Genomic DNA, 53,363 nt, shown 5'->3' with positions numbered 1-53,363 from the left:
GACAACCCCGGCGCCCGTGGCACCTACGGGCTCCTCGCCTTCCACGGCAACGTCCACACCGACATCCGCTCCATGCCGACCGGCCCGCGGTTCGCCGCCCAGTTCACCGCCGCCTTCGCCAACGGCCAGAAGGACACGGCCTACGCCCTCTTCAACGCCTTGCTCGGCGAAGAGACGGACGACGACGCCCGGAACCTCGCCGAGGGCATCCACGCGCTCTACGACATGGCTGTCAGCTCGGGCCAGCAGATTCGCGGGGGTGCTCGATGACCACCTACCTCCACGACGGCGCGGTCTTCGACTTGGACGGCGGCTTCATCGACGTCGTCGGCGTCGAGTGGACGTGGACCGGCCTGTACTCCGATCAGGGTGAGCCGCTGCTCGTCGGCGCCGGGGACCCCACGCCCTTGCCGCTGCCGACGGTGTATCACGACCACGGACCGCTGATCCCGCTGCCGAAGCGCCTCACCAGCCGTCTCCTCCGGGCCGCGGTGTCCGCCGACTTCGCGGCGTCCGTCGGCGACGGCCACACCGAGTCCTATGGGGACTACGCACTCCGCACCGCGGGGGCCGGCCAGTGACCCGCCTCCTCACCCTCCGCGCCGTCGCCGCAACCACCGCCTGCTCGCTCGCCCTGATCGCGCTCGGGCGACTGCTCTCCAAGGAGACCTCGTGAACGAGCGCCACTTCCGCTGCACGGCACCCGGATGCGGCCACCGGATCCAGGTGAACAGCCTCATGTACTCCGTCGAGGACATGACCGACCACCTGAAGGACGAGCACGGCTGGGCAGAGGACACGGCCTTCAACCAGGCCTACTCCCTCCTCCCCATCCTCACCGAGCTCCTTCCCTGAGCCCGTCGGGCTGGCGGTGACCCGCCCTGCCGGCCCGGCGACAGACCACCCCAGCACAACGCCCCGTCGAGGCGAAGTCGACGGGGCGCAACCCAAGCATCCCAAGAAGGAGCACAGGTGACCACCATCCTGGCCAGCGACCTGCAGCGAATGCTCAAGCAGGCCGCCCCGCACGCCAGCACCGAGGACACCATCCCCGCCCTCACTGCAGTGCATCTGGAGTCCCGCGACGGCTACCTCTACGCCGTCACCACCGACCGCTTCACCATGGCCGTCGCCCGGCAGTCCGTCCTCAACACCGGCGAGTGGAAGACCTCCATCTCCGGCACTCACATCCCCACCCTTCTGTCCTGGCTCAAGACCAGCACCGACGTCTCGATCCAGGTCACCGGCGGCAGCGTCCCGACAGTCGTCTTGTCCGGCACGGTGAACTCGCTCACCGTCGCCGCTCTGCCTGACTCGACCGTACTGCCCGACTGGCGGCGCCTCTTCCGCAAGTACTTCGACATGGGCCTCAACCCGGTCCCGCTGAGCGGCGTCACCCCGAAGTATCTGGCCCGTTGGAAGGACGCAGCCCAGGTCCTGCACCTGTGGCAGGCGGCCCCGGGGGCGGCCCTGGTCTTCATGGACGACAGGTCGGAGTTCATCGGCATGCAGATGCCGATCCGCAATGACCACACGTCCCGCGAAGAGCTGTTCGACGGCTGGCGGAAGAGCCTGACGCGATACGTCGACGTCGGCGACATCCGCTTCAACCTCGACGAGGACATGGTCGACAAGGACGGCGACCCGTGGAAGTACTCGGGCGAGGAGCGGGGTGGTGAGCCCCTGGTGCACCTGCTCGGCATCGAGGACGACGTCTTCCCGCTGAGCACCGCCGTCAGCCAGTTCGGCCTCCAGCCGGCCGCGTAGCCCACCAGACGGCGTCGAGCCCAGTGGCTCCACGCCAGCCAGGCCACCTCACCCGCTCCCACGCCCGGGGTGGCCTGGCCCCGCACACCCTCAAGGAGCCCGACATGGAACCCACGATCCCCGCTGAAGTCGCGGCGCACGTCCTCTTCCACTACGGCCGCGACGGCGGCTACCAGGCCGGCAGCTTCACCGAACAGATCATCAAGGCCATCGACATGGCCGACCCCGGCAACCGTTTCAAGCTCACCAACAGCTACCCCGACTACGTCGCCGCCGTCGTCGCCATCAAGTACGACCCTGCCGGCGTCACCCGACTCCAGCAGATCGCCGCCGGGCAGGTGGCCGCGTGACGCTCACCTACCCTTCCGGCGCCCAGATCGTCCTCGGCCCCGACGCGCCGGCCGACGAGTGGCACGCGGTCCGCGCCACCGGCATCGGCGGCAGCGACATCGTCGCGATCTGCGGACTCAACGAGTACACGAGCCCGCTGGAGATCTGGCTGAAGAAGCGCGGCGAGACCGTGCCCCGCCGCCACGACCCGGTCCTGTCCGAGGCCGCCGAGATGGGCCACGAGCTCGAACCGTTCGTCGCCAGCCGCTTCACCAAGCGGACCGGCCTCCCCGCCATCGACAACCCCGGCACCCTGCGCCTGCCCAGCCGGCCGCACATGCTCGTCAATCTCGACCGCGCCACCGTCGAGAACGACGAGATGGGCGTCCTGGAAATCAAGACCCGCTCGTCCTACGCCCTCAAAGACTGGATCGACGAGACCCCCGGCGAAGTCCAGGTCCAGGTCCAGTGGCAGCTCGCCCTCACCGGCTGGAACTTCGGCTACTCCGCGGCATCCATCGGCGGCCAGCGCACCATCGTCCACCGCATCGAGCGCGACCAGCAAATGATCGACAACCTCATCGCCATCGGCGACGAGTTCTGGGGCTGGGTCCAGACCGGCACCCGCCCGCCCCTCGACGGCAGCCACGCCACCGGCCAGCTCCTCGACCACCTCCACGCCAACCCCGTCGAACAGATCGTCGTCGCTGACCCGGCCGAGGTCGAGAAGTGGCTGAAGATCCGCGCCACAGCCAAGGAACAGGCCGAAGCCGCCGACATCGCCATCACCGAGGCCGAGAACCACCTCAAGGCCATCGCAGGCGACGCCACCGACGTCCACATCCGCGGCGAACTCGCCTACTCGTGGCGGCCCCGCCGCGGCTCCATCCACTGGAAGGAAGCCGCCCTCGCCGCCGACCCCGACATCGACGCCGAGCAGTACCGCGGCGAACCCACCCGCGTCCTCAACGTGCACCTGGAGAACCTGTGACCTCCGACGCCCGCAACGCCGTCGCCCGCCGAGCCGCCAACGTCGGCCAGGTCGAGCAGGCCGGCGAGCAGCCCAAGCCGACCATGGCGCAGCAGATCGAGCGGATGAAGCCCGAGATCGCCCGAGCCCTGCCCAAGCACATGGACGCCGACCGGATCGCCCGCATCGCCCTCACCCTTATCCGCAAGAACCCCGACCTGGCGAACTGCACCACCGAGTCGTTCCTCGGCGCACTCATGACCTGCTCGCAGCTCGGCTTCGAGCCCGGCTCGCCGACGCAGGAGGCCTACATCATCCCCCGCAAGGGCCAGGCCGAGTTCCAGCTGGGCTACCAGGGCATGGTGACGCTCTTCTACCAGCACCCGATGGCGTCCTCGGTGAAGGTCGAGACCGTCCGCGAAAACGACTACTTCGAGCACGAGGAAGGCCTCGAAGAGCGGCTCATCCACCGGCCATTCGCCGACGGCCCGCGGGGCAAGGCCATCGCCTACTACTCCGTCGCCCGGCTCATCAACGGCGGCCGCACCTTCAAGGTCATGTACCCCGCCGAGATCGAAGAGCGGCGCCAGAAGCTGCCGTCCAAGAACAGCCCGGCCTGGCGCGACAACTACGACGAGATGGCCAAGAAGACCGTCCTGCGCAACCACTTCAAGGCCCTGCCGAAGAGCGCCGAACTGGCCCGCGCCCTCGCCCACGACGGCACCGTCCGCACCGACTGGCAGCCGGACGCCATCGACGTCCCGCCCGAGTACCTCAGCGAACCCCAGCGCCCCGAGCTCGAAGCCGGCGCCCAGTAGCCCCACTCGGGCTGGCCGCGGGCAAGGCGGCCAGCCCACCACCCAGCAGACCGGAAGGACACCGCCGTGGCAACCCAGCTGAACCTGTCCATCCCCACTCCCACCGTGATCGACCCCGATGCCGGCGAGACCGCAAAGCAGGCCGGCATGAAGCGCATCGGCCAGCTCGACCCCGTGTGGGCCGCCGACTGTGACAAGAAGATCGAGAAGTTCGCCGGCCTTGGTGTCCCCTTCCAAGCCGCCGACCTCGTCGAGGACGGACTCGCTGAACCGCCCCACCCGAACTGCTGGGGGCCCCGCTTCTCCGCCGCCGCCCGCACCGGCCTCATAGCCCACGCCGGCTACACCCAGTCGAAGCGGGCCACCGTCCACAAGTCCATCTGCCACCAGTGGGTCGGCGTCAAGACGGAGGCCGCAGCGTGAGCGTCTTCAACTGGGCCTGCGTGATCTTCCTCGCTGGCGCCGGACTCATCGCCTGGGCCATCGACCACAAGCCGCCCACCTACCGCACCCCCGACCAGGTCGAGGCCGACGTCGCCGCCCACCGGGCCCAGCGCCGCATGCAGGAAGCCATCGACAGCCTCCGCACCTGCCGCGAAATCTACGACCTCCCCACCATCCCCAGCCAGCGAAAGGAGACAGGACAGTGAGCCGAAACAACCCGCCGCAGCACGGAGAGCGCCGCTGCTACCTCCGCGGCTGCCGACGACCCGAGTGCGTTGAAGCCAACAAGCGCTACTGCAAGCTGTCCGACCTCAGGCGCCACCGCGAAGGGCCCAGCCGCGTCGACGCCACGCCCGCCGCAAACCACCTCCGACGCCTCATCGAGGAAGAGGGGTGGACGCAGGCCGACATCGCTACCTGCACTGGCATCAAGGCTGGCACCATCGGCGGACTTGCCGCTGGCCGCTACAGGACTTGCTCACCCAAGAATGCCGAGATCATCCTCGCGTTCGACCCAGAATTCGATGCCGAACGGCCTGGCTACTGGACGAGCAACCTCGGCTCGATGCGCAGGCTGCGGGCTCTGGCAGTTCTCGGCCACCCCCTCTACGTGGTCGCTGAGGATGCGCAGATCGGCTATGCCACAGCCCGCCACATATGCGCCCAGATCAGCCGCGTCACCAGCAAGGACTTCGCCGCGCGAATCACTGCCGTCTACGAACGGCGACGCCACCAGATGGGCTCATCGCCTGTAACGCTCGGAATAGCGCGGGCCGCTGGCTGGTGGGGCCCTGATGCCTGGCGCGACATAGACGATCCCCTGTGCACCCCTAACGAGGACCGCAACGAGCTCGGGGCCTACCGCCGTGCGGAGATCGCCCACCTTGCCTCGTTCAACGTCCCCGAACACGAGATCGCCGACCGCCTCGGCATGGCCCGCGCCTACGTCCACGACCTCATCCGCGACATGGGAAAGGCCGCCTGATGGACAGCCTCGACGAGGCCCGCCCCCCGTCGATCCAGCCACCGCCCTACCCGAAGACCACGCCCGGCTTCTGCGAGACGGGCAACCCGGTTTGCGGGGAGCCCGCCCGTCTCTTCGCCGCGGGGTGGCGATGCGACCACCACCGGCCGAGCGCGCCACAGCACGCCGCCGCCTAGACCACCCACCCAAAGCAGCCGGAAGAGACCCTCCCCATGGCCCGTATCCGTTCGATCAAGCCGGAGTTCTTCACCTCCCTCACGATCGCCGACCTGAAGCTGTCGACTCGCCTCACCTTCATCGGGCTGTGGACCTACGTCGACGACAACGGTGTGGGCCTCGCCGACCCGCGACTCATCCGGGCCGCGATCTGGCCCCTCGAAGAGGCTCCGGACATCCTCCAGAGGACTCGTGAGGATCTCCAGAGCCTTCACACGGCCCGTCTGGTGACCCTCTACGAGGCCTCCGGAAAGGCTCTGATCGCCGTTTCCAACTGGTCCGAGCACCAAAAAGTCAGCCACCCCCGGAAGCCGAGGTTCCCCAGGCCCGAGCAGGTACAGAACGACGACCCCACCCCCTCCGACCAGGACTCTTTCGAACCTCCCGAGGACTCCGGAGATTCTCCGGAGGACTTCCAGAAGACTCCGGAGATCCTCCGCCCTGAGCAGGGATCAGGGAGCAGGGATCAGGGAGCAGGGAAAGAAGAAGACGCGGAGCCTTCGGCATCCGCCGATACCCCTCCTCGAGCCGATGTCGAAGCCGTCTGCCGACACCTCGCCGACGTCCTTGAAAGGACCGGCAGCAAGAGGCCCAGCATCACCGACAAGTGGCGCACCGCTACCCGGCTGATGCTCGACCGCGACGGCGTCAGCGTCGAGGACGCCAAGCACGCCATCGACTGGGCCCACGCCAACGACTTCTGGCAGGCGCACATCCTCACGCCGATGAAGCTCCGCGAGAAGTACGACACCCTCCGCCGCCAAGCGTCCGCGACGCAGCGCCGCCAGAAGCCGGCTGGCCCCGCCACCGCCCCCCGCGACATGACCGACGAGGAGAAGAAGAGTGCACTCAAGTTCGGCTGACGAGCCCACCGCCCGCGAGGAGTGGCTCCAGCAGCGAGGCCAGCAGGCCCTCGACCGCTTCGACAGCAAGACGCCCGTGATCTACCAGAAGCCGATCGAGCTCAACCAGGACGTCCACGACTGGATCGCCGGATGGGGCGGCGACAGCCTCTTCCTGACCGGACCGATCGGCGTCGGCAAGACCCACACCGCCTGGCAGACCTGCCGCCGATGGCTCGAAGCCTGGTACGCCCCCAACCGCCCGTGGTCTGGCGGACCCGACCTCCGCACCTACCGCTCCACGACCCTCTTCGATGCGCTTCGTCCCGACGGACCCGACGAGATCCGCCGCACCCTCGTCAAGGAACTCCAGGAGTGCAACCTCCTGTTCATCGACGACTTGGCCGCGGCCAAGGCATCCGAGTGGACGCAGGAGCGCCTCTTCGAGATCTTCGACGAGCGGTACATCAACCGTCGTCCCGTCATCACCACCTGCGACGTGCTGCCCACCCAGCTGTCCGAGGTCACCGGACCGCGGGTCTCCTCCCGCCTCGCCGAGATGTGCGGCGCCAGCGTCGTCCTGCTCGACGGCCACGACCGCCGCACCGGAGCCGCCGCATGAGCGACACCGACCTGTGGGGCCCGGACGGAATCGCTGACGCGGGCGCCGGGCAGGACCGCCCCGACCTTGCTGCCGAACGCATCATTGCCGCGTCCGTCATGGCACGGCCCGCACTCATCGACGAGCTCGCCGGCGAGTTCGACCCCGCCGACATCCTCGCCGACCAGCTCCGCTGGGTATGGAACGCCGTCGACGAGATCCGAGAAACCCTCACCAAGGGCGAGATCCGCTGGGAAGCCGTTCACCGCCAGCTGCAGACCTGGCGCGCCACCGGCTACATGCCCGTCCCGCCCATGGACGTTAGCCACCTGTCCAGCCTGTACGACGAAGCGCAGACTAGCTACGCCGGCGCCGCGTACTACGCCCGGCAGATCACCGAAGCGGCGATCAACCGCCGGTTCCTCGCCCTCAGCCACGACATGAACATCCGCGGCCGATCCGCAGCCTTCGACTCGACTGCGGACATCCCCGCCATCCAGGACGCCCTGGACGACCTCGTCCGCAACCGGGAAGCCAGCGCCCCGAAGGCGCTCCGCGACATCATCGGCGGAGCCCTCGAGCGGTCTGTCACGAAGCCCAACAAGAATGACCGCGTCCCCACTGGCTTCGCTGACCTCGACATGCTCCTGCAGGGAGGCTTCAAGCCGGGCCAGCTCGTCGTCGTCGCGGCCCGCCCCGCAATGGGAAAGTCGACCTTCGGTCTCGGTCTCGCCAGGGCCGCCGCGATCCGCCACGCCACTCCGACGCTCTTCGAGTCCCTGGAGATGGGCGAGGAGGAGCTCGGCGACAACATCCTTGCCGCAGAGTCTCGCGTCGCGCTGCACCACATCAAGACCGGGTCGGTTGATGACGCCGGCGTCGCCCGCGAAGCACGGGCCGCCCAGCGCATCACGGACGCCCCGCTCTACCTCAACGACTCGGCCGAACTGTCCCTGCCGATTTTGCGTGGACGCGTCCGCCACATGATCCGAACCGTCGGTCTCCGCCTGGTCATCGTCGACTACCTCCAACTGATGGACGCCCCCAAGGCGGAGAACCGGCAGGCCGAGGTTTCCAAGCTCACCCGCGGCCTGAAGCTCATGGCCAAGGAGTTCGGCATCACGCTCGTGATCCTCGCCCAGCTCAACCGCGGCCCTGAGCAGCGCACCGACAAGAAGCCCCTCGTCTCCGACCTTCGTGAATCCGGCGCCATCGAGCAGGACGCCGACATCGTGATCCTGCTGCACCGCGAAGACGCCTACGACAAGGAATCCCCGCGTGCTGGCGAGGCCGACGTGATCGTCGGTAAGCACCGCGCCGGCCCCACCGCCACGATCACCACCGCCTTCCAGGGCCACTACGCCCAGTTCGTCGACATGGCGGTGAGCTGATGACCGAGCTGACGCCCGAGGACTTCGCCGAGGCCCGCAAGGACGGCAACGGAGACCTCACCCGCCTCCTGCTGCTCGCCGCTGGCATCACGCCTAAGGCTCCCCGACAGCGGACCGCATCGCCGGAGCCGGAGCAGCCCTGCTACCACATCGCCCGCCCCGGCGCCTGGCCCTGCGGCACCGCCGCCACCGGCCCCATGCCCGGACCGTCCTGCCCCGACTGCACCCCCGCCGCCTGAAGGAGACCCCCATGCCGATCCGCCCCGAGAACCGCGACCGATACCCGAAGGACTGGCCCCAGATCAGCCTCAACATCCGCACCGCACGCGCCGCCGGCCGCTGCGAATGCCTCGGCGAGTGCGGCCGCGGCACCCACACCGGCCGCTGCCCCAACGAGAACGGCGGCACCGCCTACGGCACCGGCTCCCGGGTCGTGCTCACCGTGGCGCACCTCGACCACACCCCCGAGAACTGCGACCCCACGAACCTCAGGGCCATGTGCCAGGGCTGCCACCTCCACTACGACCGCGACCACCACCGCCAGACCGCCGCCGCCACCCGCCGAGCAGCACGCGAAGCCGCCGGCCAACTCGCCCTCGACGACCAGCCCAGCCCCGCCGTCTGATCCGGTTCCACCCGACCTGCACGACAGGAGCAGCACATGACCGACATACCGGCCACTTACCTCGGCGTCGACGTTCCGCCCCACATCCGCGACAGCTGGCACACCTGGGAAGGCGCCCGCTGGCGCACCCAACGGCACTGGGCCAACAACAAACCCTTCCCGCCGGACCAGCGCTTCACTGTCCGGCCCCCAGCGGGCATGTGCCCTACACACCGTCAGGGCTGGCTCGACTACCGCAACATGCGCTTCAACGAGGAGACAGGCGACCCGTGGCCCGGGAACCCTCAGTCCCCATTCCTGTTCGTCGGCAGCGACATGAACCGGCTCCGTAATGAACGCCGCCTGCAGTGGGACCGCAAGGCCTCCGAGCAGATGCAGCTCATCGAACGGATCTGCCTCCGCGGCGATTCGCCCCAGTGCACCTCGCCGGTCGAGATTCCCGCGCCGCGCCCGATTGTCGACGTCCACCTCCCCGCCGCCTGACCCCGCACGCAAGCCGGCCGTCCCGCGGGCTAGGCGGGGCGGCCACCCACACAGCATCCACAGATCGGAGACTCCATGTCCAACCGCAATCCTGTGCCGCCGCCCGGCGCCAAGGACCGCTTTCTCTCCAGGGTTACTAAGACCGACACCTGCTGGCTCTGGAGCGGAAGGCTCACGAAGGATGGTTACGGCAGCTTCAGGTTCGGGCTGACCAACGCGGCGCACAGGGCCAGCTACCTACTCTTCGTCGGGCCCATCCCCGAGGGGCTGCAAGTCGACCACGTCTGCCACAACTGGGACGAGAGCTGCGCCGGGGGCGACACCTGTCAGCACCGCCGCTGTGTGAACCCGGCGCACCTCGAGGCCGTCACCAAGCGCGACAACGTCCTCCGGGGCAAGACCCTCGCGGCAAGAGCGGCAGCCAAGACCCACTGCCCCAAGGGCCACCCCTATGACGAGGCCAACACCATCCTCCGCAGCAACGACGGTGCGCGCGTGTGTCGTACCTGCCGGAGGGCTTACGACGCGAAGCGACAGAGGCGCCAGCCACGCCTGCACGTACCGAATCCGGTCCTTCGGATGCTCACGGATCACTTCCCCGATGAAGCGCCAGCCGCAGTTCTCGACCGAGCCGTCCGCGCGTACATCGCGCAGCAGTCTGCCTAACCTCGCCACACCACCAGGAGCATGACCATGACCGACTACCCGCCCGCCGACGACCGCCTCCGCCACCTCCTCGCCCAGGAGATCAACACCCGTGTCGAGACGTGGAAGCTCGCGTTCGCCATCGCCACCGACATCGTCCACAGCCCCGATGTCCGCGCCGAGCTGGACCGCATCGCCGCCGCGCACTCTGCTGGCCAGCCGTGCAGTGACCTGAACTGCCCGCGCTGCTTCGAGGCCCAGCTGACCCCGGGGATCCGGGACGCCGCCCGCCAGGCCGCCGGACAGCCGACCGCCTACGAGGCACTCCGGTGCGCACACTGCGGCCTGGAGGTCGAGGACAAGGGCGACCCCAGCATGGACGGCAACCACCACGTCCGCTGGGTCCACGTCCCTGGCGGGTACAGCATCTGCTTCCCGCAGCAGAGCGCCAGCAGCCCGCGAGCCACCCCCGCTGCCGGGCTGGCCGCGCCCACCAACCACGACACCGAGGTGCGCCCGCCGCGCTCCACGTGGCGCGTTGAGGGCTACGACGCCGACCGGTGGCTGCCGCTAGGCATGCCCGAGGAAGACCGCGAGACCGCCGTCGCAAGGCGCGCCAGCTGGGAGCAGCGGCTGCCCGAGACGCCCACCCGCCTCGTCCGGGAGACGACCACCTGGACCGTCGAGTCCGACACCACCACTGGAGCCCAGTCGTGACCGACGACATGCGACGCCAGATCGTCCTCCGCGAACTCAACCAAGGCGCACTCGCAGGCATGCAGTCCCAAGTCAGCGAGCAAGCCGCAGACCTCGTCCTCGCCGCACTCGACCGCTACGACGACTGGGCGGCCAAGGGCGCGGTCGGACCCAGGGCGCGACTCGCCCGCATCGCCGAGGCGCACAGCCAGGACGCCGAGGCCGGCGGCCTCACCTCCGGCGCCTGCAACGAGTGCGGCCACGCCTGGCCCTGCCCCACCTACACCTGGGCCACCACCGACCGCGACCCGCTCGCCACGTGGGACCCCGCCGACGACGGGGCCGAGTCGTGACCTGGTGGCAGTGGCTCGGCATCTACCTCGCCGCGCCGTTCGTCCTCGCCGGCCTGTGGATCGCCGCCCGCGAACTCGCCCGAGCCCGCTACCGCCGACAGAGCCGGAGCACCCGATGACCCTCCTCGCCCGCATCCGCATCGCCGCCTCCCATCTCCGCCGCGCCCTCCGAGCCGAATGCCCCGCCCAGTGCAGCGAAGGCCACACCTACCGCTGGCCGTGCGGGAGCACCCGATGACCGAGCCCCACGACGCGGACGAGCAGGCGTGGCTCGACCTGTACGGCGACCCGCCCGACACCCCCGACCCCCTCGCCGACCACGGCCGGCCCGCCGGACGCCCCCACCTCCCGCACAACCGGCCCATCACCGACGTCCTGGAGAACCTCTGATGACCCAGCCCAGCCCCGCCGACACCCTCCGCGCCGCAGCCGACAAGCTGCGCGAACTCACCCCGGCCGCCAGCCCCGGCCCCTGGGCCATGAACCAGTGGGGCAACGTCGAGACCGCCCGACACGAGGAGATCGCCGAGGTCTGGCCCCTCAACTCCGTACCCGACACGAACGCCCGCTACATCGCCGCCATGCACCCCGGCGTCGGAACGGCGCTCGCCCAGCTCCTCGGCGCCGCTGTGGAGCACGTCGAGATGGACGTCATGTGCTGCGACCACGGAGCCCACCAGTGCCCCGACTTCGCTGGCCCGGCCCTCGCGGTCGCCCGCGCCATCCTCGGAGACCAGCCGTGACCCAGCCCAAGTCGCCTGCCCCCTGCATCTCGACGTCCTGCACCCGGGACTGCACCACCGAATGTCGCGAGGCCATCAACCGCGCCTGGACAGGACTGCGGGGCGAACTCCCCCCTGCCACCCTCCTGGCCCCGCAGCAACCCGTCCCGCCCTCCACGACCGAGCAGGTGACCGGCGGACGCCGACTCGTCGAGCCCGACCGGCACACCGCCGACACGATCACCTCGGACGCCCTCGACCAGCTGTACGCCGAGCTCGACGAGAACGTCGGCGTCATCCAAGCCCTCCGCCGACAGCGCGAGGAGGCCGAGGCCGCCATCGAACGCGTCCGCGCCGAGTGCAATCGGATCGAGGCCGCAGTCACCGACAACCCCGCCAGCCCGGACCTCGCGGGCGGCTACCTCGCCTGCCTCCGCCATATCCGCACCGCCCTCGACGAGCAGCAGGAGCAGCCGACCGGCCCGGCGCCCACCCACATCGGCGGGCGGGCCAACGCGGAGGACTGCCCCGCCTGCTCCGGCACGAACCCGCCCTACCCGTTCATCTGCCCCGGCCCGACCGCCTGACCCCGCACAGCACGACGGGGCGTGCCCAGTCCGCCAAGACACCTGCGGGCACGCCCCACGCGGATCCGCCCCCGACGTCCTCAGGAGCCTCCAATGGCCGACCGCATCACGACCAGCCAACTCCTCAACCTCGCCGATAGGTCCGAGCGCGGACTCACCACCGCCGAAGCCAGCCGACTCCGCGCCGGCATCGCCCAACTCCACGACGAACGCGCATCGCTTCGCAACCGGCTCCGCGTCCAGACCCGCCGACGCAACATCGCAGTCTCCAAACTCAGCGACATCCACCGACTCGCCACCCTCGCCCGCGAGCGCGGCAACGCCACCGTTCCAACCTGGGCCGTGGACGCATGCCTCAGCGACGCGAGTAACCAGGAGGCGGCGTGACCGCCTACGAGCCGACCTCGGCCCGCAACCGGCGAGGCCGCCCGCAGATGCCCGAGACCACCCAGGAACTGGCCGACGAACTCGCCAGGAGGGCCGCCGAGATACATGCCCGGTCCGACGGCGAGCTGTCCATCGTCGAAGCCGTCGCCCTCGCAGCCTTCCGCATGGGGGTCGAAGCACCTCAAATCACCACAGAACATGGAGACGGATCGTGACCGGAGATTCCCGCACCCCTGAACAGGCCGCCAGGAAGCCCGCAAACGGCCCTCAGAGCGCCCCGGACCCCACAGTCGACATCTCGGGAGGCGCCAGGGGCACTTCAGGCCCGCAGACGGGCACACAGGGCCCCGACCCCCGCCACGTCATCCGCGACACCATCCACACCACCCTCAACGCCAGCGGCTACTGGCTCCCCATCGAAGCCCAACACGCCATCGCCGACGCCATCCTCAACCTTCGCAACAACGACGCCGAGACGTGGCGACGCAAGGCCGTAGAGCGGGGACTCGAACTCGGTCGGCTCCAGCGCACCCTCGAACTCGCCGAATCCACCGCACGCACCTGGATCGACGGCAGCGACGGGGGAACAGGCGCATGCGCCCAAGCCGTAGTCGACGCTCTCACCGCCTACCCGCCCAAGGAGCAGCCGACTGCCATACCCGTCCGCGCCCGCTGCCGATGCGGCCACGCCCGAGACCTCCACAACAGCCGCGACTGCGCAGGCTGCACCCACGCGGGCCTCCAGATCCTCTCCAGCCACGCCTTCATCACGCGAGAGGACCAGCAGTGACCGACCTCCACGAGTGGCTCACCGGGCGCGTCGCCGAAGCCGAGACCGCCGCCGACACACCGGCCGCCGCCCGCCGCTGCGAAGCCGACCGGCGGATCCTCGACCGACACCGCCTCGACCTGGACGACCCCTACGAGCCGTCCTGCCTCGGCTGCGGCACCTACGGCGACCTCGAATCGCCCAACACCGACAACATCAACGACTGCCCCGAACTTCTCGACCTCGCCCACGCGCACGGCATCACTGACGCCATCCTCGCTGGCCTCGACCGGCCCGAGCCCCCGCCCCTGTCGCCGGTGAAGCCGTACAACGAGGCCCTGGCCGACGCCCTCGACCGCCTCCGCAGCACCACCCCAGCCCGCCAAGCACCCGCCACCTTCCGGCCCGCGCCCACCCGTGGCGTCGGCATCCCCATCACCGGCGCACTCACCAAACAGCGCTTCAACCCCTGGCGCTGACCCACCCCGCACCGCCGCAAGGAGAGCCGTGAACGCCGCCGAAGCCGCACCCGCCTGCGTCAAGTGCCACCGCCCCCTGTGGGCCGCCGAAATCGAAGCCGGCCGCTGGGCCTGCGAACGCTGCGAAGCCGACACCGCCCAGCACCTCCGCGCCCTCCCCGCCCTCTACCGGCGCGTGAACAGCCTCGCCGCCCTCACCAAGGGCTCCCCAACCGACGCGGCGATCGGCAGCCCCAACCGAGAAGCCCCGGCCCCGTTGAAGATCGACGTACTCAGCCTCACCACTACGGGCGGCGTCGTCACCGAACTCCAGACCATCGAAGACGCCTGGCGACAGACCCTCGGCTGGCCCGCCGGCCGCACCCGCCACCACACCGACATCGACGGCGCCGTCACCTTCCTGATCAACAACCTCCGGTGGGCCTGCGAACGCTACGAAGAAGTCGGCCAAGACCTTCGCCTCATAGCCCAGCTCCACGCCCAGCTCACCAGCATCGACACCGGCACCCCGCCCCCGAAGACGTTCACTGTCTACTGCAGCACCGAGGACTGCGGCGGCGGCATGCGCGTCACCCTCAGCACTCGGCACGCCACCTGCCACGACTGCGGCACCGCCTACAGCAAGACCGAACTCGGCAGCCTCGACAGCCAGTACGGGCCCAACCCCAACAAGACCGTCGCCTAGTCCGCCGGCAGCCGCATCGCCAGGTCCGCCGCAAGCTGGCCGGCAGCCCGACCCCGCGGCGTGACATCCAACGACTCCAACAGCAGGAGATACCCCACCGCGTCACGGGCCTCCGCAGCCGTCAACAAAGGCAGACGCGGATCGGACGAATAGTCGCCAGTCACAGGCTCAGCAGCATCCACAGCAAGAACAACACCAGCCGGCGCCGGAAGGACACGACGAAGCCCCCCACCCGAACGGGTGGGGGGCTCGCGTGCGACTGGGGTCAGGCGGCGCGGTGGTCGTTGGTCTTCTGGAGCCGGATCTGGAGCTCCCGGAGGGCGCTGCACTGGGCTTCGATCTGATCAATGAAGGTCCCGAGGCCTTCCACATCCAGCTCGACAACCTCGTTCGGCCCGACCTCGATGTTGACGTGCGCCTGTCGGGCAAGTGGATCTAGCGAGTAGGGCCGGATCTGCAGATGGGCGCCCAGAAGAGTTCTGGATTGCCGGAAGGACCTGCGCCTGCGCTCAACGACTTCCACGGGGATGCCATCAATGCGAACCGCTTGCAGTTCGGTGGCTTCATCCCTAGGCGTTCGCGGCTTGGGCTTCTGCCTCGGAGGATGGAGCGCGTCATCGCCAGGCCGTGAGCAGTAGTAGCGTCCAGCACGCCCGTTCTGATGAACAAGCCCGCGAGCAGCCATCTTCTGCAACATCTCGCCGCAGGTGTTGGCCGAGAGGCCGAACCGCTCGTGGAGCTGGTTTCTCGTGGGCATGGGAGATCCTGGTTTGATGACCCCCGACTGGATCTCGGCCTGCAGGATGCGGATCGCCCGCTCCGAATGTGGGTCCAGGTGCGGATGCAGAGTACGGATCTCATCTGAGATTCGAGGGCCTCGGACAGGGTTGTCATACGGCTGCTTTGCCCGGTTGTAGGCGGGGCGCTCTTGGACGATGGCAGCCGTTTCGGCCGCATCTGCCGCCTCAAGCGTCGGGTGCCATTCGATGACCTTGCGACTCACGCTGGGCCACCACTTGGAAGAGGTCGCCGAATACTTGTGGCCAGTCCATCGCTGCTCCAAGTTCTTGGTGATCCCGATGTAGAGCAGGCGGTCTTCGGCGTCGTAGAGGCGATAAAGCGCAGTCCTTTCGGTCACGCGTCCTCCCCGCTGCCACCGAGCGTCTCGTCGAGGTACTCCTGCACCGGCCCGAACAGCCCCCACGGCACGTAGTCGGGGATCTCCGCCAGCCGGATCCATGCGACCTCGGCCAGCTCCTCCTCGTCCGCGACCCGGGCCTCGCCGCCGACGACCTCGCAGGCGACGTAGGACATGTGCCGGCCGGTCTGCGGGTGGACCCGTGCGCCGAGGGAGCGGATCACCTCGACCTTCAGGTCGACCTCCTCGGCCGTCTCCCGCACCGCGGCCTCCTCGGCGGTCTCACCATCCTCGATGCCGCCGCCCGGGAACGCCCACAGAAGCTTCCCTTCCCGCTCCCTCCGCCTGATCATCAGCACACGGTCGTCATAGACGATGATCGCGGTCGAGATGCCCTGCTCAGTCGTCGTGTCGGTCACGCCAGTGCCTCCAGGATGGGCGGAAAGATCTGCTGTTCAGGGATGAAGCGGGTCAGGTCACGACGGGGGATCCACGCGACCTCGATGTTCTCCTCGACGTCCAGGTTCTCGGCGTCGCCCATCAGATAGTCGGCCAAGTGGTACTCGATCAACACCCCGGTTTTCGGGTGGACTCGCTCGCCGAGTTGCTGGCGGACCGCGCACCGCACGCCGGTCTCCGCGCGGGTCTCCTCGACCGCCACCACAGCACCGGTCCGGCCGGGCTTCACCGTGCCGGCCGGGAACTGCCACGACAGGGCATCGTCGCCGCGACGGCAGACCAAGAGCACGTGGTCGTCCTTCGTGACCACAGCCACCGCGACCCGGAAGGCCTGGGCCTGGGCAGCATCAGGGGCTGGCCGGCATAAGGCGGAAAAACGGCGGATCACCGAGGCAGAGGCCCTTTCGTAGGCGGTGTCGAGCAACTGCTGCGAATCGTTCTTCGGGACCACCTCGGGCTGGCTGTGCCAGCTAGCGACGGTGCGGACCCCGACGTCGAGGTGCGAGGCGAACTGCTCGTTGGTCATTCGGAGAGCCTGCTGCAAAGCACACGCCGTGCGGCCGGTCCACTCAATGACTTCCACTGTCCGCCCCTCGCCTGATCGAATCCGAGGTCCTGCACTGCTGCTGCGCTCACACTGCACTGACACCGCACTGGGCGTTCATGGCCTGGCATCCCCCGACCGACTTCAATCAAGGGTCATGAGAGGTAATCGATCATCGCCCCTTGGCGATCTGCTCGGCGCGAGAGCCGGAAACCCCGATGAGCTCGCCGACCGCCCGCCAGGAGTGTGCAGCCTTGAGCTCGGCGACAGCTGCCTTCTCCAGCTCGCGGGCCGCCCGCTCGCCCGCGGCCAGCGTTTCGCGGAAGTCGCGTGCCGCGTTGAAGCGGTCGACGGGGTCAGCGATTTGCGCGAGCCGTCCTGTTTCGGACTCGATAGCGGAGGTCAGCACATCTGTCATGGACCTAGCGTATGGGCGAAATGGCGCCACTTCAAGACTGCCCTTGACATGGGCTGCGACCCGGGTCCAGGATGTAGCACATCGGCTCCAAGGCCCCCCTTGAAGTCGACGGTGATACCCACTCTCACCAGGCTACGGCCTGCGGGTAGCGCCACAACCGAAAACGGGCCGGACACCGCGACTCTCACCTCGCAGGCCGGCCCTACCACGAGGAATCTCTGAAGGGTCACCCTCATGGCTACGCAGAATCTTAGCGGCACCCGTGTGCCCGCTACCGGAACCACCCTGTCGACCGCTCGCCTGTTCTCGGCTCCGCTGCCGGAGCTCCTGGCGGAGGCGGACGCGAAGATCGTCGAGTCCTCGATCGATGACTCCGACTACTACGGCGCGATCGTGAAGCCGCCGGTCGGCCCGGCGATCGTGTGTATCCCGGAGAGCCGCAGCGCCGCGGAGCGGAGCGTGATGGCCCGCCTCCTCGTCGGCCGCCTGCTGGGCGCACCGATGCTGCCGCTGCCGTCCAGCGTCGAGGCCCGCACCTTCGGCGGTGCCCGATGAGCGCCCCCACGGTCGAGGTCCCGGTCGTCCCGCAGCGTCGCCGGATCGCCGTCGGCAAGAAGACCGGCCGTGGCCCCCTCGTGGTTGAGATGTCGGACGCCGACAAGGCCGCCCACGTCGCCGCGTCCTACGTCCGCCCGAAGCGGTGACCCGCGATGGCGCCGCAGGACCTCACCGACGCTGACCGTGAGGCGCAGGCCGCTCTGGCCCGCGCACAGGAAGCCCAGCGGGCTGCGGAGCAGGCGAAGTACGAGGCCGACTGCCTCCTCGCCCAGCGCCGCTAACACCCCCTGACCGCCGGGGCCGGCGGTTCCACCCCCTGCCGTCGGCCCCGGCACCCCCTTCCCACACACGCACCTCTGACACGAGGAGATTCGTCATGCCGTTCTTCCGCACCCGTAAGTCGCAGCCCGCCACCTCGCAGCCGTCTCACCCCGACGACAACCGCCGCCTCAAGTCCACCGGCGAGCGCGTCACCATCCTCGGCCGCACCTCCGACGGAGCCGTCCGCGTGGCCCTGACGGACCGCTCGTACTACTGCGACACGATCGTCAGCCCCGACGACATCGCCCCTGCCTGATCCGCCTGCCCCGGCACCCCACCTCTTCGCCCCTTGGAGGGCACAGCCATGCCCGAATCCACCCGCCCCGTGTCCCGTGATGAGGCGCTGGCCGCGTCGGTCGAGGGTCTCGTGATCCTCGGCGACGCCGCCGCCCGCGACCCCAAGCCCAACCCGGAGCGCGACGAGATCCGCGACGCCTTCACCCGAGCCGCCGCGTTCCTCGCCCGCTGACCCGCGCAACCCACCCAGAACCAGGAGAACTGACATGCCGCTCCTCGCCCTGTCCGACGGCCCCTCCGAGAACGAGCTCGCCGGCATCGAGGCCGCCGTCCGCGCCAGCATCGTCGCCGACTACCTGAAGGCGGCCCGCCGCGGCGACCGCCTCGGCCAGCTCGCCGCCGAGCACCTCGCCGCCCAGATCGACGCCTCCACCCCCGACGGCCCGCGCCTCCTCGACGAGCTCGCCGACCTCACCCAGCCCGCCGCGGCTTGAAAGGCGGAGCCATGACTGCTGCGTGGCAGACCATCAACGGAGTGCCCTGGACGACCAACTCCGCCAGCACCCGCTGGAACGCGGACGGCGGATGGAAGCTCGAGTACACAGCGATCGACGGCGTCGACGGGTGGTACCTCAGCGGCCCTGACGTCGACCGGCGGTGGATGAGTATCCAGTTCGTCGAGTCGGCGCGGAACGCGGCCGAACTTGTCCGGGCGGGTACGCCAGGGGCGGCCTCGTGAACGTCGCCGCCTACCGCCTCCCGGGCCGCTACAGCAAGGGCATGGCCCGCATCGAGTCGATCGCCGAGCAGGCCGCCCGCCTCGTGCAGGACGAAATGCGTGAACGCCTCGGCCACGTGGAGATCGTCGCGTCCGACACCCGCGGGTACAGGGGGCGAATCCTCGCCGCAGAGCAGCAGATCCTCGGCACGCGTACCGACCCGCTTTGGGATTACCCGGAGAGCGTTGGCCACACCACGCTCATCCCGTCAGGGGTCCTGATCCTCGTCGACCTGGAAGCCACCGCGGCCGGTGAGCTCGACGAGACCCTCGTCCACGAGCTGGTGCACGCCGTTCAGTTCGGCAGGCGAGGCAAGCGGGACTTCGTCCTCGCCGGGATCCGCAACAACCACGGCATCCAGAAGGCCGGCGGCTGGCTGAAGGTCACCCTCGTCGACAACCGCCGAGTCGCTGCCGACGAGCGCGAGGCCCAGCGCCTCGAACACCTCGCCCGCAAGCTCCGCTAACCCCGAAATGGAGGCCGTGATGGCCCAGGACCCCTGCCCGCAGTGCGAAGAGCACGCTCAGCTGCACCGCGGGAACTGGCTCGGGCTCGGCGACCAGAAGACGCCGTGTCCCGAGTGCGAGGACCACGCGAAGAACGGCTGCCCCGACCGCCGCAAGCCCTGGAGCTGGTGGTAGGCCCGCCGATCCAACCCCTCAACTTCGAAAGGAGCCCGTCATGGGCTGGAACATCTCGCACGGTGGCACCCGCTACGGCTTCTCGTACAGCGGCGTGGCCATGCTCCGAGACCACATCAAGGATGCCGCCACCCGCTCTGAGCGCCGCCTGTTGGACACGGTGCTGGCCAAGCGGTCCAGTGATCCCTTCAGCATTCCCCCGCGGGATGCCCGCCGCATGGGGGACGTTCTCCTCGCTGTCGCCGACCGTCTGCCCGTAGCCGGCGGCGACGACTGGCAGGGCATGGCCCGGCAGATCGGCGAGTCCGCGATCCGTGCCGCCGACGCCAACGAACCCTGGCGGTGGTCGTGACCGTCGACTGGCGGAAGACCCGCCGGCCCGCCATCTCCTTCGCCGTCTTCGGCGCCCTCGCCTTCGTCTTCGGCGCCGACGTCCCCCTCCTGTGGCGCCTGGTCCTCGTCGCCTCCGCGGCAGCCTCCGTCATCGCAACCAGCGTCGAACCCGCCACCATCCGCCTCGTCAAGCCGACCCGCATCCCCACCCAGAACACCGGAACCTGAAGGGACTGATCACCGTGAGCAGCTACCGCTCCTGGGAAGAGCGCGAGGCCGAGGCCAAGAAGACCCGAGCCGAGGCTGGGCTCCTCGAAGCCCAGGCCGCGGCTGCCTCGCAGAGCCTCGTAGCCGGCGCCGCCAAGACGGAGACCGACAAGCTGGCCGAGCAGGTCAAGCAGGCCCGGCTCGCCAAGCAGCTCAACGCCGTCCAGGACGATGCGGCCGACGAGAGGCGCCGCCGCAAGGCCGACCGCCGCGAGGCATCCCTCGACAAGGGCGAGACATTCAAGCGGCTCGTCACGCTCATCTTCATCCTCGGCCTGCTCGCCTCCCTGCCGTCGCTGACCATGTACTTCCTCGGCCTGCGCGCCGAGGACGGCCCTGACGAGCCGGCGCTGTACCTGCTGACGCTGCCGTTCTTCCTGGAGCTGCTCGCCTTCACGTCGGTGAAGGGAACGCAGTGGGCGGTGCGGAAGGGCTTCGCACGCTGGCCGTTCTGGATCATGACGGGCCTGCTGGCCGGATTCGCCGGCTACATCAACGGCTCCAAGGGCTATGAGATGTTCGGCACGATCGCCGGCCTCGCACTTGCCGCCACCTCCATCGTCGGCCCCGCCCTCGTCGAAGTCCGCGAGTTCATCGAAGCCCGCACCGCAGGCGACAACCGCGACGCCGCGCAGCGTGCCGCCGACAAGGCCAAGGCCCGCCAAAAGCATGCCGAGGACAAGAAGCTGCAGCAGCAGGACACCGAGCGGCGCGCCATGTTCCCGAAGGAGTACGAGGCCTACCGCCGGATCCTCGCCTCCGTCCCGGCCGGATCCATGGGCCGCGACGAGGCGTGGAAGGAAGCCGGCGCGGCCGTGCGGTTCCCCGACGTGTACGACCGCATGCAGGCGCTGATCTCCCTGCCGGGTTCGGCCTCCCGGACGGAAGCGTTTGCCGCGGCGTGGCAGGACCTGTACGGCGCGCGGCTCGGGGTCACGGCCAACGTGCTCCACCGCCGGCTGTCCGCGGAGGCAGAGGTCGCCGATGTTCTGGCGATGGCCGAGATGACGCCCGAGCGCGTCGCCGTCGAGAAGCTGCTCGACGACCTGTTCCCGACGTGGAGCGGCGGCGAAGAAGGCCCCACCGGTGCTGTTCCCGCCAAGGGTCCTCAGGGGCCGTCCAGGACGCCGGGAGCCCTTGGGGGGATTGGGAACCGCACGTCCGGCCGGTCGCCCCGCACGGACGCCACGGAGCCCCTCAAGACGGAAGACATTGAGCGAGCGAAGAAGCTCCGCGCGGCTGTCCCCGCCGCACAGTTCTCCACTCCTGCGGTCGCGAAGCTCCTCGGCCGCAGCAAGGTCTACGCCCGCCGCGTCCGTGACGCCGTCGAGTCCGAGCAGAGCTGAGGAGGCCACCATGACCACCGCCCCGCACTCCGAGCAGTCCACCGAGCGGCCGACGCTCACCCTCGTCAAGGACGACGCCGAACCCGCCATCGAGGGCACGGTGGTCGCCCACCAGGGCGAAACCACCCGGCCCGCATGGCTGACCGCCGTGTACGACCACGCCCGCGACCACCGCCTCTACGCCCCGCAGATCGGCCGCGGCTACCTCAACATCGTCCGCCGCTGGTTCGACGACTACCGCGACGGCTGGCCCCAGCAGATCGCCACCGCCAAAGCCGACCTCAAGACCGCGAAGGGCGACTCCACCGCCGAAGCCCGCGCCCGCGACCTCCTCCAGCAGCTCCGCTCCGACTACCGGCGCCACCGCCTCATCCACCTCGGCAAGTCCAGCGGCTGGGCCATGACCGCATCCGTTGGCACACTCCTCGGTGCTGCAACCGGCGGCATCCTCTTCGACCTCGGCCTCGCCCTCACCGCCCTCGGCCTCGGCGCCTGGAACGGCCGGCCTGCAGCGGTCGCGGCTGCCGCGATCAACAGCGGGCATGCCCAGCCCGGAGCACTGGACCCCCTCGGCCATGCCCCCGACCAGCAGCACGACGAGGCAGAGCTGCGTGCCGCTCTCTCCGCCGCAGGCTTCAACAACGCCATCCGCATCATCGACGCCACCCCCGTCCGTGCCGACGGAAGCCGAGAGATCACCTTCGACCTCGGTGGCGCCACCACCGTCACCGACCTCCGCAAGAAGATCGAGTCGATCGCCGCAGCCCTCAAGCGGGACGTCACCATGGTCGACATCACCAAGGGCGACCATCTCGGCCAGGCCCGCCTGTGGCTCGCCAACGGCGATCCGTTCGAGAGCGCCCGCAGGTCACCGCTCCTCGCCCAGAACACGCCGCTCGATTCGTGGACGAACGGCATCCCCGTCGCTTACGGGAAGCGCGGCAACACCATCCGCATCCCGCTCATCAACCAGAACGCCGTCATCGGCGGCCGTAGCCGATCCGGGAAGGGCGTCGGCGCTTCGAATCTGATCGTCGGTGCGGCCATGGACCCGCTCGTCAACCTGCGGATTGTTGCCGGAAAGCACAACGGCGAATGGGACCCCTACGCCCGCGCTGGCATCGCCTCCACCTACTTCAAGCCCAGCCCCGAGCGACTCCTCGCCCTCCTCAAAGGCCTCCTTGCTGATAAGGACCGGCGCGAGCGCGACCTCGGCAAGCTGGCCAAGTCCAAGCTCATCCACAACCTCATCGCCAAGATCGGCGGCATCGAGGTCCTCGTCATCGACGAGCTCGCCACCTACACCAGGCCCGGCAAGCCGCTGCGTGACGAGATCCTCGCCGCCATCGAGGAACTGTCGCAGGTGGCCCTTGGCGCCGGCATCCTCATGGTGCTCATCACCCAGTACCCCGAAGTCGACGTACTGCCGCAGGCCATCAGCATGAACTGCGGCACCAAGTGGGCCATGCTCGTCGAGAACGCCACCCAGTCCAACGCCATCCTCGGCTCCGGCCAGGCGGGCGCAGGGCGGGACGCCTCCAAGTTCGACCCGCCGCGCCCCGGACTCGGCTGGCTCGTTGACCCGTTCGCCGGGGTCACTGACCTCGCCCGTTCCTTCGATCTCGACGAGGACGAGCGCGGCGAGGTCACCAGCCTGTTGCAGCGGGCCGCCACGTTCCGGCAGACCGCCGAAAGGCTCGTCGGGCAGTGGGACGACCCGATCGAGAAGTATCTGCTCGACGTGACCGGGTTGTCGTCGGCCGCCGGCGGTCCCAAGCGGGACGGCGCCCCTGGACGGGCAGTCCACGAGATGACGGAAGCCCAGCGCGACCAGGTTGGCGCCTTGCAGGGCGCTCTCATGGCAATGGATCACTTCGGGCGGGATGAGGCCCAGCTCGATGAGATGGCCGGCTTCATCGCCCACGGGGTCACCCCCGACGAACTCGGCGAGCTCCTGCGGAAGGCAGGTGCCGGGGGAACGGTCAAGATCACTGTCCCGCACAAGGCGGGGCGGGTGAACGGCTACCGCCGAGCAGACCTTGAGGACGCCCTGTCCTTCCTGAAGGGCGCCTGACCACCCGGACACCACCCCTAATTGCCCCGGTATATCCCCTGGTCAGGGGCCGGACAGGCCCCGGACGCGACCCGGGTCACGTCCGCCCGCCGTCCGCCCCCTGTCCGGGGTGCATACCGGTATAAACCATGCCCTCGTCCGAGGTGCAAACCACCCAAAACCACATCCCGAAGGAGAACCAGATCATGGCCCGCGAGAAGCAGCACAAGACCGTCTACACCGCCAAGTGGGGCGACAAGCGCCACCTCCTCGCCGTCGCCAAGCCCGGCGACATCCTCTACGTCATCCACGACATCGGCGACCGCTACGTCATGGGCGTCGGCACCCACGGCTACTCCGACCCCCAGATGTACAGCGTCTGGGTCGTCGTCAACGAGCGGGCCTACGGCTCCGGCAACCTCATGGTCATCCGAGCCAGCAACACCACCGGCCGCGGCGAAATCAGCCTCAGCACGCTCATCCACAAGGAGCGCGAAATCCACACCCTCCAGCCCGCCGCCCTCCGATGCCTCCACGACAACACCTCAGTCGCCAAGGCCCACGAGCTCGCCGACCGAGTAACCAAGCAGCACGCCGAACAGGTCGCACTCGCCAACGCCGACAAGACCCTCGCAGGCGCCGGCGGCGGAAAGAAGAGCTGGTTCTGACGGCTGCCCGATCCGCCCGACACGAACGGGCGGTGAGGGGAGCCGGGACAGACCCGGCCCGACCAACCCAAGGAGGACCATGGCCGCCCAGCGAGAGCTCTGGGAATTCAGCATCCACGTCTGCTGGCAGGACACAGGCACGGAGCAGCAGTTCAAGGGCACCGTCGACACCCCGCCCGGCCTCACCGCAGCAGACCTCCTCAACAACCTGCTCGAGGACATCTCCAGGAAGCACCAGCGGCGGGGATTCACCCACCGGGGATTCACCGCCACCTTCCGCGGCTGACCTCACCCACCCGCACGGGGCGCCCCTGACCGCCTGGACAGCACCAGGAGCGCCCCCTCTCCCGCGAACGGAAGACCACCACATGACCACAGCCACCCTGCCGGCCGCCAGCCCCACGCAGGCAGCCGACGCCCAGACCCTGATCCGCCAGATCGAGCAGTACCTCGCCACCCAGACCCCACGCACCGCCCACCGGCTCGTCACCAAGACCACCGACCAGCTCATCGCCGAAGCCCTCAGGCAGCCCGACCAGACGCCGGCCAGCGCGCCCACGCTCGCCGTCCCCGGGAAGCTCCTGCGGATCCTCCCCGACTGGACCCTCACCTTCGCCCGCCAGCTCCACGCCGGCACCACCCGGCACATCACCGTCGCCCAACATCTCGAACTCACCGCGCTCGTCATCCAGCAGCACGGCTGGGCCCGCGGACGAATGCGGAACACCAGCGGCGGACGCTGCATCCTCGGCGCCCAGTACGTCCTCCGCCAGCTCGGCTACGGCGACGATCGCACCGCCGCCGAAGCCGGCCGCCACCTCACCAACATCCTCGCCGCCCGCGGCATCCAGCAGCCCATCCACCAGTGGAACGACGGCCATGGCCGCACCCAGACCGAAGTCCTCCACCTCATCCGCGAAGCGGCCAACAACGCCCGGGAGATTCAGTGACCAGCACACCCTGCCCCTCCGCCAGCATCGACGACGAGCCCTGCACCAACGGCGCCCACGACCACCTGTTCCTCGACGCCACCAACGCTGGCGCCTACGGCTGCGAAGACCACATCACCAAGCTCCTCGTCCGCTTCCCCCGCAGCCGCGTCGTCGGAAGCCCCCACGACCCCGGATCCGGCATCCGAATCTTCAAGGCCGCCTCCGCAGCCAGGAGGACCACATGACCATCCACATCCGCATAACGTCCTACGGCACCGGCCACAACGACCCGCCGACCGGCACCAACCCCCTCGTCGTCGACACCACCGGCCTGCACAACCCGCCCGACGACCCCAGGGTCCGAGCCGCCCTCACCCAACTCACCGGCCGAGACCAGCACGTCGCCGACTACGTCATGAGCACCCCCGGCGCCGAAGCGTTAGTCGACGCCACCCGACGACTCGCCGAACGGCGCATCCGCAACGGCCAACAGACCATCGACATCCACGTCCACTGCTACGGAGGCCGACACAGGTCCGTCACCATCGCCGAACAACTCGGGGAACAGCTCGCCAGGCACGGACGCGTCACCATCAACCATCGGCACATCGGGAAGCCAATTCTCCCCAGCCGGAAGCGGTAAGGCGCGTCAGGGGGCAAGAAAAGTTGCTCTTGCGGCAACGCAGGTGCGAGCGTACCGTGTGCTTCGCTGGACACTTTGTGACTCCCGAAGGCCGCCCGCCATGGGCGGCCTTTCGCGTTCCCGGAGGTGAACATGTCCGGTGAGCACGGTCTTATCGACGAGGGCGCAGCCTCCTTCTACGTTGGCCGCCCCGGATCCACTATCCGCCGCTGGGCCGCAGAAGGCCGCATCACCCGCCACGGCTCCGGCCGCGGCAAGGTCCGATACGACGTCTTCGAGCTGAACGGCGCCGAGCGCGACGAGTACACGAACGAGCTCATTGCCCCGGGCGCCCCGCCGCCGCTTCCCATGAGCGAGGCTCGCGCCGCCTGATCCACCCACGCCCCCGACTGATGGGAGGGGGCGTCCGTGCGTCTCCGGTCTCTGCTTGCCGCCTTAGCCCTGGCCGCGTCTCTGCTGACCGGTGCCACCCCGTCTGCCGCCGATGAGCCGCAGGCCCGTGAGCCGTTCACGATCCAGGGCCTGGACCTGCACGACGCGACGATGAAGCGGTTCGGCGACACGTACTTCCTCTACGGCTCGATGTACGCCTGCGGCTACGAGTGGTACGTGCCGAACACCCCGTGGTGTGGCTTCGGCGTCAGCCAGGCCCCCACCCCGCAGGGCCCGTGGTCGGCGCCGCAGCTCCTCTTCGATCCGACTTCGTGGGACCCGTGGTCGAGGCGCTCGTGGCAGGCGACCTGCGGAGGCACGGGGCAAGGGTGCTTCAACCCGAAGGTCATCCAGCGATCCGGCTGGGGCCCGAACGACGGGGTCTACGTCCTCTGGTTCAACGCCCCGCGGCACTACTCCGACTCCAACGCGAACGCCTACAACGTCATGGGGTGCGCGGGCCCGGCGGGCCCGTGTGGTCCGGGCGTCTCGCCGAACGGCTCGTACAACAAGCCGAGCCTGGGCGTCTGTGCGGGCAACGGCGACTTCGGCCTCATCGAGCGCCCCAACCAGCGGCCGGCGATCGTGTGCACCATGCCGGGCGCCACCCAGCTGAACCTCGAAGAGCTCAACTACAGCGGCTCCGGCGGTACCGGCCAGGGCGTCCGGAAGGTCGCGAACATGGGCGGCCCGATCGAGGGCCCGGGTGGCTGGTGGGATGAGGCCACGCAGCAGTACGTGCTCACGTACTCGGATCAGGGCTGCGGCTACTGCGCCGGCACCCCGATTGGCTACGCGACCTCCCCATCGCTGTACTCGGGCTGGACCGCGCCGGGCAACGTGGGCTGGGGCGCGCCGGCCTACGGGCGCCGCATCTTCAACGGCAACTCGTGCGGCGGCCAGCCGCGCACCGTGACCGTCCTCGACGGACAGCCCTGGCAGATCATCGACCTGTGGCTCGGCACCCGCAACGAGACCGCCGCCCCCACACACCTCGTCCCGCTCGACTACCAGCCGCAACCCGGCCTAGCCGGCGACGGACAAGTCTGGCGGCCCCCGCTCACACTCGACTGCTGACCGAGGGGAGGCAACATGGCCTTCCCGCCCGGCACCCCGACCGTCACGCTGGCCGGCAAGCTCCCGGCGGCCGTTGCCGGTACTGGCTTCAACGGCCGAGGGAGACTCACGCCGACCCACCAGCTCGTCGACGCCGACCGTAACGCCGCCTACGCCGGCGGAGGCCCGTTCAAGGTCACCGACGGCGCATTCTCCGTCATAGTCCTTCCGACAGACGCCGCTGGCATCGAGCCCCTGCCCGCAGTCCTCAGTGGCACCCCGCCGACTGAGTGGCTATGGGAGCTGGACATCTGGCCGGCTGGCGGCCAGCGCATCCACTTCTGGGCGCGGATCGACGGCACCGGCATGGTCAACTTCGCCGACCTTCAGCGCCTGCCCCGCCCTGGCGGCCTTGAGCCCGTCCCCGATGCTCCAGGTCAGACCGGTCCTCCCGGACCACAGGGGCCCGCCGGCCCGCAAGGCCCAGCAGGACCCCAAGGGCCCGCTGGCCCCCAGGGAGCGATTGGCCCCCAAGGGCCGACAGGTGCAACTGGGGCTACGGGAGCAACGGGCGCCCAAGGCCCGGCTGGCGCCGACGGACAGACGGGCCCCGAGGGCCCTGCCGGCCCTCAAGGGGAGCCCGGGCCTCAAGGACCCGCCGGCGCCACGGGAGCCACCGGCGCGACCGGCGCCCAGGGCCCCGCGGGACCCACAGGCCCGAACCACCGAACCACCCGGGCACGGATCACCGACGGAGCTGTCGTCGACCTACCCTCGGCCCCCGCATGGGTGGTCGTCGTCACCTCGGCGAGCACTGCCCTTCAGTGCTCCATCCCCGCAGCGGCAGGCGACCGCATCCGCATCGACCTCGCGATGATGTACAACGGCGGGCACTTCATGGACGTGGCCATGCTGACCAGCGCCGGCGCCATTGGGACCTATCACGGCTCGGACACGTCCTCGCCGCTGGCAGAGGGCGCCCCCTGGCTTTACCCCAGCACCGCGTTCTCCAAGATTCCCAGCTTCCTGATGACCGTCGGCGCCGGGAACCTAAACGCCGGCCTCGTCACCTTCGCGCTCGTCCACCAGGGCACCAGCACCGGCCGCGTCTACGCCAACACGACATACCCGTGGCTGATGACTCTGGAAAACCTCGGCCCCCAGCCCGCATAGGAGGTGCCGTGGCAGACGATCTGCTGATGATTGTGCCGACCCGTGGCCGGCCTGACAGCGTCCCCGCGATCCTCGAATGCTGGCGGCAGACCGGCGCCACCGCCGACCTGCTATTCGCGGTCGATGACGACGACCCCGTGCTCGCCGGCTACCGCGAACACATGGAGACCATCCACGACCCGCGGGTCCATTGGGTGACCGGCCCGCGGCTTCGGCTGTGCGGCACACTCAATCAGGTCGCTGTCGACATGGCGTCGCGTTACCGGTTCCTCGCGTTCATGGGCGACGACCACCGCCCCCGCACGGTCGGCTGGGACGAGCGCTTCCGCATCTGCCTGTCGGGCGGACCCGGCATCGTCTACGGCAATGACCTGCTGCAAGGCGAGACGATGGCCACCGCCGTCGCCTTGACCTCGGACATCGTCAGCACCCTCGGCTACATGGCGCCCCCGTCCCTCGTCCACCTGTGCCTCGACCTGGTGTGGATGGACTGGGGCCGAGGCATGGGCCGCATCACCTACCTCGGCGACGTCGTCCTTGAGCACATGCACCCCGCCATCGGAAAGGCAGCGATGGACGCCGGCTACCAGGAGTGCAACAGCTCCGAGCAGGCCACCGCCGACGCGACCGCCTACTACCACTACCGCGACGAAGGCGGCCTCCACGCCGACCTGGAGAAGCTGCGGGCACTCGTCGAGGAGACAGCATGACCATCAGCGACGTCATCGACGCATGGAACGAAGCCGACCCTGCGGCCATCCACCCGACCCGCGGCATCTCCGAGGACGCATACGAGTCCTCCGGTCAGAACCAGGCCGCCCTGCTGTCGACCGTGCTCCCGGAGGGCAGCCGGGTCGTCGACTTCGGCTGCGGCGACGGACGCGTGGCCGTACCGCTGCGGGCGCTCGGCTACGACGTCATCGGCGCTGACGGATCCCAGGCCATGCTCAACCGGCTCGCCGACCGCGACCCCAGCATGGCGACGGTAGTCAGCGACGGCACCGACCTCGCCAGCGTCATCGGAAAGAAGGCCGACGCGGTCATCTCCCTCGCAGTCCTCATCCACCACACCTACGAGGCAGGCGAGCGGATCATCGAAGGCCTACGGGCCGCGGTCCGCGTCAACGGACTCCTCATCCTCGACTGGCCGGTCGCCGACGAGCCGCAGGAGGGGGGCGGCTGGATCGGCGTCACTACCTGGTCCCGCGAGCAGCAGGACGCCCTCTGTGCCCGAGTGGGTCTCAAGCGGCTCGAAGTCGACGGCATGCCGTGGCCCGTGTTCCGGGCAGTGAAGGCGAGCAGCTGATGCAGGTACTTCTCACCGGGCACTGCGGCTTCGTCGGCCGACACCTTCACGCCGCCATGGAAGCTCGCGGCTGGGACGTCCACGGGGTGGAACTGGATCCGCGCCACTCCGACGCCCTCGATCTCTTCCGCTACAGCGATGACGTCTACGACATCGCCATCCACTGCGCGGCGATCGTCGGGGGTCGCGCCAGCATCGACGGGTCCCCGCTCGGCGTCGCCACCAACCTGGCTCTCGACGCCTGGTACATGCGCTGGCTCGCCCGCAACAGCATCCCGCGGGCTGTGTACTTCAGCTCGTCCGCGGCCTACCCCGTCGCCCTCCAGGGGCCAGGAGAGATCCGGCGCCTGGGGGAGACCGACATCGACTACGGCCAGCCCGGCCAGCCGGACGCCACCTACGGCCTTGCCAAGCTCACCGGCGAGCAGCTCTGCCAGTACGCCGCCGCCGAGGGCACGCAGATGACGGTGCTCCGCCCCTTCTCCGGCTACGGCGAAGACCAGGACGACTGCTACCCCTTCCCCGCGTTCATCCGCCGGGCCAAGGAGCGGCAGGACCCTTTCGAGATCTGGGGCGACGGCACATCCACCCGCGACTGGATCCACATCGACGACCTCGTCGGCGCAACCCTCGCAGCCGTCGACGAAGGCGTTGAAGGCCCCGTCAATCTGGGCACCGGCCGGGCGACCAGCTTCGACGACCTCGCCCATCTGACGACCCAGGCGGCCGGCTACTCGCCGACGCTCAAGCACCTCGCATCCGCCCCGCAAGGGGTGCACCACCGCGTCTGTGACCCCAGCCAGATGCTCGACTTCTACTTGCCCAAGGTCACCCTCGAAGAGGGCATCCGCCGGGCGCTCGCAGCGTGACGACGAAGGAGCCCGCGCCATGGCCGATCCGGAAGATCCCATCACCCAGCTGGCTGCTGCGGCTGCTCAGCTTCACGAGCTCTACCTGGCGTATGTCAACGCCGGGTTCTCCGAGCTGCAGGCGTTCGAACTTGTCAGAGCCATCATGACGGCCGGCCTGAGTCAGGGCTGACCCAATGAGTGGCGGCTGGCAGGGGTCGGGGCGCGTCAAAAGACTCCCGCCCAACTGGCGAAGGATCCGGGCCAGGATCCTGAAGAGGGACCCCGTCTGCAAGATCTGCGGGGTGCGGCCCTCGGCGTTCTGTGACCACATCGAGGCCAAGGTCGACGACCACACAGACACTGGCCTGCAGGGTGTGTGCGGACCGTGCCACGACCAGAAGTCCAGCCGAGAGGGCAATCAAGCACAGCGAGACAACCCCAAGCCTGGACGCAAGAGACCCACCGAAGAGCACCCCGGGGTGAAGTGATGCCGGCCTACCTGATCCAGCACCCCACAGAGAAGCGACGCGAGGACGTCCTCGTCGAGGATCCCGAGTTGACCCTCGCCTTCCAGGGCGAGTGGGCCGTCTTCTCCGACGCCAACGGTGTATGCCTAGCTATCCCTAGTGCCCAGCAGGCCCACATCCAGAGGGTGGACGAGGGCGAGCGGGACGGACCACCCACGCAGCAGGCAGGCTGACGTGGCCGGCCTGGAGGGGGCGGGCGGGGCCGGTGTGGGGCAGGCGACCATCCAGTGCCCGGAGTGCGGCACCAGCGTCCCGATCGCCATGCGTCACCTGAGCACGACCAGCGACACCGACAAGCTCATGATCGTCGTCGAGCCTGACCTGACCGACGTCTGGGCCCACCACTGGGTCCATGAGAGCGACTGATCAAGATCAAGCCCGAGCTGGCTGGCAGCCGGCGACCTGGGGGGCTACCCCCCTGCCGGCCTTCCCGGCCATCGGGGCCGTATAGCACCTGAGATTCCGCCCGGGTTTCCTAGGGCGGCCGGCGCCCCGCCAGGGCGCCCTTCTGATGATCAAGGCCGCTCCCTGGAGGCGCGGCCACTCGCACCGAGACCCTGGAGGTCGACATGGGTGCACGTGGCCCTATCGGCAAGCGCTCCGAGGAGCGCATGGGGCATCGCTCCAAGTACGAGAAGGACGCGATCACCAAGGCCCCGTCCGGGGCGCCGACGGATCTGCCGGACCTGCCTGATCCGGATCCCCTGTGGCATCCGATCGCCGCGGACTGGTACCTCTCGCTGCAGGTGTCCGGCCAGGCCGCTTTCTACCAGCCGTCAGACTGGGCGATGGCGCGGTACGCGGCGGAGCTGATGTCCCGTGGTCTGTCGTCGGACCGGCCACCGAACGGCCAGTACGTGAGCGCCCTCGACAGCGTCATGGCCCGGTTGCTCACCACCGAGGGAGACCGGCGCCGCGCCCGGATCGAGCTGGAGCGCAAGCCAGCCGGCCCGCAGTTGGCATCGGTGAAGCCGCTGGATGCCTACCGTGACCTCGCGAGTGGCTGAGGGAGAAGTCCCTGAGGTCGTCACCCCGTTCACCATCGGCCCGACGTGGAAGCGCGGGCCGGATAAGCGCTTCGTCCTCCCCGAGTACACCCTGGGTTGGCATGCACTGGCCTGGACGGCGACCTACCTGCAGCACTATGTCGGCGCCCCGTGGCGCTACACCCCGGAGCAGGCCCGCCTGACGCTGTGGTGGTACGCCATGGACCCAGCGACGGACCGCTTCCTGTGGCGCGACGGCGTCATTCAACGCTTGAAGGGCTGGGGCAAGGACCCGCTGATCGCAACGTGGTCGGCCTTCGAGTTCGTGGGCCCCTGCCGTTTCGGCAGGGTCGCGGACGAGGGGAATGAGTGGGGTGTGCCCGCGGGGCAGCCGCTTGGTGTGCAGCACCCGGCGGCTTGGGTCCAGATTGCCGCGGTGTCGCAGGACCAGACTCGGAACACCATGACGCTGTTCCCGTCGATCCTGACGAAGCGGGCGATCGAGGAGTATCGGATCGACCTCGGCAAGGAGATCATCTACGCCGACAAGGGCAGGGCCCGCATCGAAGCTGTGACGTCGTCGCCTCGCGCGCTGGAGGGTGGCCGGCCGACGGCTGTGAACATGGGCGAGACCCACCACTGGGTGGAGGCGAACCAGGGGCACGAGATGGCTGCGGTCATCGAGCGAAACGCCACCAAGTCGGCGGATGGCCAGGCCAGGACGCTGGCGAACACGAACGCCTACGAGCCTGGCGAGGACTCGGTAGCCGAGCGAACCCGGGAAGCCTACGAGGCAGCCGAAGCGGGCCGGGCGGCCGACACCGGACTGTTCTACGACTCCCTGGAGGCGCCGAGCGAGGCGCTGCTCGTCGAGGAGTGGATCGAGCCGACGTTGAGGGCCGTCCGCGGCGATTCGACATGGTTGGACATCGAGCGGCTGAAGGCGTCGATCCTCGATGTCCGCAACCCGCCGAGCCGATCCCGCCGGTTCTGGTTCAACCAGATCACGGCCGCAGAGGACGCTTTCCTTGCCCGTTACGAGTGGGATGCCTGCCCGCACGAGGGCGTGAGCCTCGACGAGGGCGACGAGATCGTCTGCTTCTTCGACGGCTCGAAATCGGATGACGCCACCGGCCTGGTCGCCTGCCGGCTGCGGGACGGCCATGTGCAGACGCTCGGGGTGTGGCAGCGGCCCGCGAACTGGCCGGACGACGTTCCATGGCGGGTGCCTCGCGAGGAGGTCGACGGCGTGGTGGACCACACGTTCGCCATGTACAAGCCGCTCGCGTTCTTCGCCGACCCGGGCTCCGGGTTCGACGACGCGGACGGCGAACGCTACTGGGACGGGTTCATCGACGCGTGGGCGCAGCGCTACGGCAAGCGGCTGAAGCTGAAGGCGGTCTCGTCGGGCCACGGCGCTCACGCGGTGATGTGGGACATGCGTGATCGCCGCCGGCAGCAGACGTTCACTGAGGCCGTGGACCGGTTCTACCGGGACGTCCTGGAGCGCCAGCTGACCCACGACGGTCACAAGGTGCTGCGTCAGCACGTTGCGAACGCCAGGCGCCGCACGAACGCCTGGGGCTACACGATCGGCAAGGAGCATCGCGAGTCGGCCCGGAAGATCGACCTGGCGGTGTGCGCGATCGGCGCGCGGATGCTGCGCCGCATGGTGATGAACAGCCCGGCCTGGGCGAAGCGGTCAACGGCTCGTGGCAAGGGAAGGGTGGTGGTCCTGCGGTGACGATTCCCACCCTCCCCCTGCTCGACCTGTCGGACGACGAGAAGCAGATCCTCACTTTGCTGCGAACCGATCTGCTGGCGCAGCGCTTCAAGCTGGAAGTGCTGGACGCCTACTTCAACGGCGAGCAGGTGATTCGTGACCTGGGGATCAGCATCCCGCCGCAGCTGAAGACCCTGCACACGGTTATCGGCTGGCCGCGGGTCGGGGTGGAGGCGCTTGAGCAGCGCCTCGACCTCGAGGCGTTCCGATGGGCCGACGGCACGGACTCCGCGGAGCTGGAGGAGATCGCCGAGGCCAACGACCTCTACGACGAGTCGAGCCTGGCGCACCTGGACGCCCTCACCTATGGCCGCGAGTACGTGACCGTCGGCACGGCCGACGACGATGGCGCCCCGCCGATCATCACCTACGAGTCGCCGCTCGACATGACGCTGGCGTGGGACGCCCGGCTGCGGAAGCCCCTGTATGCCCTGCGTGAGTGCCAGGACCGGTACGACTTCGGTCTGACGCCGGACGAGCGCTTGGTGACGCTGTACCTGCCAGACCAGACGATCCATGCTGTGCAGGAAGGCAGCGACTGGCGGGTGCTGGACCGGGACGAGCACGGGCTCGGCGTGGTCACGGTGCTCCGCATGGCCAACCGGCAGCGCACCGGGGACCGGGTCGGCAAATCGGAGATCACGCCGGAGGTCCGGTCCATCACGGACGCCGCGTGCCGGCGGCTGATGGGCATCGAGGTGGCCGCCGAGTTCTTCGGAGCGCCGCAGCGCTACATCCTGGGTGCCAGCGAGTCTGCATTCCAGGACGCCGAGGGCAACGCGAAGTCGGCCTGGGAGACGTACATCGGCCGTGTCCTGGCGCTGGAGCGCGACGAGGACGGCAACGTTCCGACGGTCGGCGCCTTCACCGCCCATGACCCTTCCGGACAGACGAAGATCATCGACCTCTATGCGCGGATCATGTCGTCGCAGTTGTCGGTGCCGCCGCACATGCTGGGCTACACCAGCGACAACCCGGCCAGTGCGGACGCCATCCGTTCCGCCGAGGGCGCTCTGGTGAAGAAGGCCGAGCGGCGGATCCGCCGGTTCGGCGCCACTCATCGGGCGACGATGCGGCTGGCTCTGTGGGTGCGTGACGGCGAGCCTCCGGACCCGGCACGGCGCATCGACACCGTATGGCGCAACCCGGCCACGCCGACGATTGCCGCACAGACGGATGCTGCGGTGAAGATGGTCCAGGCTGGCCTGCTGCCTGCGGACTCCGAGGTCGCGCTGGAGATGGCGGGGCTCACGGAGGATCAGCGCCAGAGGGTCGCTTCGGAGCGACGTCGGGCCCAGGGCCGCCAGCTCCTGGCGTCCCTGACCTTGGATGACACCGAAGGGGCCGTGGAGCCGGAGGGTGCCGATGGCGTCAACGGTTTCTGATTCCGGGCCGGCTGCCGCACGTCAACGGATGGCTCAGCGGAGCCTCACGAGGAGCCTGACCCGCGACGTGCGCAGCTTGCGCCGGATCATCATCCCGTCGCGGCTCGAGGTGACGGTCCCCGACTGGATCGCCGCCGTACAGGTTCTGGTGGATCAGTACGGGTCTGCTTCCTCGGCTCTGTCGGCGGACTACTACGACGCCGCGCGGACCGCTGCCAGAGTCGCCGGACGGTTCGATGTCCCGCTGGCCGATCCGCCGCCCGATGAGCAGGTCGAGAACAGCTTGCGCTGGGCGACGAAGGATCTGTGGCCCCGCGATCCGGACGATCCGCAGACGACAGAGGCGCAGAGCGAACCGATGGACGTCCGCCTCGAGCAGGCGGAGAAGAAGGCCGAGGCCGTAGCGCAGAAGCTCGTGGTTGATCAGGGGCGCGGAACCGTCCAGGAGGCGGTGCGGCGCGACCGGCAGGCCACGGCATGGGCCCGCTCAGCTGCACTGGGAGCCTGCTCCTTCTGCAAGCTCCTCGCCACTCGCGGGGCGGTCTACAAGCAGGACACGGCTGACTTCCAGGCCCACGACGGCTGCCATTGCGGTGTCGTCCCGGTGTTCAAGGGGCAGCGGTTCGAGCTGTCCGATCACGCACGTGAGTGGGAGCGGCTGTACCGCGAGTTCGCGGCGCCTCACTCGGGCGACCAGCTGAGGCGTTTCCGCCTGGCGCTCGCCGAACACGGGCACCAGCCCACGTTGTAACCCCCTGGCTGCCCCGGAGGTGGCCTTTCTCAGCCCCTGGAGGGCCAGTTCACCATGCCTGAAGAGACCCCGAACGAGCAGGTCGAAGAGCAGCTGCAGGAGTCGGAGGCCGCCCCGGAGGCGGACGGACCCGAAGAGGAGCCCTTCGACGCGGACCGCGCCAAGAAGGCGATCAACAAGAAGAACGCGGAGAACAAGAGCCTCCGCGACCGCCTCAAGGAGCTTGAGCCTCTCGCCCGGCGGGCGAAGGAGCTCGAGGACGCGCAGAAGACCGAGCAGGAGAGGCTCGCCGAGCAGCTCACCGCCCAGCAGGAGAAGGCGGCCAAGGCCATCCGGACCGCGGTGACCTCGAAGGTTGAGGCTCTGGCCGCGAAGGACTTCGCCGACCCGGAGGACGCTGCTGGCGCCCTCAATCTGGCGGACTACGTCGACGACGACGGCGCCATCGACACCGACGCCATCAAGCGCGACCTCGCCGAACTTCTGAAGCGCAAGCCGCACTGGGCCAAGGCCCCCGAGGGGCCACGCTCGCCGCGGCCGGACCGCACGCAGGGCTCGTCAGGCAACGGCAACCGAACCCCCAACAGCCCCGAGCAGGAGTTCGCGGGCTTCATGAAGAGGGCCCTCCACGGGGGGCGCTGAGAGAGGTAGACCATGGCTGCTACGCCGCCTATCAAGCTGTCGGACATCGATTCGACCTTCCTGCCCGAGACCCTGGTCGGGCCCATCTTCGAGAAGAGCGTCGAGCAGTCGGCGGTCATGTCGCTCGCAAAGCGGGTGCCGCTGGCGATGACGGCGAACACGGCGGTCCCGGTGCCGCTGGACGTGCCGACCGCGGACTGGGTCGAGCAGGCTGGCCGGAAGCCGATCAGCACCGGCGGCGTCGACATCAAGCAGATGACCGGCAAGAAGATCGCCGTCCTGATCCCGGTTGCGATGGAGGTCGCCGACTCCAACGCCGCCGGCCTGTGGACGCAGCTGCAGCGCGACCTCCCCACCGCGTTCGCCCGAGCCTTCGACCGCGCGACGATCCACGGCAAGACGATGAAGGGCGCCACCGGCCCCTTCGCCGACTACCTCGCCATGACCACCAAGTCGGTCACGATCGGCGGCACCAGCCAGGCCAACGGCGGCATCTACGGCGACATCGTCAAGGGCATGAAGGAGACCATCGACGACGACTGGGACTACACCGGCACCGTCCTCGACCACCGGATGAAGCCCAGCCTGCTCGGAGCGACCGACACCACCGGCCGCCCCATCTTCGTCGACACCACCCAGCCGGGTACCGGCGCGGCCCTCGCGGGTACGCTGGTCGGCGAGCCGGTCGCCTACTCCCGCTCGGTGTCCGGCAAGCTGCGGCGCCAGTCCGGCACCATCGACACCGGCCTGCGGGGCATCGGCGGTGACTGGTCCCAGACGGCGTATGGCGTCGGCATGGACATCACGGTCAAGATCAGCCGCGAGGCGACGTACATCGACGAGGACGGCGGCGTCCACTCCGCGTTCCAGGAGAACCTGGTGCTCCTCCTCGCAGAGGCGTACTACGGCTTCGTCCTCGGCGACGAGGAGGCGTTCGTCAAGTACCTGGCGGCCGGCGGCGCCTCGTGAGCCGTGGCGGCCGGGCGATGCAGATCGTCGCCCGGCTGCACGGCTACCCGCCCCGGCACAATGCAGGCGCCGAGTGGATGGTCCATTCCATGCTGCGCGCGCTCGTCGAACGGGGCCACGACGTGTCGGTGTGGCTGTCCCGCTACACCGACGACCGCGAAGCCTACGACCTGGACGGCGTGCAGGTCGTGCCGCTGGAGACGCGCCTGGACGCGGCTTCGGCCATCCGCAAGGCGGACGTGGTGGTCTCCCACCTGGAGAACGTGCCCAGCGCGGGTGCAATGGCCCGCGGCTACGGCAGGCCGCTCGCCGTCGTCTGCCACAACACACACCTGCCATCCTTCCGTCAGATGGCGTCGGGAGACACCGCCCTGGCCGTCTACAACTCGCAGTGGATGCGGCGCGAGGCCGAACTCTTCTTCGCCGAGTACCCGCGTAGCGTCCGACCCCGGCAGGAACTAGTCGTCCGGCCACCGGTGTTCGCCGAGGAGTACCGGACGAAGCCCGGCGACCGGGTCACCCTGGTCAACTGCAACCTCGAGAAGGGCGGCGCGCTGTTCGAGAGGCTGGCGCGTCGCATGCCCGACGTGCAGTTCCTTGCGGTCCGCGGCGCCTACGGCGAGCAGATCCTCCCGGACCTGCCGAACGTCGAGGTCCTCGATCACGTCAGCGGTCACGAAATGCGAGAGAGCGTTTACAGCCGCACGAAGATCCTGCTCATGCCGTCCTCGTATGAGTCGTGGGGCCGGGCCGGCGTGGAAGCGATGGCCTCCGGTATCCCGGTCATCGCCCATCCCACCCCCGGGCTGTGCGAGGCGCTCGGCGAGGCTGGCGTCTTCGTCGACCTGCACGACGTCGCCGGCTACGAGTCAGTGATCAGGAAACTGCTGACCACGCGCGCCGAGTACCAGCTGGTGTCGAAGCGAGCGAAGGCGCGCTCGGCCGAGCTGGACCCGGCCAACGAACTCTCCGCCTGGTGCGACGCCATGGAGGCTCTCGCAAGCTGAGGAGGACCTGATGCCGTTCGTTCCTCCTACCGCCGAGCAACTCGGCATGTACTTGGGGTTGCCGGAGATCGACGGGGACCGGGCTGATCTGCTTCTGGAGCAGGCTGTCGCCCTGTGCGAGTCGGTCGTGAGGCCGCTGCCGGATCAGGCCACGGCGGTGGTCCTGTCTGTGGCTGGCCGCGCCTACGTCAATCCGCAGCAGGTCAGCTACGAGACGATCGGCCCCATGTCGGTGCAGCGCCCGTCCGGGTCGGGCGGTCTGTATCTGACGAAGTCCGACAAGGCGGCCCTGAAGTCGCTGGCCGGCAGGGGTGGCGCGTTCACGATCGATCCCACTCCCAAGACGGCGGACCCGTCGCCGACCTACCCGGTCGACGACGCTTACGGCTCAGGGCTGTCCTACGAGCCAGGCTGGGGCTGGATCTGATGCCCGGCCCTTACCACTTCGGGGAGACCGTCCGGGTCCTGCGTACTGGGGACTCGCCAGGCCGCGATGCCCGCGGGCAGCCGTTGCCTGGCCCGGACGAGTCATTCGACGTCCATGGGTGCGCGGTCACCCCTCGGGCTCAGACGCCGACCGTCGGAGGTGACCAGCAGCAGGCGCGGGACACCGTCATCGTCGGTTGGACCGTCTACGCCCCTGCCGGCACCCAGCTCCGCACCACGGACAAGGTCCGTATCCGCGGCGCTGTCTGCGACATCACGGGGGAGCCGGGCGACTGGGGGCGCAGCCCGTTCACCGGCACCCGCGGCCCAGTCCAGTTCGCTGCGGACCGAGTCACGGGCTGACACCTGCATTGCTGGAAGGGGTCGCAATGGCTGCACGCTTCAAGATGTCCAAGCGCGGGGTGGGGCAGCTGCTCCGCAGTGACATGGTTCTCGCCGAGATGGTCCGCCGGGCCGACGTCATCAGGGGCGTGGCGGAGGGGATCGCCCCTGTCGGCGGTCCGCGGGACCCTCACCGCGGTCTGTACAAGGGCTCCTTCTTCGTCCAGCCCGTCCGCCGCGGCGGACGACGCAAGGACCGTGCCGTCGCCATCGTGGGCAACACGGCCCCGTGGGGCGCTCACGTGGAGTACGGGACGGAGCGGGTGCGCGCTCACCACGTGCTGCTGCGCGCGGCTCAGGCTGGCGGCCGCTGATGGCTACAGTCGGCAGTGTCGACGTCGAACTCGAGCTGATTCAGTGGCTGCAGGCCAAGGCCGGGCCGAGCGTCGTCGTCCGTGACGAGCTGGACAACAACCTCCTGCAGGAACTGCCCACCATTCAGGTGCAGCGGCTTCCCGCGGGTGGTGACGACGGCTTCCGCCTCGACCGGGCCTTGGTCGACATCGACGTCTACGCCGCCACTCGGGCAGCCGCCATCGCGCTCGCTGCACAGGTGCGGGGCTGGCTGCTGACCGAGCTCCCGGGCGTGAAGACCAGCACCGCGGTTTTCGGCGCTGCCACCTCCACCCCGCCGCCGGCCGTGAGGCCCTACGAGAACACCGGCCTGCGCCGCGTCGGCGCCACCTATCAGATCTACAGCCACCCGGTCTCCTGACCGGCCTTGGGGCCTGCGCCGGACCCACATCACCCGCCCGAGCGCGGGCCTCTTCCATGTCTGGAGACACCATGGTCAACATCACCCGCGCCGCGGATCTCACGATGGTCGGCGCCAACGGCGGCGGCTGGGTCGCCCCTGTCGGCACCGCGGCACTCGCCTCGCCTCTCGCTCAGCCCACTGACCCCTGGCAGGCCCTCGGAGCCATCTCCGACGACGGCCTCGTCAACGGCTGGGACGAGGAGTCGCAGCAGTTCACCCCGTGGGGCCTGACCTCCCCGTTCCGTACCCAGATCACCCAGTCGGTGAGGACGTTCTCCCTGACCGTGTGGGAGACGTCCCGGCTGCCGGTGATGTCGCTGCACTACCGCATCGACGAGGACGACCTCGCCCCGGTCTCCGGCATCACCAAGTTCGCCGAGACCGCGAGCCCGGTGCCGGACCGCCGTGCGTTCTGGTTCCTCGTCATCGACGGCGACAGCTACCGCGGCTTCTACGTCCCCCAGGGGGAGATCAACGAGCGGTCCGACGTCACCTACAAGCAGGACGAGATGTCCGGCTTCGAGTGGACGATCACGACCTACCCGGACGCCGCCGGCAACACGGTCTACCACGTCGACAAGATCCCGGCGACGCCTGCGGACCCGCTGAGCTGACGCCGGCCACGACTGGGTGGGCGGGCCACACCGTCGGCGCGGGCCCCGGCCTGCCCACCCTTCACCACCCTGACAGCCCGCGCCGCAACCACAACGAGAGGCCCGCGCCATGACCACCAGCACCGAGGACGTCACCCCCGCCGAGGCTCAGGAAGCCGAGGCCACCGGCCACTACATCACTGCCCCGTTCGCAGGGAAGGACGTCGAGTGCGTCCCCAGCGGCGCGTGGCGGCAGTCGACGATGCGCAAGCTCCGCATCGGCGACATCGACGGCTTCATGGAAGACGTCCTGAGCCCCGACTCCTACGACATCTACCTGGACCTCGACCCCACCAACGACGAGGTCAGCGAGTTCGCCAACGCCGCCGGCGAGGCCTCGGGTGAGCAGATGGGAAAGTCCGGTGGACCGAAGGCGTCGTCGAGGCGCACGCGGAGGCGGTAGAGGCTGATCTGGCCCGCTACTACCCGCGGGACGCCGACCAGATCGACGCCTGGTGGCGCGGGGAGATGTCCTCGCGCCGCTTGCGCGTCCTCATCCAGAACCTACCTCCGGAATCGGCGACGATGACCGCGCTGCGCAACGCTCTGACGGCCGAGGAGTACGAGCAGCAGGCCCGGGGTGGGAGGCCCGAGGAAGGCCGCTGGTCCATGGATCAGCAGCTCCTCGCGGGGATCTCGGACGGTATCCGGGAGATGCAGTACATCCTCGTGGTCGCCAACTCCAGCGGTAAGGGCCGCAAGCCCCGCAGGCCGGAGCCGATCCGGCGGCCCGGTGTCACGTCGAAGCCTGACCGCGAGCCGATGTCGGACATAGCAGCCGAGCGCCTGTTCAAACTGATCAACGGGGGCGCCGCGGGCGCCTAGGCGAGGGGGCGCGCTGTGGCGATTCAGGTCGGTTCCGTCGAGGTCGACGTCGTCCCCAACACCCGCGGCATCTACGCTCAGCTGCGCTCTGGGCTCGTTCCTGCGGCGACTCGCGCCGGCGAGGATGCGGGCAGCGCTGCTGGGCGGTCCTTCGGCCCTGCCATGCAGCGCCAGGTCGGCGACGTCGGTCTGCGCATCGGCGAGGAGATCGGCCAGCAGATCGCCAGCCGTATCACCTCCTCCATGCGCGACTCGGTCCGTGACGGCATCAACCAGGGCGGCCGAGCTGGCCGCCCTGCGGCAGCACGGCAGGGCGACGAGACGGCGGGCGCGTTCTCGCGTGCTCTCAGGGCTCGCCTCGAGGCCGCGTTCCGCAGTATGCCCCGGCTTGAGGTCGGCGCCGACACTTCTGAGGCGGACTCCGATCTCCAGGCTCTTCGTGTCCGTATGGAGACCCTGGCGGGCAAGCGGATCGGCATCGACATCGATGCGGGCGAGGCCCGCGCCGAGATCCGGCTGATCGAGGCCGAACTGACGCGTCTCGGGGCAGAGCACCCGAACGTGCAGGTCCGGGCCGACACGGCGACGGCTCTCGCCGAGCTGTCTGCGGTGCACGCCGCGATCGATGCGGTGGACGGCAAGCGTGTCCGCGTCGACGCCGACACCTCAGGCGCGATCTCAGCGATCCTCCACCTAGCGGTCGCCATCGGCGGCCTCGCCGCTCTGCCGGCGATCCCCGTTCTCGCCGCGGGCATCGGATCCATCACCTCGGCTGCAGTCGCTGCTGCCGTCGGCGTGGGCGCCCTTGCCGCCGTGGCGGCGCCGGCCTTCATCGGCATCGCCGGCGCCCTCCAGGCACAGAAGCAGGCCCAGGACGCCGCGACCACGTCCTCACTGAAGGGTGGGCAGGCGGCGAGCGCAGGCGCTTCGCGGGCCCTGCAGATGGCTGGGGCTCAGCAGTCCCTCGCTGCGGCGCATCGCAACGCTGCCCAGCAGATCACTTCGGCCCGTGAGCAGGTTGAACAGGCGGAGCGCGGCGTCGAAGACGCCGAGCGGCAGCTCGCTTCCGCACAGCGCGATGCCCGCCAGGCGCAGCTGGACCTGGTAGCTGCCCGGGCGGAGGCCGCGCGGCAGCTTCAGGACCTCGCCGACAAGTACGCGTCTGCCCAGCTGGCCCAGAAGGACGCGACGCTGTCGCTCGCGGAAGCGCAGCAGCGGCAGCAGGAGGTCCTCAAGGACCGCAAGTCGACCGTCCTCGAGAGGGAGCGGGCCGCGCTGGCGGTCGAGCAGGCGACGCAGCGGCTGAAGGAGCAGACGACTGAAACGGCCCGGCTGAAGGACGAGACAGCCGCCGCGGCCAAGGCGGGCGTCAACGGCTCCAAGACGGTTCTGCAGGCCCAGGACCGCCTGGCCAAGGCCCAGGAGAACGTCCAGGACCGCACCCGAGGTGTCGCCGACGCGCAGAAGGCCGTCTCCAAGGCCATGGCGAACGTCGCCAGGGCGCAGGCCCAGGCGGCGGACTCCATCGCTTCAGCGCAGCGCCAGATAGCCTCCGCGTCGCTTCAGGCGGCCGGGGGCGTGGACCAGGCTGCCATCGCACAGGCCAAGTACCAGCAGGCGCTGGCGAAGCTGTCGCCGGCGGCCCGCACGACGTTCAACGCTTTCCTGGCTCTGCGGAGCGCATTCGACGGCTGGGCGAAGGCGCTGCAGCCGGCTGTCATGCCGATCTTCACGCGGGCGCTGCTCGGGGTGAAGAACAGTCTGCCTGGGTTGACGCCAATCGTGCTCGCCGCTGCCGACGCCATCGGGAAGCTGCAGGACCGGGCGTCCGCCGGCTTCAAGTCGCCATGGTGGAGGGAGTTCAAGGCCGACCTGACGGGCTCCGTGCAGCCGGCGCTCGTCGGGCTGGGCATCAGCTTCGGCCGCATCTTCAAGGGCGCGGCTGGCGTCATCCAGGCGTTCCTTCCGCACATGGACTCCATCAGCAGGCGGATGCAGGACATCACCGGTCGGTTCGCCAACTGGGGGACAGGGCTGAAGGGCAGCGAGAAGTTTGAGGGGTTCCTCGCCTACTCGTCGAAGCAGGCGCCCATCCTGGCCGAGGCCCTCGGCGACATCTCTGGGGCGTTCTACCAGATCGCGAAGGCGGTCGAGCCGCTCTCCGGGCCTGTCCTTGCGACGCTCGGCGCAGTGGCTTCAGCCCTTGGGTCGATCGCCGAAACGCTGCCGTGGCTGATCCAGCTGATGTACGCGGCCTGGGTGGTCACGAAGCTGTGGACGCTGGCCATGATCGCGTTCAACCTGGTGATGGCAGCCAACCCCATCACTCTCATCGTGATTGGAATCGTCGCCCTCGTCGCCGCGGTCATCTACGCATACAAGCACTGGGGCTGGTTCCGCGAGGCAGTCCAGACCGCGTGGGCCGGCATCCAGGCCGCGGCCTCGTGGGCGTGGAACAACGTACTCAAGCCCGTCTTCAACGCCCTCGTCGTCGCCTTCAAGGCGGTCGCCGCAGCCGCAACGTGGCTGTGGCAGAACGTGCTGAGCCCCGTGTTCAGCTTCATCGGCGCCGCGGCACGCATCCTCATCACGGTCGTCCTGGTCGTCCTGGTCGCCCCGTTCGTCATCGCCTTCAAGGCGATCGCGGCGGTCGCCTCCTGGGTGTGGGAGACGATCCTGCAGCCCGTGTTCGAAGGGATCGCCAAGGCCGCGATGTGGCTGTGGGAGGTCTGGCTGAAGCCGGCCTTCGACAACATCGTCGCATCGATGCGGTTCCTCGCCGGCGTCGCCACCTGGCTGTGGGAGAACGTCCTGTCGCCCGTCTTCGGATGGATCGGCCAGGCGGCCAAGTGGATGTGGAACAACATCATCAAGCCTGCGTTCGACGGCTTCATGAAGGGCCTCGACATCCTCGGCAAGGCCGCCAAGTGGCTGTGGGACAAGATCCTTTCGCCTGTCTTCACCTGGATCGGCGACAAGGGCAAGTGGCTGTGGGACAAGGCGCTCAAGCCGGCGTTCGACAGCATCAAGCGCGGCGTCGACGCCGTCGGGAAGTCCTTCGGCGACGCCAAGGACTTCATCGGCAAGGCGTGGACCCAGGTCCAGGAGATCGCGAAGAAACCTGTCCGCTTCATCATCGACAAGATCTACAACGCGGGCATCGTCCCGACCTGGAACCTCATCGCCAAGGCCTTCGGAGCCCCCCGTATCGAGGCCATCAAGACGCAAGGCTGGGCAAGGGGCGGCATCCTGCCCGGACAGTCCTCCTACCGGCAGGGCGACGACCAGCTCGTCCCGATGCGTCGCGGCGAGGGCGTCTACGTGTCCGAGGCCATGAAAGACCCATACGAGCGGGCCCGCCTCTTTGCCGTGAACAAGGCGGCGATGGCAGGACGGCCCCTCGACCAGTACCAGGGCTTCGCGAAGGGAGGCATCTTCGACTGGATCGGCAAGGCCGCCTCGACGACTGTCGACTTCGCGAAGACGGGGGTGTCCTGGCTGAAGGACGGCGTGAAAGCCTCCGCCAAGGCCGGGCTTGACGCCGTGGTCAATCCCCTGATCCAGAAGATCTCCGGCTCGGCATCTCTCTACCGGGAGATGGTGACCGGCGTGCCACGCAAGGTCGTCGACACGATCCTGGGGTTCTCGGGCGAGGCCGACAAGCGGCTCTCGGCGGCGGGGATCGGTGGCGGCGGTTTCGCCCGGGGCCTTTCGTGGGCCCTCACGCAGGCCGGCAAGCCCTATCAGTGGGCGGGCAACGGCAACCCCAGCTGGGACTGCTCCGGCCTCGTCTCAGCCATCGAGTCGGTGATCCGCGGTGAGACCCCGCACCGCAGGTGGGCGACGGGCGCGTTCAATGGCAAGACGGCGCCGCCCGGGTGGGCTCTTAACGGTCGTAGCCCGTACCGCATCGGCATCACCAATGCCGGCGTCGGCCACACAGCAGGCACCCTGAACGGTGTCAACGTCGAGAGCCGGGGCGGCGACGGCGTCGTCATCGGGGCCCGGGCGCGGGGCTGGGACGACAAGCTGTTCACTCACCACTACGCCTACACGGGCAAGTACGACAGCGGGGGCTACCTCCAGCCGGGCCTGAACCTGGCCTACAACGGCACAGGGCGGCCGGAGCCGGTCTTCACCACTTCGCAGGCCGCAGCACTTCAGCGGGCCGCGGCCGCCCCGTCAGGGGGCGTCTTCGAGGGCGACCTGTACCTCGACAGCGGCGAGTTCATGGGCGCAGTCCACGGCGTGATGAACCAGCGCGATCAGGCGCTCATCTCCACACTCCGTGCAGGCAGGAAGGGGTGACCCGTGGCGATCCCAGGCAACATGTTGTCGGAGTCGACGTCGTCGATGGACCCGTCGGTCTCCGGCTGGGTCGCCAAGCTCAACTGCACGATCGGGAAGGGGACAGGCGGCCGTGTCGGCGACGGCTGCCTGTCCGTCCGTAGCGTCGCCTCGGGCGAGATGCAGGCCCGCACTGTCGCCTCCTACGAGGTGATCCCGGGCACCGAGTACCTGACCTTCGCCGACGCGTCCGGGGCCACAGTGCCGGAGCGCATCGGGATCCGCTGGCTCGACAGCACATCGACAGAGATCAGCATCACGTGGTCGCTGACCACAGCGACCGCCTCGGCCACCTGGCACCGCATCGCCGTCGCCGGGATCGCCCCCGACACTGCCGTCTACGCCCAGGTCGTTCTGTCCAGCACCCCGGCCGCGGGGGCCGTGTTCTCCTTCTACGAGAACGTCTACCTCGGCCTGTCGATCCGCACGACCGGCAACCTGCTCTCCGCGAACGCCGAATCGATGGAACGGGCCTCGGACTGGGAGTACGTGGCCGGCACCAACTGTTCCATCTCGCGCACCGCTCCGATGGTGTCCTGGCCCGCCGCGTTCTACCTGGCCGGCGGGCATGCGGCCACGATGACCGTGACGGGCGCCGGCGACGCCGACTTCAGCTGCACCGAGCGGGCACCGGTCACTCCGGGCACCCAGTACTACGCCCTGGCCTACCTCAACCCGCCGACTTCGGGCAGCAGCGCCTGGATGGAGCTCCGCTTCTACAACGCAGCCCTCTCGCAGATCCAGGCGACCCGCTCGGTACTGGCGGCGCCGGGCACTGGCTGGTACAGCCAGCGTGTCGCCGACTTCGCCCCGGCCGGGGCCGCCTACGTGAGCCTCGCGTTCGGCCTCACGTCGGCAACCGGCGGGCAGGTGCTGCGGGTCGACCACGCCACCATCACCCTCCCGCCCGTGCTACGCGAGGGATCCGTCGTGCCCTACGCCGACGCCAGCTTCGAGCGGGGAGTCGGCGGCTGGACCGTGCCCTCCGGCGTCGCCACGCTCGCCCGCCTCACCCCGTGGGGAACGGACTCCATCGAGGGCGCCTACTGCATGACGGTGTCCTCGGCCACCGCCACCACATCGGTCGTCCGGTCGGCCCGGTACGCGCTCGGCGCCGCGGCCGGCCACAGCTTCACCCATGAGACCGGCATGAAGGTCGCCGCCGGCGGCTGGACCGTCGTCCTGACGACCCGCTGGTACAACGCCGCCAACTCCCTGATCAGCAGTACCTCTGCCGCTAGCCAGGCAGTGCCCGGCTCCGGCTGGTGGCTGCTCTCGTTCGCCGCCTCAGCCCCGGCCGGTACGACGCAGGCAGAGATCGAGTACTCCTTCACCGCCACGTCGACGTCGTCGGTGCTCCGCATGGACAAGGTCTCGTTGTGGGAGACGCTGCCGCTGACACAGGTCACCGTCGACGACGACACCGCCTCCGTGACCGTCACCATCCGGGAACTACCCACGACGGATACGGTCAGCGTGTGGCGGGTCACCCCCGACGGGACCCGCACCCTGGTCCGCGGGCCGAGCGGCCTCATCGACAAGACGGCCACCACCTCCGACGTGCTGGTCATCGAGGACTACGAGGCGCCGCTCGGCGTGCCCGTCTACTACGTCGCGGAGTCCCGGAACTCCTCTGGCGTGGTTACGGCGTCCAGGACGACGGACACGGTCACGATCGACCCAGGCGACTACAACGAAGCCTGGCTGAAGGACCCCGGCCAGCCGCAGCGGAACATGCGGGTACTGGTGGAGAAGGCGCCGGACTGGGACCGGCCCATCGCGCAGGCGGAGCACCGGGTCCGTCGACGTCAGAACTCTGTGATCTTCTCTGATGTCCGGGGCGGCCTGGAGGGCGACCTCACCGTGTGGACCCGGACGGACGCCGAACGGGCCGCGCTGCACCGGCTCCTCAGCCCCGGCAGCGTGCTGCTATGGCAGGCCGCCCCGGGCATGGGAGTCGACGACATGTACGTCAACGTCGGCCAGATCCGCGAGGGCCGTGTCACCTCCTACGCCCCGGAGCTGTGGCGGACGTGGACGCTGCCGCTGAAGCAGGCCGACATGCCGGTCACGGTCGGCGTCGCCTCATCTGCCGGCCGCACGTGGCAGGACATCCTCACTGAGAACAACACCTGGGGCGACGTGCTCGCCAAGTACGCCACCTGGGAAGACGTCCTCTTCGACCGTCCGATCGGAGGCTGAATGTATCCAGTCTCCGCCCGCTTCCTGCAGCTCATCGTCGAGGACCACACTCCGATCACGGAGGTGGTCCTCTTCCGCACCGACGGCTCCGTCGACCGGCTGGACCACGAGGGCGGCACGGTCACCGTGGACCGCGGGTCGCAATGCCGCCGCACCTGCTCCGTCACTGTGCCCGACCCGGCGCTCATCCCGCGCACGCCGACGGACAAGCTGGCCGTCTACGGCGCCCGTCTACGGATCTCCCGCGGCGTGCAGTACTCCGACGGCACGCAGGAGCTGGTGCCGGTCGGCGTGTTCCGGCTCGATGAGGTGTCCGGCGACATCGACGAAGGGCCGGTCACGCTCAGCGGCAAGAGCCTCGAATGCATCGTCCAGGACGACAAGTTCACGACCCCGTACCGAGCGTCCGGGACAGCCGTCGGGGCGATCACCGCCCTCATTCAGAGGACGCTGCCTGACGCGATTGTGACGAGTACCGCCACTGACGCCGCCATCGGGCCCCGCACGTGGGATGTGGAGGGCGACCCGTGGGCTGCAGTCATCGAGCTGGCCGCCGCGATCGGTGCCACCTGCTACTGCACGGCTGACGGCGAGTTCATGGTCGCAGAGCTCCCCGACCTGGCCACGGCCACCCCAGTCTGGTCGATCGCGGCCGGCGAAGGCGGCGCCTACGTCCAGGCCTCCCGAGGCATGACCAGCGACAAGGTCTTCAACGGGGTCTTGGCCAGGGGCGAGAACACCGAGAACAACATCGCTCCAGTCTCCAGCCTGGTCGTCGACAACGACGCCAGCAGTCCCACGTACTGGTCGGGCCCCTTCGGGCACCGGCCCACCTTCTACTCGTCGAGCACGCTCATCACCACCGCGGCCTGTACCGCGGCCGCCACGCTGCTGCTCCGCTCAGCGCAAGCACCGAACGCCTCGGCCGACATCACGTCGCTGCCGAACCCGGCACTTGAAGCAGGGGACGTCGTGCGGGTCGTGTACCCCGACGGCACCAAGGAGCTCCACCAGGTGGCCAGCTTCCCCATCCCGCTCGACATCGGCGGTGCCTTCACCGTACAGACGATCAGCGCGAAGGAGGGCTCGTGAACTCCGCCTATCAGGCGCTCTCCATCGACCTCGCCGATGCCCTGCACGCCGAGGTCATCCGTACCGGTGCCGAGGCGCCGGCAGTCCGCGGGGCGACATGGCAGACAGCTGTGGTCACCGCCGTCGCAGCCGACGGAACCCTCACTGCGGCCGGGATCTCCGGCATCCGCCGCCTTGAGCGCTTCACGGACCCGGTCATCGGCGACACGATCATCATCAACCAGGCAGCGAGCGGCGCCTGGATTGCCACTGACCGGCTCGCCACCAGCGTCGGCGAGTGGACCGCGCTCTCGTTCGCGTCAGGCTTCTCCGCCGCGGCCGGCTACCAGGTGCCGCAGTACCGGCTCATCGGCCGGACCGTCCACATCCGCGGCAGCTTCACCAAGAGCACGACGCTCGTCTCCGGCGACGTCTTCACTACCGTGCCGACCGCCATCCGGCCGGCCGTCGACCACGACATGGTCATCGGCGGCAGCCACGGCACCAACGGCACCAACTTCGGCGCCTTCCGCGGCATCCTCCGCACGAACGGCACCTTCGAGTACCGCGGCCCGTCCGTGTCGACGCTCGTCTTCATCCCGCCCACCACGTACTGGCTGAGCTGAGGAGAGCCCATGGCCACCGATGACTACTCCCAGGGCATCTCCATCGCCGACCTCAACACCGCCCCGAACGCTGAGACGCTCGGCAAGAACATCGCGAACCCGTTGGCCGCCAGGTCGATCATGCGGTTCGCGTCTGCGTCCGCTCGCACCGCTGCCCTCACCGGCGTTGCCGCCCCCGTTGAGGGCATGGCGACCTGGCTGCAGGACGTCAACCGCCTCTACGTGTATGACGGCTCGGCCTGGATCGAGATGTCCCGGGCGCTGACCAGTGAGTTCGTGGACGACACGACCAACCGGACGACCACGTCGACGAGTTACGGCAACTCGTCCTCCGTGCTCTCCGACACCATCTCAGGCCCGCCCTCCGGCCAGGTCGAGGTCACCATCGGCGTCCGCTGCGACAACTCCGGCGGCTCTAACACCCTCACCAGCTTCAACGCCTCCGGCTCCACCACAGGCAGCATCTACACCGCAAACGACGGCCAGGCCATCCAGTGGGCCGACACCCAGTCCGGCGGCCCACTCGTCCTCACCCAGCTCATCGCCTGCGCCGTCGGCGAGACCGTCACCGTGACCCTGCAGCACCGCGTCATCGCCGGCACCGGGAACTTCCGCTACCGCTACCTGCGCCTCCGCCAGGTCTGACGCACCCACCACCCGCAACCCCTTGATGGGGTTCCTCAGCATGCCCTGGAGGCACGTATGGCCTGGTACCCGGGCGCCACGAAGTACGAGCTGCAGCCGGAGTCCGACAGCCAGCCGGCGATCCGTCCGACGCAACTCATCATGCATTCGATCATCGCGCCTTGGACGGCGAAGCGGACCTTCGAGTACTGGCGCGACAGCACCAACCTGGAGTCCCACTTCGGTCTGGGCTACGAGGGCGACCTCGGCCAGTTCATAGGCACGGAGACACGGGCTGACGCCAACTACCGGGCGAACCGGCGCCCGGACGGGACCGGCGCCGTGTCGGTCGAGACCGCGTCGAACCTGAAGGGCTCCGACCCGTGGACCCCGGCACAGGTCGAGGCGCTGATCGAGCTCGGCGTGTGGCTGCACAAGACGCACGGCATCCCGCTGCGGATCTGCCGCTCCTGGGACGACCCCGGGTTCGGCTACCACCGTCTGCACGAGGAGTGGGCGGTGTCCGGCACGTCGTGTCCGGGTGATGCGCGGGTGAAGCAGTTCCGCGAGGTCGTGTTCCCGGGCATCGTCGCCCGGGCCGGCGGCCAGCCCGCCCCCACGCCGAAGCCCCCGACTGCCCCGCGGCCGGTCGTCGACCTGTCCCGCCTGATCGCGGCCGCCAGGACGGACCCGCCGAAGGCTGGCACCCCCGTCTCGTACCCCGGCGTGCGGACCGTCGAGGACGCCCTCGTGAAGGAGGGCCTCCTCGCGCGCAGTCTGGCTGACGGGCACTTCGGCAGCGCGACCAGGACGGCCTACGCGGCCTGGCAGCGACGCCTCGGCTACAGCGGCTCGGCCGCCGACGGCATCCCTGGGATGAAGTCCCTCACCAAGCTCGGCAACAAGCACGGGTTCTCCGTGGTTGCCTAACCCAGATCGGACCTGCCATGAACGTTTCTCTCGACCGCGCCTACTGGCTCGGCCTGCTCGTCTCTGTGGTGCTGCCTGTGCTCGTCGGGCTCGTCACGACCCGCGTGACCCACGCTGGCACCAAGGCCGTGCTGCTGCTGGCGCTGTCCGGCCTCAACGGCTTCCTCGTCGAGCTCGCCGCTCCGGGCCCTGGCTGGGATGCCGGCACCGCCGCCGTCCTGGCTCTCGTGTCCTTCGCCACCGGCGTCCTGATGCACTTCGGCCTGTGGAAGCCCGCCGGCGTCAGCGCCAAGGCCCAGGCCAGCCTCATCACAAGCCGGTCGCAGCCCCGAGGGGCGTAGGTGCCTCGCCGCATCGCCCGGCGGCTGTCCCGGATCCTCGGCCGCCGTGGCGCTTTCCTCGCCAGCTTCGGCACGCTGTGGGCCCTCTACGGATTCGGGCAGCTCGTCGAGCCCCTGCCGGACACCCGCGGCATCCGGCTCCTGCTCCACCTGATGCCGCTCGAAGCCTGGGCCTGGTGCTGGATCGCCCTCGGACTCGTCGCCGCCGCATCAGCAGCACTACCAGAAGGTCGGGACTGGTACGGCTTCCCTGCCCTCCTGGTGATCGTCGTCCCGTGGATGCTCTCGTACCTCGTGTCGTGGTGGCCTCTCGGAGACAACGCAAGGGGGTGGGTAACGGCGCTGATCTGGGCGGTAGCCACAGTGCCGGTGATCGTGGTGGCCGGTTGGCGAGAGCCTCCGCGCCCCAAGAAACTGGAGTGAGCCCATGAGCGTCGAGATGTGGACTGCGGTGTCCAGCGGTGTGGTGGGGGTGGCTTCGGCTGCTGCTGCCGCTTGGTCGGGGCGGGCGGCGCGGAAGACCCGCCGTGACCATCGTCGCGACGACTTCACTGTCGTCACCGACCGCATGGAGAAGGAGATCGGCCGGCAGGCTGAACGCCTCGACGAGCTGGAGGAGACGACGACGAGGCAGGCGGCGCGTCTGGAGGGCGCTGGCGTGGCCATCACGTACCTGATCGACCGGGTTCGCGGCCTGACCACGTGGGTGCGTGCTGCCGGCCTGGAGCCGCCCGCTGCGGCGCCGATTCCTGAGCGGGCCCGCGAGTTCATCGACAACGACGTGTGAGGTCGCCATGCCCGAACCGCCATCGATTCGCCCGGCCGTCCGCTCGGCCGACCTGCCTGCTGCTGACGCCGAGACCCTCGTCGACATGGGTGAGCTACCCGAGCAGCCCACCCCCGAGCATCAGGGGCTTTTCGTGGAGCCGGACTGGCCCCAGGAGGAGTGAACCCGCCCCCGCCGCATCACGCGGCGGGGGCCTTTTGCTGTGTCCTCTAGTACTGGATGCGGGCCTCGAGGATCGCAGCGGTCTCGATGAATCCGAAGCGCTTCAAGCCCTCGATCGGGTCCGGGCCCACGAGAGCCTTGGCCAGGTAGTGGTCGAACACGACTGTCATCTGACGGACGAGGGCCCCCTCGCCGCGGGGGTCGTCGGGA

The 53,363-nt window shown here is 69.1% G+C and carries 81 protein-coding genes (2 of these 81 cut by a window edge); 76 read left to right on the top strand and 5 right to left on the bottom strand.

From position 1 onward, the window contains the following. The 28 genes from ABD981_RS27955 to ABD981_RS27820 all read left to right on the top strand — a co-directional run. A protein-coding gene (locus tag ABD981_RS27955; RefSeq protein ID WP_046906386.1) for a hypothetical protein crosses the window boundary here: on the top strand, positions 1-270 show its 3' portion. 189 nt of this gene lie to the left of the window's left edge; only the last 270 of its 459 coding nucleotides appear in the window; its start codon lies beyond the left edge, outside the window; it ends in the stop codon at positions 268-270. Continuing rightward, a complete protein-coding gene (locus tag ABD981_RS27950; protein WP_046906385.1) occupies positions 267-581 on the top strand; it encodes a phiSA1p31-related protein in 315 nt (104 codons plus the stop codon). The genes ABD981_RS27955 and ABD981_RS27950 overlap by 4 nt, the downstream gene beginning before the upstream one ends. A gap of 91 nt (positions 582-672) precedes the next feature. Next, positions 673-855: a hypothetical protein gene (locus ABD981_RS27945; protein ID WP_046906384.1), complete on the top strand. Its 183-nt coding sequence runs from the start codon at positions 673-675 to the stop codon at positions 853-855. A 117-nt stretch (positions 856-972) separates the two neighbouring features. Continuing rightward, on the top strand, positions 973-1,767 hold the full coding sequence (locus ABD981_RS27940) for a hypothetical protein (protein WP_046906383.1): 795 nt from the start codon (positions 973-975) through the stop codon (positions 1,765-1,767). 104 nt (positions 1,768-1,871) lie between these two features. Beyond that, positions 1,872-2,117, top strand: coding sequence for a hypothetical protein (locus ABD981_RS27935; RefSeq protein WP_123954262.1), 246 nt, complete (start codon positions 1,872-1,874; stop codon positions 2,115-2,117). Next, positions 2,114-3,088: a YqaJ viral recombinase family nuclease gene (locus ABD981_RS27930; protein ID WP_123954261.1), complete on the top strand. Its 975-nt coding sequence runs from the start codon at positions 2,114-2,116 to the stop codon at positions 3,086-3,088. The genes ABD981_RS27935 and ABD981_RS27930 overlap by 4 nt, the downstream gene beginning before the upstream one ends. Next, positions 3,085-3,885: a recombinase RecT gene (locus tag ABD981_RS27925; protein WP_046906382.1), complete on the top strand. Its 801-nt coding sequence runs from the start codon at positions 3,085-3,087 to the stop codon at positions 3,883-3,885. Before ABD981_RS27930 ends, ABD981_RS27925 begins: the two co-directional genes overlap by 4 nt. Before the next feature lie 66 nt (positions 3,886-3,951). Beyond that, the gene (locus ABD981_RS27920; protein ID WP_046906381.1) at positions 3,952-4,308 is read left to right on the top strand and encodes a hypothetical protein; all 357 of its coding nucleotides are present in this window, start codon (positions 3,952-3,954) and stop codon (positions 4,306-4,308) included. Further along, on the top strand, positions 4,305-4,535 hold the full coding sequence (locus tag ABD981_RS27915; protein ID WP_046906380.1) for a hypothetical protein: 231 nt from the start codon (positions 4,305-4,307) through the stop codon (positions 4,533-4,535). Before ABD981_RS27920 ends, ABD981_RS27915 begins: the two co-directional genes overlap by 4 nt. Continuing rightward, complete coding sequence (locus tag ABD981_RS27910) at positions 4,532-5,314, top strand: helix-turn-helix domain-containing protein (RefSeq protein ID WP_046906379.1); 783 nt, start codon at positions 4,532-4,534, stop codon at positions 5,312-5,314. The genes ABD981_RS27915 and ABD981_RS27910 overlap by 4 nt, the downstream gene beginning before the upstream one ends. A gap of 212 nt (positions 5,315-5,526) precedes the next feature. Then, positions 5,527-6,393: a hypothetical protein gene (locus ABD981_RS27905; protein ID WP_046906378.1), complete on the top strand. Its 867-nt coding sequence runs from the start codon at positions 5,527-5,529 to the stop codon at positions 6,391-6,393. Further along, positions 6,374-6,994 (top strand): DnaA ATPase domain-containing protein, encoded by a 621-nt coding sequence (locus ABD981_RS27900; protein ID WP_123954259.1) that lies wholly within the window; start codon positions 6,374-6,376, stop codon positions 6,992-6,994. The genes ABD981_RS27905 and ABD981_RS27900 overlap by 20 nt, the downstream gene beginning before the upstream one ends. Then, on the top strand, positions 6,991-8,364 hold the full coding sequence (locus ABD981_RS27895) for a replicative DNA helicase (protein WP_046906377.1): 1,374 nt from the start codon (positions 6,991-6,993) through the stop codon (positions 8,362-8,364). The genes ABD981_RS27900 and ABD981_RS27895 overlap by 4 nt, the downstream gene beginning before the upstream one ends. Further along, on the top strand, positions 8,364-8,603 hold the full coding sequence (locus tag ABD981_RS27890; RefSeq protein ID WP_046906376.1) for a hypothetical protein: 240 nt from the start codon (positions 8,364-8,366) through the stop codon (positions 8,601-8,603). The genes ABD981_RS27895 and ABD981_RS27890 overlap by 1 nt, the downstream gene beginning before the upstream one ends. 11 nt (positions 8,604-8,614) lie before the next feature. Then, complete coding sequence (locus tag ABD981_RS27885) at positions 8,615-8,989, top strand: hypothetical protein (RefSeq protein ID WP_046906375.1); 375 nt, start codon at positions 8,615-8,617, stop codon at positions 8,987-8,989. Between the two features lie 36 nt (positions 8,990-9,025). Continuing rightward, on the top strand, positions 9,026-9,472 hold the full coding sequence (locus tag ABD981_RS27880; protein WP_046906374.1) for a hypothetical protein: 447 nt from the start codon (positions 9,026-9,028) through the stop codon (positions 9,470-9,472). 75 nt (positions 9,473-9,547) lie between these two features. Further along, the gene (locus ABD981_RS27875; RefSeq protein WP_123954258.1) at positions 9,548-10,138 is read left to right on the top strand and encodes an HNH endonuclease signature motif containing protein; all 591 of its coding nucleotides are present in this window, start codon (positions 9,548-9,550) and stop codon (positions 10,136-10,138) included. Between the two features lie 27 nt (positions 10,139-10,165). Then, positions 10,166-10,834: a hypothetical protein gene (locus ABD981_RS27870; protein WP_046906373.1), complete on the top strand. Its 669-nt coding sequence runs from the start codon at positions 10,166-10,168 to the stop codon at positions 10,832-10,834. After that, on the top strand, positions 10,831-11,166 hold the full coding sequence (locus ABD981_RS27865) for a hypothetical protein (protein WP_046906372.1): 336 nt from the start codon (positions 10,831-10,833) through the stop codon (positions 11,164-11,166). The genes ABD981_RS27870 and ABD981_RS27865 overlap by 4 nt, the downstream gene beginning before the upstream one ends. Next, entirely contained in the window at positions 11,163-11,285 is a 123-nt protein-coding gene (locus ABD981_RS27860; RefSeq protein ID WP_276205555.1) for a hypothetical protein, read from the top strand. The genes ABD981_RS27865 and ABD981_RS27860 overlap by 4 nt, the downstream gene beginning before the upstream one ends. A 115-nt stretch (positions 11,286-11,400) precedes the next feature. Beyond that, complete coding sequence (locus ABD981_RS27855; RefSeq protein ID WP_165590908.1) at positions 11,401-11,556, top strand: hypothetical protein; 156 nt, start codon at positions 11,401-11,403, stop codon at positions 11,554-11,556. After that, complete coding sequence (locus ABD981_RS27850; protein ID WP_046906371.1) at positions 11,556-11,909, top strand: hypothetical protein; 354 nt, start codon at positions 11,556-11,558, stop codon at positions 11,907-11,909. The genes ABD981_RS27855 and ABD981_RS27850 overlap by 1 nt, the downstream gene beginning before the upstream one ends. Beyond that, complete coding sequence (locus ABD981_RS27845; protein WP_046906370.1) at positions 11,906-12,475, top strand: hypothetical protein; 570 nt, start codon at positions 11,906-11,908, stop codon at positions 12,473-12,475. The genes ABD981_RS27850 and ABD981_RS27845 overlap by 4 nt, the downstream gene beginning before the upstream one ends. Positions 12,476-12,568: 93 nt before the next feature. Further along, the gene (locus ABD981_RS27840; RefSeq protein WP_046906369.1) at positions 12,569-12,862 is read left to right on the top strand and encodes a hypothetical protein; all 294 of its coding nucleotides are present in this window, start codon (positions 12,569-12,571) and stop codon (positions 12,860-12,862) included. Then, a complete protein-coding gene (locus ABD981_RS27835) occupies positions 12,859-13,077 on the top strand; it encodes a hypothetical protein (RefSeq protein WP_046906368.1) in 219 nt (72 codons plus the stop codon). The genes ABD981_RS27840 and ABD981_RS27835 overlap by 4 nt, the downstream gene beginning before the upstream one ends. Continuing rightward, positions 13,074-13,652 (top strand): hypothetical protein, encoded by a 579-nt coding sequence (locus ABD981_RS27830; RefSeq protein WP_046906367.1) that lies wholly within the window; start codon positions 13,074-13,076, stop codon positions 13,650-13,652. The genes ABD981_RS27835 and ABD981_RS27830 overlap by 4 nt, the downstream gene beginning before the upstream one ends. Further along, complete coding sequence (locus ABD981_RS27825) at positions 13,649-14,110, top strand: hypothetical protein (protein WP_046906366.1); 462 nt, start codon at positions 13,649-13,651, stop codon at positions 14,108-14,110. The genes ABD981_RS27830 and ABD981_RS27825 overlap by 4 nt, the downstream gene beginning before the upstream one ends. Positions 14,111-14,138: 28 nt before the next feature. Then, complete coding sequence (locus tag ABD981_RS27820) at positions 14,139-14,795, top strand: IBR domain-containing protein (protein ID WP_046906365.1); 657 nt, start codon at positions 14,139-14,141, stop codon at positions 14,793-14,795. Between the two features lie 265 nt (positions 14,796-15,060). Here ABD981_RS27820 and ABD981_RS27815 read toward each other — a convergent pair whose 3' ends face one another. From ABD981_RS27815 to ABD981_RS27800, 4 genes are all read right to left on the bottom strand, one after another. Next, entirely contained in the window at positions 15,061-15,933 is an 873-nt protein-coding gene (locus ABD981_RS27815; RefSeq protein WP_165590907.1) for a DUF6907 domain-containing protein, read from the bottom strand. After that, positions 15,930-16,352: an NUDIX hydrolase gene (locus tag ABD981_RS27810; protein ID WP_046906364.1), complete on the bottom strand. Its 423-nt coding sequence runs from the start codon at positions 16,350-16,352 to the stop codon at positions 15,930-15,932. The genes ABD981_RS27815 and ABD981_RS27810 overlap by 4 nt, the downstream gene beginning before the upstream one ends. Next, positions 16,349-16,975, bottom strand: coding sequence for an NUDIX hydrolase (locus ABD981_RS27805; protein ID WP_046906363.1), 627 nt, complete (start codon positions 16,973-16,975; stop codon positions 16,349-16,351). Before ABD981_RS27805 ends, ABD981_RS27810 begins: the two co-directional genes overlap by 4 nt. Positions 16,976-17,108: 133 nt before the next feature. Then, entirely contained in the window at positions 17,109-17,354 is a 246-nt protein-coding gene (locus ABD981_RS27800) for a hypothetical protein (protein ID WP_131723838.1), read from the bottom strand. A 264-nt stretch (positions 17,355-17,618) separates the two neighbouring features. Here ABD981_RS27800 and ABD981_RS27795 point away from each other — a divergent pair, with 264 nt between their 5' ends. The 48 genes from ABD981_RS27795 to ABD981_RS27560 all read left to right on the top strand — a co-directional run bounded on the left by ABD981_RS27795 (position 17,619) and on the right by ABD981_RS27560 (position 52,991). Continuing rightward, positions 17,619-17,909, top strand: coding sequence for a hypothetical protein (locus tag ABD981_RS27795; RefSeq protein ID WP_123954256.1), 291 nt, complete (start codon positions 17,619-17,621; stop codon positions 17,907-17,909). Then, positions 17,906-18,058 (top strand): hypothetical protein, encoded by a 153-nt coding sequence (locus ABD981_RS27790; protein WP_165590906.1) that lies wholly within the window; start codon positions 17,906-17,908, stop codon positions 18,056-18,058. The genes ABD981_RS27795 and ABD981_RS27790 overlap by 4 nt, the downstream gene beginning before the upstream one ends. Positions 18,059-18,064: 6 nt before the next feature. Further along, positions 18,065-18,193 carry a hypothetical protein gene (locus ABD981_RS27785; RefSeq protein ID WP_345530397.1) on the top strand — a complete coding sequence of 43 codons (129 nt, stop codon included), beginning with the start codon at positions 18,065-18,067 and terminating at the stop codon, positions 18,191-18,193. A gap of 95 nt (positions 18,194-18,288) precedes the next feature. After that, positions 18,289-18,489, top strand: coding sequence for a hypothetical protein (locus ABD981_RS27780; RefSeq protein WP_046906360.1), 201 nt, complete (start codon positions 18,289-18,291; stop codon positions 18,487-18,489). Positions 18,490-18,537: 48 nt separating this feature from the next. Beyond that, entirely contained in the window at positions 18,538-18,702 is a 165-nt protein-coding gene (locus ABD981_RS27775; RefSeq protein ID WP_165590905.1) for a hypothetical protein, read from the top strand. A gap of 34 nt (positions 18,703-18,736) precedes the next feature. Next, positions 18,737-18,964, top strand: a complete 228-nt coding sequence (locus ABD981_RS27770; protein ID WP_046906359.1) for a hypothetical protein — start codon at positions 18,737-18,739, stop codon at positions 18,962-18,964. A gap of 11 nt (positions 18,965-18,975) precedes the next feature. Further along, positions 18,976-19,209 (top strand): hypothetical protein, encoded by a 234-nt coding sequence (locus ABD981_RS27765; RefSeq protein ID WP_046906358.1) that lies wholly within the window; start codon positions 18,976-18,978, stop codon positions 19,207-19,209. Further along, positions 19,206-19,715: a hypothetical protein gene (locus tag ABD981_RS27760; protein ID WP_123954255.1), complete on the top strand. Its 510-nt coding sequence runs from the start codon at positions 19,206-19,208 to the stop codon at positions 19,713-19,715. Before ABD981_RS27765 ends, ABD981_RS27760 begins: the two co-directional genes overlap by 4 nt. A gap of 19 nt (positions 19,716-19,734) precedes the next feature. After that, positions 19,735-19,890: a pRL2-8 gene (locus tag ABD981_RS27755; RefSeq protein WP_240495122.1), complete on the top strand. Its 156-nt coding sequence runs from the start codon at positions 19,735-19,737 to the stop codon at positions 19,888-19,890. Between the two features lie 40 nt (positions 19,891-19,930). Then, positions 19,931-20,242 (top strand): DUF7739 domain-containing protein, encoded by a 312-nt coding sequence (locus tag ABD981_RS27750; RefSeq protein WP_046906357.1) that lies wholly within the window; start codon positions 19,931-19,933, stop codon positions 20,240-20,242. Further along, the gene (locus ABD981_RS27745) at positions 20,239-20,451 is read left to right on the top strand and encodes a hypothetical protein (protein WP_131723837.1); all 213 of its coding nucleotides are present in this window, start codon (positions 20,239-20,241) and stop codon (positions 20,449-20,451) included. The genes ABD981_RS27750 and ABD981_RS27745 overlap by 4 nt, the downstream gene beginning before the upstream one ends. Before the next feature lie 14 nt (positions 20,452-20,465). Then, positions 20,466-21,836, top strand: coding sequence for a hypothetical protein (locus ABD981_RS27740; protein ID WP_046906355.1), 1,371 nt, complete (start codon positions 20,466-20,468; stop codon positions 21,834-21,836). 10 nt (positions 21,837-21,846) lie between these two features. Continuing rightward, entirely contained in the window at positions 21,847-23,910 is a 2,064-nt protein-coding gene (locus ABD981_RS27735; protein WP_123954253.1) for a hypothetical protein, read from the top strand. Positions 23,911-24,053: 143 nt separating this feature from the next. Then, positions 24,054-24,557, top strand: a complete 504-nt coding sequence (locus ABD981_RS27730; RefSeq protein ID WP_131723836.1) for a hypothetical protein — start codon at positions 24,054-24,056, stop codon at positions 24,555-24,557. Positions 24,558-24,636: 79 nt separating this feature from the next. After that, on the top strand, positions 24,637-24,843 hold the full coding sequence (locus tag ABD981_RS27725; RefSeq protein ID WP_046906353.1) for a hypothetical protein: 207 nt from the start codon (positions 24,637-24,639) through the stop codon (positions 24,841-24,843). An 82-nt stretch (positions 24,844-24,925) separates the two neighbouring features. Next, the gene (locus tag ABD981_RS27720) at positions 24,926-25,507 is read left to right on the top strand and encodes a DUF6197 family protein (protein ID WP_046906352.1); all 582 of its coding nucleotides are present in this window, start codon (positions 24,926-24,928) and stop codon (positions 25,505-25,507) included. Then, positions 25,504-25,734, top strand: coding sequence for a hypothetical protein (locus ABD981_RS27715; RefSeq protein ID WP_165590904.1), 231 nt, complete (start codon positions 25,504-25,506; stop codon positions 25,732-25,734). The genes ABD981_RS27720 and ABD981_RS27715 overlap by 4 nt, the downstream gene beginning before the upstream one ends. Beyond that, positions 25,731-26,132 (top strand): RapZ C-terminal domain-containing protein, encoded by a 402-nt coding sequence (locus ABD981_RS27710; protein WP_046906351.1) that lies wholly within the window; start codon positions 25,731-25,733, stop codon positions 26,130-26,132. The genes ABD981_RS27715 and ABD981_RS27710 overlap by 4 nt, the downstream gene beginning before the upstream one ends. Positions 26,133-26,264: 132 nt before the next feature. Beyond that, complete coding sequence (locus ABD981_RS27705; protein WP_046906350.1) at positions 26,265-26,504, top strand: hypothetical protein; 240 nt, start codon at positions 26,265-26,267, stop codon at positions 26,502-26,504. A gap of 36 nt (positions 26,505-26,540) precedes the next feature. Beyond that, positions 26,541-27,641: a glycoside hydrolase family protein gene (locus tag ABD981_RS27700; RefSeq protein ID WP_131723835.1), complete on the top strand. Its 1,101-nt coding sequence runs from the start codon at positions 26,541-26,543 to the stop codon at positions 27,639-27,641. A gap of 768 nt (positions 27,642-28,409) precedes the next feature. Further along, the gene (locus tag ABD981_RS27695; RefSeq protein WP_240495129.1) at positions 28,410-28,793 is read left to right on the top strand and encodes a hypothetical protein; all 384 of its coding nucleotides are present in this window, start codon (positions 28,410-28,412) and stop codon (positions 28,791-28,793) included. An 8-nt stretch (positions 28,794-28,801) separates the two neighbouring features. After that, positions 28,802-29,503, top strand: a complete 702-nt coding sequence (locus tag ABD981_RS27690; RefSeq protein ID WP_046906348.1) for a glycosyltransferase family 2 protein — start codon at positions 28,802-28,804, stop codon at positions 29,501-29,503. Then, a complete protein-coding gene (locus ABD981_RS27685; RefSeq protein ID WP_046906347.1) occupies positions 29,500-30,099 on the top strand; it encodes a class I SAM-dependent methyltransferase in 600 nt (199 codons plus the stop codon). The genes ABD981_RS27690 and ABD981_RS27685 overlap by 4 nt, the downstream gene beginning before the upstream one ends. Continuing rightward, positions 30,099-30,968, top strand: coding sequence for an NAD-dependent epimerase/dehydratase family protein (locus ABD981_RS27680; protein WP_046906346.1), 870 nt, complete (start codon positions 30,099-30,101; stop codon positions 30,966-30,968). Before ABD981_RS27685 ends, ABD981_RS27680 begins: the two co-directional genes overlap by 1 nt. A gap of 19 nt (positions 30,969-30,987) precedes the next feature. Next, positions 30,988-31,140: a hypothetical protein gene (locus ABD981_RS27675; protein WP_165590903.1), complete on the top strand. Its 153-nt coding sequence runs from the start codon at positions 30,988-30,990 to the stop codon at positions 31,138-31,140. 544 nt (positions 31,141-31,684) lie between these two features. Further along, entirely contained in the window at positions 31,685-31,843 is a 159-nt protein-coding gene (locus ABD981_RS27670) for a hypothetical protein (RefSeq protein ID WP_165590902.1), read from the top strand. Between the two features lie 203 nt (positions 31,844-32,046). Further along, a complete protein-coding gene (locus ABD981_RS27665; RefSeq protein WP_046906343.1) occupies positions 32,047-32,484 on the top strand; it encodes a phage terminase small subunit in 438 nt (145 codons plus the stop codon). Then, a complete protein-coding gene (locus ABD981_RS27660) occupies positions 32,477-34,207 on the top strand; it encodes a terminase (RefSeq protein WP_123954248.1) in 1,731 nt (576 codons plus the stop codon). Before ABD981_RS27665 ends, ABD981_RS27660 begins: the two co-directional genes overlap by 8 nt. Then, a complete protein-coding gene (locus ABD981_RS27655; protein ID WP_046906341.1) occupies positions 34,204-35,631 on the top strand; it encodes a phage portal protein in 1,428 nt (475 codons plus the stop codon). The genes ABD981_RS27660 and ABD981_RS27655 overlap by 4 nt, the downstream gene beginning before the upstream one ends. Beyond that, positions 35,576-36,382: a VG15 protein gene (locus tag ABD981_RS27650; RefSeq protein ID WP_446696963.1), complete on the top strand. Its 807-nt coding sequence runs from the start codon at positions 35,576-35,578 to the stop codon at positions 36,380-36,382. The genes ABD981_RS27655 and ABD981_RS27650 overlap by 56 nt, the downstream gene beginning before the upstream one ends. Before the next feature lie 54 nt (positions 36,383-36,436). Next, a complete protein-coding gene (locus ABD981_RS27645) occupies positions 36,437-37,024 on the top strand; it encodes a hypothetical protein (protein ID WP_046906339.1) in 588 nt (195 codons plus the stop codon). Between the two features lie 12 nt (positions 37,025-37,036). Then, positions 37,037-37,993, top strand: a complete 957-nt coding sequence (locus tag ABD981_RS27640) for a phage major capsid protein (RefSeq protein WP_046906338.1) — start codon at positions 37,037-37,039, stop codon at positions 37,991-37,993. A gap of 17 nt (positions 37,994-38,010) precedes the next feature. Continuing rightward, complete coding sequence (locus tag ABD981_RS27635) at positions 38,011-39,000, top strand: glycosyltransferase family 4 protein (RefSeq protein WP_046906337.1); 990 nt, start codon at positions 38,011-38,013, stop codon at positions 38,998-39,000. A 10-nt stretch (positions 39,001-39,010) separates the two neighbouring features. Next, the gene (locus ABD981_RS27630; protein WP_046906336.1) at positions 39,011-39,427 is read left to right on the top strand and encodes a hypothetical protein; all 417 of its coding nucleotides are present in this window, start codon (positions 39,011-39,013) and stop codon (positions 39,425-39,427) included. A gap of 388 nt (positions 39,428-39,815) precedes the next feature. Next, a complete protein-coding gene (locus ABD981_RS27625) occupies positions 39,816-40,142 on the top strand; it encodes a hypothetical protein (protein ID WP_046906334.1) in 327 nt (108 codons plus the stop codon). Beyond that, a complete protein-coding gene (locus ABD981_RS27620) occupies positions 40,142-40,543 on the top strand; it encodes a hypothetical protein (RefSeq protein WP_046906333.1) in 402 nt (133 codons plus the stop codon). Before ABD981_RS27625 ends, ABD981_RS27620 begins: the two co-directional genes overlap by 1 nt. A gap of 56 nt (positions 40,544-40,599) precedes the next feature. Next, the gene (locus tag ABD981_RS27615; RefSeq protein ID WP_345530396.1) at positions 40,600-41,199 is read left to right on the top strand and encodes a phage tail tube protein; all 600 of its coding nucleotides are present in this window, start codon (positions 40,600-40,602) and stop codon (positions 41,197-41,199) included. 109 nt (positions 41,200-41,308) lie between these two features. After that, the gene (locus ABD981_RS27610) at positions 41,309-41,641 is read left to right on the top strand and encodes a hypothetical protein (protein WP_046906331.1); all 333 of its coding nucleotides are present in this window, start codon (positions 41,309-41,311) and stop codon (positions 41,639-41,641) included. Positions 41,642-41,763: 122 nt separating this feature from the next. Next, complete coding sequence (locus ABD981_RS27605; protein WP_240495120.1) at positions 41,764-42,063, top strand: hypothetical protein; 300 nt, start codon at positions 41,764-41,766, stop codon at positions 42,061-42,063. Between the two features lie 15 nt (positions 42,064-42,078). Beyond that, on the top strand, positions 42,079-46,371 hold the full coding sequence (locus ABD981_RS27600) for a hypothetical protein (protein ID WP_046906329.1): 4,293 nt from the start codon (positions 42,079-42,081) through the stop codon (positions 46,369-46,371). A gap of 3 nt (positions 46,372-46,374) precedes the next feature. Continuing rightward, complete coding sequence (locus ABD981_RS27595; RefSeq protein WP_046906328.1) at positions 46,375-48,612, top strand: hypothetical protein; 2,238 nt, start codon at positions 46,375-46,377, stop codon at positions 48,610-48,612. A gap of 63 nt (positions 48,613-48,675) precedes the next feature. After that, complete coding sequence (locus ABD981_RS27590) at positions 48,676-49,704, top strand: DUF5047 domain-containing protein (protein WP_345530395.1); 1,029 nt, start codon at positions 48,676-48,678, stop codon at positions 49,702-49,704. After that, complete coding sequence (locus tag ABD981_RS27585; RefSeq protein WP_046906326.1) at positions 49,701-50,309, top strand: hypothetical protein; 609 nt, start codon at positions 49,701-49,703, stop codon at positions 50,307-50,309. The genes ABD981_RS27590 and ABD981_RS27585 overlap by 4 nt, the downstream gene beginning before the upstream one ends. A gap of 9 nt (positions 50,310-50,318) precedes the next feature. After that, the gene (locus ABD981_RS27580; RefSeq protein ID WP_123954247.1) at positions 50,319-50,954 is read left to right on the top strand and encodes a hypothetical protein; all 636 of its coding nucleotides are present in this window, start codon (positions 50,319-50,321) and stop codon (positions 50,952-50,954) included. Positions 50,955-51,011: 57 nt separating this feature from the next. Next, the gene (locus ABD981_RS27575) at positions 51,012-51,863 is read left to right on the top strand and encodes an N-acetylmuramoyl-L-alanine amidase (protein ID WP_046906325.1); all 852 of its coding nucleotides are present in this window, start codon (positions 51,012-51,014) and stop codon (positions 51,861-51,863) included. Between the two features lie 17 nt (positions 51,864-51,880). After that, the gene (locus ABD981_RS27570) at positions 51,881-52,204 is read left to right on the top strand and encodes a hypothetical protein (protein ID WP_123954246.1); all 324 of its coding nucleotides are present in this window, start codon (positions 51,881-51,883) and stop codon (positions 52,202-52,204) included. After that, positions 52,205-52,627, top strand: a complete 423-nt coding sequence (locus ABD981_RS27565; protein WP_046906323.1) for a hypothetical protein — start codon at positions 52,205-52,207, stop codon at positions 52,625-52,627. Between the two features lie 4 nt (positions 52,628-52,631). Then, positions 52,632-52,991 (top strand): hypothetical protein, encoded by a 360-nt coding sequence (locus ABD981_RS27560; protein WP_046906322.1) that lies wholly within the window; start codon positions 52,632-52,634, stop codon positions 52,989-52,991. 209 nt (positions 52,992-53,200) lie between these two features. On the opposite strand, the gene ABD981_RS27555 is transcribed toward ABD981_RS27560, so the two are convergent. Beyond that, positions 53,201-53,363: the 3' portion of a hypothetical protein gene (locus ABD981_RS27555; protein WP_131723834.1), read on the bottom strand. The gene runs 92 nt beyond the window's last position; the window shows 163 of its 255 coding nt (coding positions 93-255); the start codon falls outside the window, past its right edge; it ends in the stop codon at positions 53,201-53,203.

The sequence above is a fragment of the Streptomyces showdoensis genome (assembly GCF_039535475.1).
In the GTDB taxonomy this organism is placed as follows: domain Bacteria; phylum Actinomycetota; class Actinomycetes; order Streptomycetales; family Streptomycetaceae; genus Streptomyces; species Streptomyces showdoensis.
This window is presented reverse-complemented; position numbering and strand designations above follow the sequence as displayed.

What these genes read in the sequence shown, in the direction of transcription:
- ABD981_RS27950 (WP_046906385.1), top strand. Translation starts at nt 267, where the DNA reads ATGACCACCTACCTCCACGACGGCGCGGTCTTCGACTTGGACGGCGGC.
- ABD981_RS27935 (WP_123954262.1), top strand. Translation starts at nt 1,872, where the DNA reads ATGGAACCCACGATCCCCGCTGAAGTCGCGGCGCACGTCCTCTTCCAC.
- ABD981_RS27905 (WP_046906378.1), top strand. Translation starts at nt 5,527, where the DNA reads ATGGCCCGTATCCGTTCGATCAAGCCGGAGTTCTTCACCTCCCTCACG.
- ABD981_RS27895 (WP_046906377.1), top strand. Translation starts at nt 6,991, where the DNA reads ATGAGCGACACCGACCTGTGGGGCCCGGACGGAATCGCTGACGCGGGC.
- ABD981_RS27890 (WP_046906376.1), top strand. Translation starts at nt 8,364, where the DNA reads ATGACCGAGCTGACGCCCGAGGACTTCGCCGAGGCCCGCAAGGACGGC.
- ABD981_RS27885 (WP_046906375.1), top strand. Translation starts at nt 8,615, where the DNA reads ATGCCGATCCGCCCCGAGAACCGCGACCGATACCCGAAGGACTGGCCC.
- ABD981_RS27880 (WP_046906374.1), top strand. Translation starts at nt 9,026, where the DNA reads ATGACCGACATACCGGCCACTTACCTCGGCGTCGACGTTCCGCCCCAC.
- ABD981_RS27875 (WP_123954258.1), top strand. Translation starts at nt 9,548, where the DNA reads ATGTCCAACCGCAATCCTGTGCCGCCGCCCGGCGCCAAGGACCGCTTT.
- ABD981_RS27870 (WP_046906373.1), top strand. Translation starts at nt 10,166, where the DNA reads ATGACCGACTACCCGCCCGCCGACGACCGCCTCCGCCACCTCCTCGCC.
- ABD981_RS27855 (WP_165590908.1), top strand. Translation starts at nt 11,401, where the DNA reads ATGACCGAGCCCCACGACGCGGACGAGCAGGCGTGGCTCGACCTGTAC.
- ABD981_RS27850 (WP_046906371.1), top strand. Translation starts at nt 11,556, where the DNA reads ATGACCCAGCCCAGCCCCGCCGACACCCTCCGCGCCGCAGCCGACAAG.
- ABD981_RS27840 (WP_046906369.1), top strand. Translation starts at nt 12,569, where the DNA reads ATGGCCGACCGCATCACGACCAGCCAACTCCTCAACCTCGCCGATAGG.
- ABD981_RS27800 (WP_131723838.1), bottom strand. Translation starts at nt 17,354, where the DNA reads ATGACAGATGTGCTGACCTCCGCTATCGAGTCCGAAACAGGACGGCTC.
- ABD981_RS27790 (WP_165590906.1), top strand. Translation starts at nt 17,906, where the DNA reads ATGAGCGCCCCCACGGTCGAGGTCCCGGTCGTCCCGCAGCGTCGCCGG.
- ABD981_RS27785 (WP_345530397.1), top strand. Translation starts at nt 18,065, where the DNA reads ATGGCGCCGCAGGACCTCACCGACGCTGACCGTGAGGCGCAGGCCGCT.
- ABD981_RS27780 (WP_046906360.1), top strand. Translation starts at nt 18,289, where the DNA reads ATGCCGTTCTTCCGCACCCGTAAGTCGCAGCCCGCCACCTCGCAGCCG.
- ABD981_RS27775 (WP_165590905.1), top strand. Translation starts at nt 18,538, where the DNA reads ATGCCCGAATCCACCCGCCCCGTGTCCCGTGATGAGGCGCTGGCCGCG.
- ABD981_RS27770 (WP_046906359.1), top strand. Translation starts at nt 18,737, where the DNA reads ATGCCGCTCCTCGCCCTGTCCGACGGCCCCTCCGAGAACGAGCTCGCC.
- ABD981_RS27765 (WP_046906358.1), top strand. Translation starts at nt 18,976, where the DNA reads ATGACTGCTGCGTGGCAGACCATCAACGGAGTGCCCTGGACGACCAAC.
- ABD981_RS27755 (WP_240495122.1), top strand. Translation starts at nt 19,735, where the DNA reads ATGGCCCAGGACCCCTGCCCGCAGTGCGAAGAGCACGCTCAGCTGCAC.
- ABD981_RS27750 (WP_046906357.1), top strand. Translation starts at nt 19,931, where the DNA reads ATGGGCTGGAACATCTCGCACGGTGGCACCCGCTACGGCTTCTCGTAC.
- ABD981_RS27735 (WP_123954253.1), top strand. Translation starts at nt 21,847, where the DNA reads ATGACCACCGCCCCGCACTCCGAGCAGTCCACCGAGCGGCCGACGCTC.
- ABD981_RS27725 (WP_046906353.1), top strand. Translation starts at nt 24,637, where the DNA reads ATGGCCGCCCAGCGAGAGCTCTGGGAATTCAGCATCCACGTCTGCTGG.
- ABD981_RS27720 (WP_046906352.1), top strand. Translation starts at nt 24,926, where the DNA reads ATGACCACAGCCACCCTGCCGGCCGCCAGCCCCACGCAGGCAGCCGAC.
- ABD981_RS27710 (WP_046906351.1), top strand. Translation starts at nt 25,731, where the DNA reads ATGACCATCCACATCCGCATAACGTCCTACGGCACCGGCCACAACGAC.
- ABD981_RS27705 (WP_046906350.1), top strand. Translation starts at nt 26,265, where the DNA reads ATGTCCGGTGAGCACGGTCTTATCGACGAGGGCGCAGCCTCCTTCTAC.
- ABD981_RS27685 (WP_046906347.1), top strand. Translation starts at nt 29,500, where the DNA reads ATGACCATCAGCGACGTCATCGACGCATGGAACGAAGCCGACCCTGCG.
- ABD981_RS27680 (WP_046906346.1), top strand. Translation starts at nt 30,099, where the DNA reads ATGCAGGTACTTCTCACCGGGCACTGCGGCTTCGTCGGCCGACACCTT.
- ABD981_RS27675 (WP_165590903.1), top strand. Translation starts at nt 30,988, where the DNA reads ATGGCCGATCCGGAAGATCCCATCACCCAGCTGGCTGCTGCGGCTGCT.
- ABD981_RS27665 (WP_046906343.1), top strand. Translation starts at nt 32,047, where the DNA reads ATGGGTGCACGTGGCCCTATCGGCAAGCGCTCCGAGGAGCGCATGGGG.
- ABD981_RS27650 (WP_446696963.1), top strand. Translation starts at nt 35,576, where the DNA reads ATGACACCGAAGGGGCCGTGGAGCCGGAGGGTGCCGATGGCGTCAACG.
- ABD981_RS27645 (WP_046906339.1), top strand. Translation starts at nt 36,437, where the DNA reads ATGCCTGAAGAGACCCCGAACGAGCAGGTCGAAGAGCAGCTGCAGGAG.
- ABD981_RS27640 (WP_046906338.1), top strand. Translation starts at nt 37,037, where the DNA reads ATGGCTGCTACGCCGCCTATCAAGCTGTCGGACATCGATTCGACCTTC.
- ABD981_RS27635 (WP_046906337.1), top strand. Translation starts at nt 38,011, where the DNA reads ATGCAGATCGTCGCCCGGCTGCACGGCTACCCGCCCCGGCACAATGCA.
- ABD981_RS27630 (WP_046906336.1), top strand. Translation starts at nt 39,011, where the DNA reads ATGCCGTTCGTTCCTCCTACCGCCGAGCAACTCGGCATGTACTTGGGG.
- ABD981_RS27625 (WP_046906334.1), top strand. Translation starts at nt 39,816, where the DNA reads ATGGCTGCACGCTTCAAGATGTCCAAGCGCGGGGTGGGGCAGCTGCTC.
- ABD981_RS27620 (WP_046906333.1), top strand. Translation starts at nt 40,142, where the DNA reads ATGGCTACAGTCGGCAGTGTCGACGTCGAACTCGAGCTGATTCAGTGG.
- ABD981_RS27615 (WP_345530396.1), top strand. Translation starts at nt 40,600, where the DNA reads ATGTCTGGAGACACCATGGTCAACATCACCCGCGCCGCGGATCTCACG.
- ABD981_RS27610 (WP_046906331.1), top strand. Translation starts at nt 41,309, where the DNA reads ATGACCACCAGCACCGAGGACGTCACCCCCGCCGAGGCTCAGGAAGCC.
- ABD981_RS27605 (WP_240495120.1), top strand. Translation starts at nt 41,764, where the DNA reads ATGACCGCGCTGCGCAACGCTCTGACGGCCGAGGAGTACGAGCAGCAG.
- ABD981_RS27580 (WP_123954247.1), top strand. Translation starts at nt 50,319, where the DNA reads ATGGCCACCGATGACTACTCCCAGGGCATCTCCATCGCCGACCTCAAC.
- ABD981_RS27575 (WP_046906325.1), top strand. Translation starts at nt 51,012, where the DNA reads ATGGCCTGGTACCCGGGCGCCACGAAGTACGAGCTGCAGCCGGAGTCC.
- ABD981_RS27570 (WP_123954246.1), top strand. Translation starts at nt 51,881, where the DNA reads ATGAACGTTTCTCTCGACCGCGCCTACTGGCTCGGCCTGCTCGTCTCT.
- ABD981_RS27560 (WP_046906322.1), top strand. Translation starts at nt 52,632, where the DNA reads ATGAGCGTCGAGATGTGGACTGCGGTGTCCAGCGGTGTGGTGGGGGTG.